Source organism: Streptomyces erythrochromogenes (genome assembly GCF_040684695.1).
Taxonomy (GTDB): Bacteria; Actinomycetota; Actinomycetes; order Streptomycetales; family Streptomycetaceae; genus Streptomyces; species Streptomyces erythrochromogenes_C.
Map to the genome: position 1 here is coordinate 57,672 of NZ_JBFBGM010000006.1, position 55,716 is coordinate 113,387.

At 71.9% G+C, this 55,716-nt stretch carries 54 protein-coding genes (2 of these 54 running past the window's edge); 33 read left to right on the forward strand and 21 right to left on the reverse strand.

Annotated elements, in window-relative coordinates; all coding sequences use genetic code 11:
• Positions 1-507: the 3' portion of an AMP-binding protein gene (locus AB0O53_RS12155; RefSeq protein WP_350992402.1), read on the forward strand. Its footprint begins 1,197 nt before the window's first position; only the last 507 of its 1,704 coding nucleotides appear in the window; the start codon falls outside the window, past its left edge; its stop codon occupies positions 505-507.
• Between the two features lie 95 nt (positions 508-602).
• Here AB0O53_RS12155 and AB0O53_RS12160 read toward each other — a convergent pair whose 3' ends face one another.
• Positions 603-1,091 (reverse strand): glutathione peroxidase, encoded by a 489-nt coding sequence (locus AB0O53_RS12160; RefSeq protein ID WP_350992400.1) that lies wholly within the window; start codon positions 1,089-1,091, stop codon positions 603-605.
• 90 nt (positions 1,092-1,181) lie between these two features.
• A complete protein-coding gene (locus tag AB0O53_RS12165; protein WP_365194938.1) occupies positions 1,182-2,132 on the reverse strand; it encodes a hypothetical protein in 951 nt (316 codons plus the stop codon).
• A gap of 276 nt (positions 2,133-2,408) precedes the next feature.
• Here AB0O53_RS12165 and gcl point away from each other — a divergent pair, with 276 nt between their 5' ends.
• Together gcl and AB0O53_RS12175 are read left to right on the forward strand one after the other, a co-directional pair.
• Positions 2,409-4,196: a glyoxylate carboligase gene (gene gcl / locus AB0O53_RS12170; protein WP_350992396.1), complete on the forward strand. Its 1,788-nt coding sequence runs from the start codon at positions 2,409-2,411 to the stop codon at positions 4,194-4,196.
• A 185-nt stretch (positions 4,197-4,381) separates the two neighbouring features.
• Positions 4,382-5,872 carry an APC family permease gene (locus AB0O53_RS12175; RefSeq protein ID WP_350992394.1) on the forward strand — a complete coding sequence of 497 codons (1,491 nt, stop codon included), beginning with the start codon at positions 4,382-4,384 and terminating at the stop codon, positions 5,870-5,872.
• Between the two features lie 502 nt (positions 5,873-6,374).
• Here AB0O53_RS12175 and AB0O53_RS12180 read toward each other — a convergent pair.
• The 3 genes from AB0O53_RS12180 to AB0O53_RS12190 form a co-directional block, all read right to left on the reverse strand.
• Complete coding sequence (locus tag AB0O53_RS12180) at positions 6,375-7,832, reverse strand: catalase (RefSeq protein WP_030822343.1); 1,458 nt, start codon at positions 7,830-7,832, stop codon at positions 6,375-6,377.
• A 238-nt stretch (positions 7,833-8,070) separates the two neighbouring features.
• On the reverse strand, positions 8,071-8,970 hold the full coding sequence (locus AB0O53_RS12185; RefSeq protein WP_350992392.1) for a 2-hydroxy-3-oxopropionate reductase: 900 nt from the start codon (positions 8,968-8,970) through the stop codon (positions 8,071-8,073).
• 75 nt (positions 8,971-9,045) lie between these two features.
• The gene (locus tag AB0O53_RS12190; RefSeq protein ID WP_350992391.1) at positions 9,046-9,879 is read right to left on the reverse strand and encodes a TIM barrel protein; all 834 of its coding nucleotides are present in this window, start codon (positions 9,877-9,879) and stop codon (positions 9,046-9,048) included.
• A gap of 125 nt (positions 9,880-10,004) precedes the next feature.
• Between AB0O53_RS12190 and AB0O53_RS12195 the strand changes: the two genes are divergently transcribed.
• The 7 genes from AB0O53_RS12195 to AB0O53_RS12225 all read left to right on the forward strand — a co-directional run bounded on the left by AB0O53_RS12195 (position 10,005) and on the right by AB0O53_RS12225 (position 15,919).
• The gene (locus AB0O53_RS12195) at positions 10,005-10,256 is read left to right on the forward strand and encodes a YkoF family thiamine-binding protein (protein ID WP_365194943.1); all 252 of its coding nucleotides are present in this window, start codon (positions 10,005-10,007) and stop codon (positions 10,254-10,256) included.
• The gene (locus AB0O53_RS12200; RefSeq protein WP_365194946.1) at positions 10,253-10,636 is read left to right on the forward strand and encodes a helix-turn-helix domain-containing protein; all 384 of its coding nucleotides are present in this window, start codon (positions 10,253-10,255) and stop codon (positions 10,634-10,636) included. The genes AB0O53_RS12195 and AB0O53_RS12200 overlap by 4 nt, the downstream gene beginning before the upstream one ends.
• Positions 10,637-10,790: 154 nt before the next feature.
• A complete protein-coding gene (gene uraD / locus AB0O53_RS12205) occupies positions 10,791-11,297 on the forward strand; it encodes a 2-oxo-4-hydroxy-4-carboxy-5-ureidoimidazoline decarboxylase (RefSeq protein WP_350992388.1) in 507 nt (168 codons plus the stop codon).
• An 8-nt stretch (positions 11,298-11,305) separates the two neighbouring features.
• Positions 11,306-11,695, forward strand: coding sequence for a hydroxyisourate hydrolase (gene uraH / locus AB0O53_RS12210; RefSeq protein ID WP_350992386.1), 390 nt, complete (start codon positions 11,306-11,308; stop codon positions 11,693-11,695).
• A gap of 1 nt (position 11,696) precedes the next feature.
• A complete protein-coding gene (gene pucL, locus AB0O53_RS12215; RefSeq protein WP_030656696.1) occupies positions 11,697-12,620 on the forward strand; it encodes a factor-independent urate hydroxylase in 924 nt (307 codons plus the stop codon).
• 195 nt (positions 12,621-12,815) lie between these two features.
• Positions 12,816-14,216, forward strand: a complete 1,401-nt coding sequence (locus AB0O53_RS12220) for an 8-oxoguanine deaminase (protein WP_350992384.1) — start codon at positions 12,816-12,818, stop codon at positions 14,214-14,216.
• A 311-nt stretch (positions 14,217-14,527) separates the two neighbouring features.
• Positions 14,528-15,919, forward strand: coding sequence for a nucleobase:cation symporter-2 family protein (locus tag AB0O53_RS12225; protein ID WP_350992382.1), 1,392 nt, complete (start codon positions 14,528-14,530; stop codon positions 15,917-15,919).
• 118 nt (positions 15,920-16,037) lie between these two features.
• On the opposite strand, the gene AB0O53_RS12230 is transcribed toward AB0O53_RS12225, so the two are convergent.
• From AB0O53_RS12230 to AB0O53_RS12250, 5 genes are all read right to left on the reverse strand, one after another.
• Positions 16,038-16,625, reverse strand: a complete 588-nt coding sequence (locus tag AB0O53_RS12230; protein ID WP_365194951.1) for a 3'-5' exonuclease — start codon at positions 16,623-16,625, stop codon at positions 16,038-16,040.
• A 50-nt stretch (positions 16,626-16,675) separates the two neighbouring features.
• A complete protein-coding gene (locus tag AB0O53_RS12235; RefSeq protein ID WP_434094372.1) occupies positions 16,676-17,866 on the reverse strand; it encodes a GDSL-type esterase/lipase family protein in 1,191 nt (396 codons plus the stop codon).
• Positions 17,867-18,241: 375 nt separating this feature from the next.
• Positions 18,242-19,861, reverse strand: a complete 1,620-nt coding sequence (aceB, locus tag AB0O53_RS12240) for a malate synthase A (protein ID WP_365194956.1) — start codon at positions 19,859-19,861, stop codon at positions 18,242-18,244.
• 251 nt (positions 19,862-20,112) lie between these two features.
• Positions 20,113-20,724: a nucleotidyltransferase family protein gene (locus tag AB0O53_RS12245; protein ID WP_350992377.1), complete on the reverse strand. Its 612-nt coding sequence runs from the start codon at positions 20,722-20,724 to the stop codon at positions 20,113-20,115.
• The gene (locus AB0O53_RS12250) at positions 20,691-20,873 is read right to left on the reverse strand and encodes a hypothetical protein (protein ID WP_350992375.1); all 183 of its coding nucleotides are present in this window, start codon (positions 20,871-20,873) and stop codon (positions 20,691-20,693) included. The genes AB0O53_RS12245 and AB0O53_RS12250 overlap by 34 nt, the downstream gene beginning before the upstream one ends.
• A gap of 88 nt (positions 20,874-20,961) precedes the next feature.
• On the opposite strand from AB0O53_RS12250, the gene yczR reads away from it, so the two are divergent.
• On the forward strand, positions 20,962-22,449 hold the full coding sequence (yczR, locus tag AB0O53_RS12255) for a MocR-like transcription factor YczR (protein WP_365194960.1): 1,488 nt from the start codon (positions 20,962-20,964) through the stop codon (positions 22,447-22,449).
• Between the two features lie 28 nt (positions 22,450-22,477).
• Here the strand turns inward: yczR and AB0O53_RS12260 are convergent, their stop codons facing one another.
• A complete protein-coding gene (locus tag AB0O53_RS12260; protein WP_365194963.1) occupies positions 22,478-23,107 on the reverse strand; it encodes a response regulator in 630 nt (209 codons plus the stop codon).
• On the reverse strand, positions 23,104-24,417 hold the full coding sequence (locus AB0O53_RS12265) for a sensor histidine kinase (protein ID WP_365194966.1): 1,314 nt from the start codon (positions 24,415-24,417) through the stop codon (positions 23,104-23,106). Before AB0O53_RS12265 ends, AB0O53_RS12260 begins: the two co-directional genes overlap by 4 nt.
• A gap of 134 nt (positions 24,418-24,551) precedes the next feature.
• Between AB0O53_RS12265 and AB0O53_RS12270 the strand changes: the two genes are divergently transcribed.
• Positions 24,552-25,637, forward strand: coding sequence for an ABC transporter permease (locus AB0O53_RS12270; RefSeq protein ID WP_365194969.1), 1,086 nt, complete (start codon positions 24,552-24,554; stop codon positions 25,635-25,637).
• On the forward strand, positions 25,634-26,329 hold the full coding sequence (locus AB0O53_RS12275) for an ABC transporter ATP-binding protein (RefSeq protein ID WP_350992366.1): 696 nt from the start codon (positions 25,634-25,636) through the stop codon (positions 26,327-26,329). The genes AB0O53_RS12270 and AB0O53_RS12275 overlap by 4 nt, the downstream gene beginning before the upstream one ends.
• 121 nt (positions 26,330-26,450) lie before the next feature.
• On the opposite strand, the gene AB0O53_RS12280 is transcribed toward AB0O53_RS12275, so the two are convergent.
• Positions 26,451-27,254 (reverse strand): IclR family transcriptional regulator, encoded by an 804-nt coding sequence (locus tag AB0O53_RS12280; protein ID WP_030852090.1) that lies wholly within the window; start codon positions 27,252-27,254, stop codon positions 26,451-26,453.
• A 337-nt stretch (positions 27,255-27,591) separates the two neighbouring features.
• On the opposite strand from AB0O53_RS12280, the gene allB reads away from it, so the two are divergent.
• The gene (gene allB, locus AB0O53_RS12285) at positions 27,592-28,926 is read left to right on the forward strand and encodes an allantoinase AllB (RefSeq protein ID WP_434094379.1); all 1,335 of its coding nucleotides are present in this window, start codon (positions 27,592-27,594) and stop codon (positions 28,924-28,926) included.
• A 3-nt stretch (positions 28,927-28,929) separates the two neighbouring features.
• Positions 28,930-30,048 carry an allantoicase gene (gene alc, locus AB0O53_RS12290; protein WP_365194974.1) on the forward strand — a complete coding sequence of 373 codons (1,119 nt, stop codon included), beginning with the start codon at positions 28,930-28,932 and terminating at the stop codon, positions 30,046-30,048.
• An 88-nt stretch (positions 30,049-30,136) separates the two neighbouring features.
• Here alc and AB0O53_RS12295 read toward each other — a convergent pair whose 3' ends face one another.
• Positions 30,137-30,604 (reverse strand): GNAT family N-acetyltransferase, encoded by a 468-nt coding sequence (locus tag AB0O53_RS12295; protein WP_365195228.1) that lies wholly within the window; start codon positions 30,602-30,604, stop codon positions 30,137-30,139.
• Positions 30,605-30,848: 244 nt separating this feature from the next.
• A complete protein-coding gene (locus AB0O53_RS12300; RefSeq protein WP_350992360.1) occupies positions 30,849-31,583 on the reverse strand; it encodes an SDR family oxidoreductase in 735 nt (244 codons plus the stop codon).
• Between the two features lie 171 nt (positions 31,584-31,754).
• On the opposite strand from AB0O53_RS12300, the gene AB0O53_RS12305 reads away from it, so the two are divergent.
• The gene (locus AB0O53_RS12305; protein ID WP_365194977.1) at positions 31,755-32,372 is read left to right on the forward strand and encodes a dihydrofolate reductase family protein; all 618 of its coding nucleotides are present in this window, start codon (positions 31,755-31,757) and stop codon (positions 32,370-32,372) included.
• A gap of 25 nt (positions 32,373-32,397) precedes the next feature.
• On the opposite strand, the gene AB0O53_RS12310 is transcribed toward AB0O53_RS12305, so the two are convergent.
• Complete coding sequence (locus AB0O53_RS12310; RefSeq protein ID WP_350992356.1) at positions 32,398-32,766, reverse strand: hypothetical protein; 369 nt, start codon at positions 32,764-32,766, stop codon at positions 32,398-32,400.
• A 118-nt stretch (positions 32,767-32,884) separates the two neighbouring features.
• On the opposite strand from AB0O53_RS12310, the gene AB0O53_RS12315 reads away from it, so the two are divergent.
• On the forward strand, positions 32,885-33,820 hold the full coding sequence (locus AB0O53_RS12315; protein ID WP_365194980.1) for a DMT family transporter: 936 nt from the start codon (positions 32,885-32,887) through the stop codon (positions 33,818-33,820).
• 63 nt (positions 33,821-33,883) lie between these two features.
• Here AB0O53_RS12315 and AB0O53_RS12320 read toward each other — a convergent pair whose 3' ends face one another.
• Complete coding sequence (locus AB0O53_RS12320) at positions 33,884-34,897, reverse strand: Gfo/Idh/MocA family protein (protein ID WP_365194983.1); 1,014 nt, start codon at positions 34,895-34,897, stop codon at positions 33,884-33,886.
• Positions 34,898-35,105: 208 nt separating this feature from the next.
• Between AB0O53_RS12320 and AB0O53_RS12325 the strand changes: the two genes are divergently transcribed.
• The 9 genes from AB0O53_RS12325 to AB0O53_RS12365 all read left to right on the forward strand — a co-directional run bounded on the left by AB0O53_RS12325 (position 35,106) and on the right by AB0O53_RS12365 (position 42,724).
• Positions 35,106-36,116: a sugar ABC transporter substrate-binding protein gene (locus AB0O53_RS12325; protein WP_350992351.1), complete on the forward strand. Its 1,011-nt coding sequence runs from the start codon at positions 35,106-35,108 to the stop codon at positions 36,114-36,116.
• Positions 36,113-37,147 (forward strand): ABC transporter permease, encoded by a 1,035-nt coding sequence (locus AB0O53_RS12330; RefSeq protein WP_350992350.1) that lies wholly within the window; start codon positions 36,113-36,115, stop codon positions 37,145-37,147. Before AB0O53_RS12325 ends, AB0O53_RS12330 begins: the two co-directional genes overlap by 4 nt.
• Positions 37,114-38,076: an ATP-binding cassette domain-containing protein gene (locus AB0O53_RS12335; RefSeq protein WP_350992348.1), complete on the forward strand. Its 963-nt coding sequence runs from the start codon at positions 37,114-37,116 to the stop codon at positions 38,074-38,076. Before AB0O53_RS12330 ends, AB0O53_RS12335 begins: the two co-directional genes overlap by 34 nt.
• The gene (locus AB0O53_RS12340) at positions 38,073-39,254 is read left to right on the forward strand and encodes an ROK family glucokinase (RefSeq protein WP_350992346.1); all 1,182 of its coding nucleotides are present in this window, start codon (positions 38,073-38,075) and stop codon (positions 39,252-39,254) included. Before AB0O53_RS12335 ends, AB0O53_RS12340 begins: the two co-directional genes overlap by 4 nt.
• Positions 39,251-39,844 (forward strand): hypothetical protein, encoded by a 594-nt coding sequence (locus tag AB0O53_RS12345; RefSeq protein WP_365194989.1) that lies wholly within the window; start codon positions 39,251-39,253, stop codon positions 39,842-39,844. Before AB0O53_RS12340 ends, AB0O53_RS12345 begins: the two co-directional genes overlap by 4 nt.
• Positions 39,845-39,914: 70 nt before the next feature.
• Positions 39,915-40,547 carry an MBL fold metallo-hydrolase gene (locus AB0O53_RS12350; RefSeq protein ID WP_350992342.1) on the forward strand — a complete coding sequence of 211 codons (633 nt, stop codon included), beginning with the start codon at positions 39,915-39,917 and terminating at the stop codon, positions 40,545-40,547.
• A gap of 36 nt (positions 40,548-40,583) precedes the next feature.
• Entirely contained in the window at positions 40,584-41,369 is a 786-nt protein-coding gene (locus tag AB0O53_RS12355) for an exodeoxyribonuclease III (protein WP_350992340.1), read from the forward strand.
• Between the two features lie 63 nt (positions 41,370-41,432).
• Positions 41,433-41,873 (forward strand): DUF6278 family protein, encoded by a 441-nt coding sequence (locus AB0O53_RS12360; protein ID WP_350992338.1) that lies wholly within the window; start codon positions 41,433-41,435, stop codon positions 41,871-41,873.
• Positions 41,874-41,980: 107 nt separating this feature from the next.
• The gene (locus AB0O53_RS12365) at positions 41,981-42,724 is read left to right on the forward strand and encodes an amino acid ABC transporter ATP-binding protein (protein WP_350992336.1); all 744 of its coding nucleotides are present in this window, start codon (positions 41,981-41,983) and stop codon (positions 42,722-42,724) included.
• A gap of 48 nt (positions 42,725-42,772) precedes the next feature.
• Here the strand turns inward: AB0O53_RS12365 and AB0O53_RS12370 are convergent, their stop codons facing one another.
• Together AB0O53_RS12370 and AB0O53_RS12375 are read right to left on the reverse strand one after the other, a co-directional pair.
• Entirely contained in the window at positions 42,773-44,368 is a 1,596-nt protein-coding gene (locus AB0O53_RS12370) for a CocE/NonD family hydrolase (RefSeq protein WP_365194994.1), read from the reverse strand.
• 133 nt (positions 44,369-44,501) lie between these two features.
• Positions 44,502-45,695, reverse strand: a complete 1,194-nt coding sequence (locus AB0O53_RS12375) for a L,D-transpeptidase (protein WP_350992332.1) — start codon at positions 45,693-45,695, stop codon at positions 44,502-44,504.
• A gap of 278 nt (positions 45,696-45,973) precedes the next feature.
• On the opposite strand from AB0O53_RS12375, the gene AB0O53_RS12380 reads away from it, so the two are divergent.
• The 6 genes from AB0O53_RS12380 to AB0O53_RS12405 all read left to right on the forward strand — a co-directional run bounded on the left by AB0O53_RS12380 (position 45,974) and on the right by AB0O53_RS12405 (position 52,794).
• On the forward strand, positions 45,974-47,083 hold the full coding sequence (locus AB0O53_RS12380; RefSeq protein ID WP_403137294.1) for a lipid II:glycine glycyltransferase FemX: 1,110 nt from the start codon (positions 45,974-45,976) through the stop codon (positions 47,081-47,083).
• Entirely contained in the window at positions 47,080-48,750 is a 1,671-nt protein-coding gene (gene murJ / locus AB0O53_RS12385) for a murein biosynthesis integral membrane protein MurJ (protein WP_435886648.1), read from the forward strand. Before AB0O53_RS12380 ends, murJ begins: the two co-directional genes overlap by 4 nt.
• A 40-nt stretch (positions 48,751-48,790) precedes the next feature.
• On the forward strand, positions 48,791-49,474 hold the full coding sequence (locus tag AB0O53_RS12390) for a response regulator (protein ID WP_350992326.1): 684 nt from the start codon (positions 48,791-48,793) through the stop codon (positions 49,472-49,474).
• A gap of 6 nt (positions 49,475-49,480) precedes the next feature.
• Positions 49,481-50,926, forward strand: coding sequence for an ATP-binding protein (locus AB0O53_RS12395; protein ID WP_350992324.1), 1,446 nt, complete (start codon positions 49,481-49,483; stop codon positions 50,924-50,926).
• Complete coding sequence (locus AB0O53_RS12400) at positions 50,923-51,465, forward strand: hypothetical protein (RefSeq protein WP_350992322.1); 543 nt, start codon at positions 50,923-50,925, stop codon at positions 51,463-51,465. The genes AB0O53_RS12395 and AB0O53_RS12400 overlap by 4 nt, the downstream gene beginning before the upstream one ends.
• Positions 51,466-51,534: 69 nt before the next feature.
• Positions 51,535-52,794, forward strand: a complete 1,260-nt coding sequence (locus AB0O53_RS12405) for a cytochrome P450 (protein WP_365195005.1) — start codon at positions 51,535-51,537, stop codon at positions 52,792-52,794.
• Here the strand turns inward: AB0O53_RS12405 and AB0O53_RS12410 are convergent.
• Complete coding sequence (locus AB0O53_RS12410) at positions 52,754-53,479, reverse strand: hypothetical protein (protein WP_350992318.1); 726 nt, start codon at positions 53,477-53,479, stop codon at positions 52,754-52,756. The genes AB0O53_RS12405 and AB0O53_RS12410 overlap by 41 nt on opposite strands.
• A 136-nt stretch (positions 53,480-53,615) precedes the next feature.
• Between AB0O53_RS12410 and ggt the strand changes: the two genes are divergently transcribed.
• Positions 53,616-55,421 carry a gamma-glutamyltransferase gene (gene ggt / locus AB0O53_RS12415; protein WP_365195007.1) on the forward strand — a complete coding sequence of 602 codons (1,806 nt, stop codon included), beginning with the start codon at positions 53,616-53,618 and terminating at the stop codon, positions 55,419-55,421.
• Between the two features lie 17 nt (positions 55,422-55,438).
• On the opposite strand, the gene map is transcribed toward ggt, so the two are convergent.
• A protein-coding gene (gene map, locus AB0O53_RS12420) for a type I methionyl aminopeptidase (RefSeq protein ID WP_365195010.1) crosses the window boundary here: on the reverse strand, positions 55,439-55,716 show its 3' portion. It continues 490 nt past the right edge of the window; the window shows 278 of its 768 coding nt (coding positions 491-768); its start codon lies beyond the right edge, outside the window; its stop codon occupies positions 55,439-55,441.

Below are 55,716 nucleotides of genomic sequence, written 5' to 3' on the forward strand. Positions count from 1 at the left end.
CTCTGCGTGGACCTGCGCGTACGGCCCGCCGGGGTGATGACCGGCTACCGGGACGACCCGGAGCGCACCGCCGAGGCCATGGCGGACGGGCTCTACCGGACCGGCGACATCGCCGCCCGCGACGCCGACGGCTACCTCACCTACGTCGGCCGCTCCGACGACGTCTTCAAGGCCTCCGACTACAAGATCAGCCCGTTCGAGCTGGAGAGCGCCCTCCTGGAGCACGAGGCGGTCGCCGAGGCCGCCGTCGTGCCCGCACCGGACGAGCTGCGGCTGGCGGTCCCGAAGGCGTACGTCACCCTCGCGGGCGGGTGGGAGCCCGGGCCGGAGACGGCCCGGGTGCTGTTCGAGCACTCCCGCGCCGTGCTGTCCCCGTACAAGAGGATCCGGTGCATCGAGTTCGGCGAGCTGCCGAAGACCGTGTCCGGCAAGATCCGGCGGGTGGAGCTGCGCGAGCTCACGGCGGCCGGGTCGGCGGCGGAGTACCGCGAGGCCGACCTGGGCTGAGCCGGGCTGAGCCGGGCCCGCGGGGGCGGTGCGGCGCCCCCGGTCCGTACGCGAGCGCGCCCGCGCCCGGTCCGTGGGAACCCGTACGTACGCGCCTACGCGGGCAGGTGCGCCTCGATCGCGGCGATGACCTCGGGGGCCTCGGGCTCGGTGCGCGGGCGGAAGCGCGCCACGACCTCACCGGCGGGGGAGATCAGGAACTTCTCGAAGTTCCACTGGATGTCCCCCGCCTCGCCGTCCGCGTCGGCGGTCTTCACCAGCTCCTGGTAGAGCGGGTGCCGGTTCTCGCCGTTGACCTCGGACTTCTCCAGCATCGGGAAGGTGACGCCGAAGCCGGCCGCGCAGAAGGTCTGGATGTCCTCGGCGTTGCCGGGCTCCTGCCCGCCGAACTGGTTGCACGGCACGCCGATGACCGTGAAGCCCTTCGCCTCGTACGCGAACTGCAGGCGGGCCAGCCCCGAGTACTGCGGGGTGAGACCGCACTGCGACGCGGTGTTCACCAGGAGGATCGCCTTCCCCTTGTGCGCGGCCAGGCTGGTCGGCTCGTCGGACAGGGTGGTCAGCGGGATGTCGTACAGGCTCACGGGACTCTCCTCGGACAGTCGGCGGGGTAATGCCCCGAGCCTACGGGGTCGGCCGCGGCGCACCCGCACCCACTACGCACCCGCACCCGCTTACGCGCCCGACCCCACCAGCGCGTCCGCCGGGTCGTTCACCGGCTGCGGCATGCCCGTGAGGTCCATGACGAACAGCGGTATCCCGAGATCGTCCGCGCGGCTGCGGGCGTCCTCGGTGTATCCGGCGAGCGAGAAGTAGACGCTGGTCGCAGAAGCCGTGAGCCCGTTCAGCCAGACGCACTCCACCGCCCGCAGCCCGGCCGGCGCGGTGGTCGGGTCCACCTGCGCGACCAGCCCCGGAGCGTGCAGGTCCACCGCGGCCGAGGGGATGGGACGGCCGTCGGGCTGCCGTACGTCCTGGAAGCCGAGCCAGCGCAGGTACAGCGCGGCGGTGGCCACCGCGTCCCGGGCCGTACGGATGGTCACGGGCCGGAACGCAGGCCGCGGGACGGCAGCCGCCGGACCCGGCGGTGTCCGCGCCGGGTCCGGTCCGGGCCGAGCCACCCGGCCGCCGTCGGTCCCGTCGCCGGTCCCGTCGTCCGTCCCGTCGGTGGCCCCGCGGCGAGGGTCCGCCGGTGCGGCCGCGCGACCCGTGGGAGCACGGCCCGTGGCCGCGGGGTCCGCCGCCGCGGTGGATCCCGGTCCCGCCGCTGCCCCCGAACCCGCACCCGCCCCCGCACCCGTCCCCGGATCCGCGGCCGGCTCCGCACCCGCACCGCGCCCCGTACCGGCCTCCGGCTGCTCCGGCGGGTGCACCGGAAGGCGCACCACCGTGCCGCACGATCCGCAGCCCAGCTCGGGGTGCGGCCACTCGCTCTCCCGCCCGCACGCCGTGCAGCGCACCGTCACCCAGCTGTCCGACCAGGTGCGGTGGGTCAGCAGCAGCGGTGGCGCGGACAGGTCCAGCGGGGGATGGACCGGGCTCCCGCAGGCGCAGGGGAAGACCGGCGCGGTGTAGCCGTTCTCGCGCAGGCACGCCGGGCAGCGCACCGGTACCGCTTCCGCCATGACCCCTGACCCCCTCCGTCGCCCTCCGTCGCCGTGCGTGGCTCCATGCTCCACCACCGGCGACCGCCGGGGCGAGCGTGCGCGCCATTTCCGCCCCGTTCCCGCCCGTGGATCGGTGATTTGTACAAGTCGTCGAGCGAGATGCGGCTTTTGGTGGTTTCCGGGGCCTCCCACCGCCTTGACGCCGAAGGAGACGCCGCTTAGCTTGTTCCGTATAGCAGAACAAAACTTCCGGATTACGGAAAAGCCTGACCGCCAGACCCGCAGGAGAACCTGATGCCTCGTATGACAGCCGCCGCTGCTGCAGTTGAGATCCTCAAGCTCGAGGGTGTCGAACAAGCGTTCGGTGTTCCCGGTGCTGCGATCAACCCCTTCTACCGCGAGCTCAAGAACGTGGGCGGCATCAACCACACGCTCGCCCGCCACGTCGAGGGCGCCTCGCACATGGCCGAGGGGTACACGCGCGCCAAGGCGGGCAACATCGGCGTCTGCATCGGCACCTCGGGTCCGGCCGGCACCGACATGATCACCGGCCTGTACTCCGCCATCGCGGACTCCATCCCGATCCTGTGCATCACCGGTCAGGCTCCGGTCTCGAAGCTCCACAAGGAGGACTTCCAGGCCGTCGACATCGCCGCCATCGCCAAGCCGGTCACCAAGGCCGCCACGACGGTCCTGGAGGCCGCGCAGGTCCCCGGCGTCTTCCAGCAGGCGTTCCACCTCATGCGCTCCGGCCGTCCCGGCCCGGTCCTCATCGACCTGCCCATCGACGTCCAGCTGACCGAGATCGAGTTCGACCCGGCCACCTACCAGCCGCTGCCGGTCTACAAGCCGCAGGCCAGCCGCGCCCAGGCCGAGAAGGCCCTGAGCTTCCTGCTGGAGTCCGAGCGCCCGCTGATCGTCGCCGGCGGCGGCATCATCAACGCCGACGCCTCCGACCTGCTGGTCGAGTTCGCCGAGCTGACCAACATCCCGGTCATCTCCACCCTCATGGGCTGGGGCGTCATCCCGGACGACCACGAGCTGGCGGCCGGCATGGTCGGCGTCCAGACCTCGCACCGCTACGGCAACGCGACCTTCCTGGAGTCGGACGTCGTCCTCGGCATCGGCAACCGCTGGGCCAACCGTCACACCGGTTACAACCTGGACGCGTACCTCGGCGACCGCAAGTTCGTCCACGTCGACATCGAGCCCACCCAGATCGGCAAGATCTTCGCCCCGGACTTCGGCATCGCCTCCGACGCCAAGGCCGCGCTGGAGCTCTTCATCGAGGTCGCCAAGGAGCTCAAGGCCGAGGGCAAGCTGCCGGACTTCTCCGCCTGGGCCGCCTCCGCCCAGGAGCGCAAGGCCACCCTGCAGCGCCGCACGCACTTCGACAACATCCCCATGAAGCCGCAGCGCGTCTACGAGGAGATGAACAAGGCGTTCGGTCCCGAGACCCGCTACGTCACCACCATCGGCCTCTCCCAGATCGCCGGCGCGCAGATGCTGCACGTCTACAAGCCGCGCCACTGGATCAACTGCGGCCAGGCCGGCCCGCTCGGCTGGACCATCCCGGCCGCCATCGGTGCCGCCACCGCGGACCCGGAGACCCCGATCGTCGCGCTCTCGGGCGACTACGACTTCCAGTTCATGATCGAGGAGCTGGCGGTCGCCGCCCAGCACAAGGTCCCCTACGTCCACGTCCTCGTGAACAACGCCTACCTCGGCCTGATCCGTCAGGCGCAGGGCGGTCTCGGCATCAACTTCGAGGTCAACCTCGAGTTCGAGAACATCAACACCCCGGAGCTCGGCGCCTACGGCGTCGACCACGTCAAGGTCGCCGAGGGCCTGGGCGTCAAGGCCATCCGCGTCACCGACCCGAACGAGCTGGGCGCCGCCTTCGAGCAGGCCAAGAAGCTGGCCCAGGAGTTCCAGGTCCCGGTCGTCGTCGAGGCCATCCTGGAGCGCATCACCAACATCTCGATGAGCAAGACCGTCGACATGAGCGACGTCACCGAGTTCGAGGAGCTCGCGACCGAGCCCGGTCACGCCCCGACCGCGATCAAGGCCCTGCAGGTCTGATCCCCGGCTCCGGCCGTACGCCGCGACCCCCGTCCCTCCGCGAGGAGGGCGGGGGTCGCGGCGCGTCCGTTCGGGGCTCCTTCGCGTGCGTCGGCCGCCGTGGGCCGGGAGGGCGGGCCCCGGCGCAGGACACTGGCCGGAGCCTCCGGCTGCCGCCGGGGCCGGCGGATTGCGAGGTGGCCGCGGTGGCACAGGCTTCGACGGGCGGACCGGGCGGACCGGACAGTGGCGGCCCTGCCGCCGGTGGCGTCGGTGACGCCGAACTCGGCGGATACCGGCAGGAGCTGAAGCGCACACTGGGCTCCTTCCAGGTGTTCGCGATCTCGTTCGCGTTCATCTCGGTGGCGGTCGGCGTCTTCGCGACCTACGACGAGGTGCTGCGGACCGCCGGGCCGGTGGGCATCTGGCTCTGGCCGGCCGCCGCGGTGGGGCAGACCCTGGTGGCGCTGGTGGTCGCCCAGTTCGCGGCCCGCATCCCGCTCAGCGGATCCTCGTACCAGTGGGCCTCGCGGCTGGGCAGTCCCCGGGTCGGCTGGTGGTTCGGCTGGCTGACCTTCTGCTATCTGGCGATCGCGGTCGTGGCCATCGACAACGCGCTGGCGAGCCAGGCCTTCATGCCGCTCGCCGGGATCGCTGCCGACGAGGGCACCGCCCGTGTGATCACCCTGGTGGTGCTGTTCCTCCAGGCCGTCCTCGCCATCGCCTCGACGCGCCTGGTCGGCTGGATCAACTCGGCCGCGGTGGGCCTCGAAGTGGTGCTCGTCGTGGTCGTGGCGATCGCCCTGCTCGTCGCCGTGGCGGTCACGGGCGACGGCTCGCCCGCCAACCTCACCTCGCGAGGCGTCGCCGCGCACGCACCCGACTACTTCGCCGTGGGCGGCGGTCTGATGCTCGCGATGATCATGGGCCTCGCCACCCTCGTGGGCTTCGACTCGGCGGCGAACCTGGCCGAGGAGGCCAAGGACCCCCACCGCAGCGTCCCCCGCGCGATCGTGGGGTCGGTGGTCGCCGCGGGGATCCTCGGGATGCTCCTCCTCATCGCCCTCACCGTCGCGATCGAGGACGTCGCGCGGATCAGCGCCGACGGCTCGCCGGTCGCGGCGATCATGCGCGACCGGCTCGGTCCGGCCGCCGAGAAGGTGCTGCTCGTCGCGATCTCGTTCGCGTTCTTCGGCGCCGGGATCGTCGTGATGACCGCCTGCTCGCGGCTCGTCTACGCGATGTCGCGCGACGCGCGCTTCCCCGCGCACGGCGTGATGCGGCGCGTGGACCCCCGTACGCGGACGCCGATCCCGGCGACCCTGCTGATCCTCGCCCTCGGGTGCGTCCTGATGGTCGCGCTGCCCGGCGCGGCGCTGCTGGAGCTGATCACGGCGTCGACGATCCTGCCGGCCCTCATCTACGGGGCCACGATCGTGCTCTACCTGGCCGTACGCCGCCGCCTGGGCCGCCGCGAGGGCGCCTTCGACCTCGGCCGCCTCGAACTGCCCGTCGCGGTCTGCGCGCTGGTCTGGACCCTGCTCGCGCTGTTCGTCCTGGTGACGCCGCGGGAGGCGCTGGTCCCCGTCGTGGTCGTGGCCGGCCTGCTGGTCCTGGGAGGGCTGTTCTTCCTCGGGATGCTGCTCTTCGACCGCGAGGCCCTGGACACCGAACCCGGCGCCGACACCGACTGGTAGGGGCCCGGCCCGCCCCCCCGCCCCCCGCCCCCGTGCGGTGTTCGGGAACACGTCCGACCTGCCGCCCGCCCTGCGGCCCGCCTTCGTGCCACCGGCACGCCGAGCACCCGGGTACGGCAAAGCGCCGAGTCACGGGACCGTCCGTGACTCGGCGCTCTGGTTTGTTACCGCCCGACGGTGCGAGGCTGGCGCGACAGGACGTTCGCACCGCCGGGCGGAGTGTGTGGGGAGGATGTCCCCCCTTCCTGCAGGGCGCTCTGTGCGCAGCCCCTGGAGGAAGAGGAGTGGCTGGGACCGTGGCGGGCGGGCGACGAGAACTCCGGCACCGTCTCCCTCAGGTCAAGAGACGGGCCTCGGAACCCATTACCACCGCACTGGCTCGCACGCTCGCCACGGTCCTCGTCCTGCCCTCGCCGCGTACCACCCCTCATCCGGGTCCACGGGTCGGGCTCAGCACCCGGGGCCTGACCTCCCGTCAGGCCCCCGGTACATCCATGTCGGCTCAGGCGTCGCGCAGGGCGCGCACGGCCTCCTCGACGCGGCGGCCGTAGTCGGCGTCCGCGGCGTGGAAGTGAGCCAGGTTCTTCTCGATGACGTCCTCGAGGGTGACCTGCGAGAGGCCGCCGGCGATGTTCGCCACCAGGCGCTGCTTCTCGGCCTCCGACATCAGGCGGTAGAGCTCACCGGCCTGGAAGAAGTCGTCGTCCTTCGTGTGGGCCGGGGCCTCGTGGGTGCCCGTGTAGCCGGAGACGGCCTTCGGGGCGCCGAGGGCGAGACCGGTCTCGGCCGGGCCCTGGTACGAGTTGGGCTCGTAGTTCTTGTCGTGGCGCGAGCCGTTGCGCAGCGCCATGACGCCGTCGCGGCCGTAGTTGTCGGCCTTCGTCGCCTTCGGGGCGTTGACCGGCAGCACGGTGTGGTTCACACCGAGGCGGTAGCGCTGGGCGTCGGCGTAGGCGAACAGGCGGCCCTGGAGCATCTTGTCCGGCGAGGCGGTGATGCCCGGGACGAAGTTGTTCGGGGAGAAGGCGGACTGCTCGACCTCGGCGAAGACGTTGTCCGGGTTGCGGTCGAGGACCAGGCGGCCCACGCGCTGCAGCGGGTAGTCGGCGTGCGGCCACACCTTGGTGAGGTCGAACGGGTTGAAGCGGTAGTCCGCGGCCTCGGCGGCCGGCATGATCTGGACGTAGAGGGTCCAGCTCGGGTTCACGCCGCGCTCGATCGCCTGGAGCAGGTCGGTCTGGTGCGAGTTGGCGTCCTTGCCGACGAGCTCGGCGGCCTGCTCGCCGGAGAGGCAGCGGATGCCCTGGTTCGTCTTGAAGTGGTACTTGACGAAGAAGGCCTCGCCCTGCTCGTTCGTCCACTGGTAGGTGTGCGAGCCGTAGCCGTTCATGTGGCGGTAGGACGCCGGGATGCCGCGGTCGCCCATCAGCCAGGTGATCTGGTGCGTGGCCTCGGGGGCGTGCGCCCAGAAGTCCCAGACGTTGTCCGGCTCCTGCTTGCCCGTGAAGGGGTCGCGCTTCTGGGAGTGGATGAAGTCGGGGAACTTGATCGGGTCCTTGATGAAGAACACCGGGGTGTTGTTGCCGACGAGGTCGTAGTTGCCCTCTTCGGTGTAGAACTTCAGCGCGAAGCCGCGGGGGTCGCGCACCGCGTCCGCGCCGCCGAGGGAGTCGGCGACGGTGGAGAACCGCAGGAAGGTCTCGGTCTTCTTGCCGACCGTGTTCAGGAAGGCGGCGCTGGTGTAGGCGGTGACGTCGTCGGTCACCTCGAAGTAGCCGTACGCGGCCGAGCCGCGGGCGTGCACCACACGCTCCGGAATGCGCTCACGGTTGAAGCGGGCGAGCTTCTCCAGGAGCTGCTGGTCCTGGATCAGGAGCGGGCCACCGACGCCGGCGGTGGCGGAGTTCTGGTTGTCGGCGACCGGGGCGCCGGACTCGGTCGTCAGCGTGCGCTTCGACATGGTGACCTTCCGTACGGGTAACTGCTGACGGAAAGCGTCTTCCGTCATGCGGAACAGCCTAAATTCGGCGAGAACTAAACGTCAACAGTTTGTTGAACGAAGTTGTGGGGTGAGGTGACCCGGACGGTGCCGGCGCTTGGGCGCGACAGGACAGGTGTCAGCACCGGCACCGTCCGGAGACTCAGTGCCCCCTGCGTGAGGGGACGGTCCGGGCCCCGTGGGGGCCCGGCGGGGGGACTCAGACCTGGGCGCCGGAGAGGCGCTCGACGGCGCGCAGCAGGGCCGAGTGGTCCAGGCCGCCGTCACCCTGGGCGCGCAGCGAGGCGACCAGCTGGGCGACGACCGCGCCGACCGGGAGGGCGGCACCGACGTTGCGGGCGGCGTCGGTGACGATGCCCATGTCCTTGTGGTGCAGGTCGATCCGGAAACCGGGCTTGAAGTCGCGGTTCAGGAAGTTGTCCTTCTTGCGGGTCAGGACCGTGGAGCCGGCCAGACCGCCGTTGAGGACGTCCAGGGCGGCCGTGAGGTTCACGCCCGACTTCTCGAGGAAGACGACGGCCTCGGCGCACGCCTGGATGTTCACCGCGACGATGAGCTGGTTGGCGGCCTTCACCGTCTGGCCGGAGCCGTGCGGGCCGCACAGGACGATGGTCTTGCCGAGGGTCTCCAGGATCGGCAGGGCCGTGTCGAAGTCGGCCTGCTCGCCACCCACCATGATCGACAGGACGGCCTCGATGGCGCCGGCCTCGCCGCCGGACACCGGGGCGTCGATGACGCGGATGCCCTTCTCGGCGGCGTTCTTCGCCAGGTCCACGGAGGTCTGCGGGGTGATCGAGGACATGTCGACGATCAGCGCGCCGGACTTGGCGTTCTCGAGGATGCCCTCGGGGCCGTAGTTGATGGCCTCGACCTGCGGGGAGGCGGGCACCATCGTGATGATCACGTCGGCGTCCTTGACGGCCTCGGCGATCGAGCCGGCCGCGGTGCCGCCGGCGGCGGCCAGGCGCTCCAGCTTGTCCTGCTCCAGGGTGAAGCCGGTGACCGAGTAGCCGGCCTTCAGCAGGTTCTCGGACATGGGGGAGCCCATGATTCCGAGACCGATCCAGGCAATCGACGGAAGCGCAGTGGGGTTGCTCATGATGAGGGTCCTTCTCTTAATGCTTTGTACGAAAAGTGCGTGAGGTGCCTGGCTGATCGCCCGGACTTCGTCCTCTTACTCGGCGGCGCGGGCCTCGGCCGGCAGCCATGCGAAGGAGGCGGCGGCGTCCGCGGCCTTGTACTCCAGGCCGACGTAGCCCGCGTATCCGGCCTTCTTCAGCTGGTCGAGCAGCTCCTCGAGGGGCAGCTCGCCGGTGCCCGGAGCACCTCGTCCCGGCTTGTCCGCGATCTGGACGTGCCCGGTCTTGGCGGCGTACTTTTCGATGACCTCGGAGAGGTCCTCATCGTTCATCGCCAGGTGGTACAGGTCGAGCAGGAACTTGGCGTTGCCGAGGCCGGTGGCCTCGTTCACCTTGTCCACCACCTCGATGCCGGCCGGGGCGCTCACCAGCGGGTAGAGCGGCGACTCGGGCTTGTTGAGGGTCTCGATCAGGAGGATCGCGCCCACGCGGTCCGCGGCCCGCGCCGCCACGACCAGGTTCTCCAGGGCCAGCTCGTCCTGGACGGCCGGGTCCACGCCTTCGACGCGGTTGCCGTACAGGGCGTTGAGCGCCTTGCAGCCGACCGAGGCGGCGAAGTCCGCAGCCACGTTGATGTTGGCGTTGAAGCGGTCCGACTCCTCACCGGGTACCGAGACCGCGCCGCGGTCCGGGCCCGGCAGCCGGCCGGCGTAGAAGTTCAGGCCCACCAGCTGGGTGCCGGCGTCCTCAAGAGCCTTCTTGAGGGCGTCGAGCTCCGCCTGAGCGGGGGTGGGGGTCTCGATCCAGGGCCACCACAGCTCGACCGCCGTGAAGCCCGCCGCGGCGGCGGCCGCGGGGCGCTCCAGGAGCGGGAGTTCCGTGAAGAGGATCGACAGGTTCACATCGAAGCGCTGGTCCGTGTATCCCATGAGGGGTGTGCGCTCCTTCCGTATTGCGGAAGTTATTTTCTGCTTGATGGAAGACTGCATGGGGTTCCGCGCGGATGTCAAGTGCGGACTCCCGAAAAATCGAGACGCCGCGGTAGCTTGACGGCGTGCGATTGAGAGTGGAGTTCACGACCGAGCCCTTCGATCTCGAAGAGGCCCCCGACCATGCCGTGGCGGCCCGCGAGGTCATCCAGAAGGCCCAGCTGGAGGCGGTGGACGTCGGCCCCTTCGGCAACACCGCGGAGGGCGAGGCCGACCGGGTGCTGTCCGCCGTGAGCGCGCTGCTGCGCGACTCCCTGGGGGCCGGGGCCACGCGGGTCACCCTCCAGGTCAACGTGATCGGCGAGGAGACGTCATGACCGAGCCCCGCGACCACCCCTTCGTCGCGGCGGTCAAGCCGCTCGTGGACGCCATGGGCGGCGAGCTGATGGACCCGTCCCAGGCCACGCCCGACGACGTCGTGCTGACCTGGGAGGGCCGGGAGCTGCTCGCCGTGCGCCTGCCCCAGCTCTCGGACTCGCTGGACCACATCCTGGCCGCGCTGGAGCGCCGGCACGGCGTACCGCTGGCCCAGCTCGACCGGAAGTCCAAGCAGGACGTCGTGCGGATACTGGAGGCGCGGGGCGCCTTCTCCGTGCGGCACGGCGTGGAAACGGTCGCGGGCGCGCTGGGCGTGAGCCGCTTCACGGTCTACAACTACTTGAACAGGGAAAACCCCGGCAAGAACGCCCAAGCGTGAACAGATTCTGACTCACGGTGACGAGCCGCCGCCCAATTCACCCGGGCGGCGGCTTTTGTGTACGGGAAGTTTCAACAAAGTGTTGACGCCGTGTTGTGGAGAGCGTTAGCTATGCGCAGCCCGTCAAAGCAACAACAGGCCACGGAGGCCTACCGTGACTTCGAGTCCGACCCCGGGTCTCACCCGGATCAACACCTTGGAGGACGGCGCGGCCACGGCCGAGCTGCACGAGGTGTGCGCCAGCTCGGTGTGGGGGAGCAAGATGCTCGCCCAGCGCCCCTTCGCCACCGCCGAGTCCCTGTTCGCCGCGAACGAGGCCGCCATGGCGGAGCTCACCGCGGAGGACCTGGCCGAGGCGATGGGAGGCCACGCGCCGATCGGCCGGCCGAAGCCGGGAGACCCGACCTCCGCCCGCGAGCAGCGCGGCATGGCCGGCGCCTCGGAGGAGCTCAAGAACGAGCTCCTCGAACTGAACCTGGCCTACCAGGAGAAGTTCGGCCACGTCTTCCTCATCTGCGCCACCGGTGCGACCGGTGAGTTCATGCGGGACGCGGTCAAGGTCCGGATCGACAACTCGCCGGAGCAGGAGCGGGAAATCGCCCGCGGCGAGCTCGTCAAGATCAACAAGATCCGCCTGACCCGCCTCGTAGAAGGAGAGTGAGCCCGACCATGAGCACCGAGACCACCGCGTCGGTGTCCACGCACATCCTGGACACCAGCATCGGCAGGCCCGCCGAGGGCGTCGCCATCTCCCTGTCGGCCCGTACGGGCCTCGACGGCGAGTGGGCGGCCCTGGGCGGCTCCGCCACCGATGCCGACGGGCGCTGCAAGGACCTGCCGGCGCTGCCGGAGGGCACCACACACGTACGTCTCGACTTCGAGACCGAGACGTACTTTTCGAAGAAGCAAGCCGAGGCGCAGCAGGACGCCCCCCGCGTAAGGGACAGCGCTACGTTCTTCCCCGAGGTCACCATCACGTTCGCGGTGAACCCGGGCGAGCACTACCACGTACCGCTGCTGCTCAACCCGTTCGGCTACTCCGTTTACCGAGGGAGCTAGCATGGCCACGATTCTGGGCCAGAACCAGTACGGCAAAGCAGAGAACCGCGTCGTCAAGATCACGCGGGACGGCGACACGCACCACATCAAGGACCTGAACGTCTCGGTCGCCCTCTCCGGCGACATGGACGACGTCCACTACTCCGGCTCGAACGCCAACGTCCTGCCGACGGACACCACCAAGAACACGGTGTACGCCTTCGCCAAGGAGTACGGCATCGAGTCCGCCGAGCAGTTCGGCATCCACCTGGCCCGCTGGTTCGTGAACAGCCAGGAGCCGATCCAGCGCGCGCGCATCCGGATCGAGGAGTACGGCTGGGAGCGCATCGCCACGTCCGACGCCAACTCCAAGTTCATCGGCGCCGACGAGGTCAAGCACTCCTTCGTCCGCCAGGGCCAGGAGACCCGCGTCACCCAGATCACCTACGACGGCCAGAACTGGGAGGTCATCTCCGGCCTCAAGGACCTCGTCGTCATGAACTCCACGAACTCCGAGTTCTGGGGTTACGTGAAGGACAAGTACACGACCCTGCAGGAGGCGTACGACCGCATCCTGGCCACCCAGGTGTCGAGCCGCTGGCGCTTCAACTGGTCGGACGACGAGCAGCGGATGCCCAACTGGGAGAAGTCCTACGCCGAGACCCGCAAGCACATGCTGCAGGCCTTCGCGGAGACCTACTCCCTCTCGCTGCAGCAGACCCTCTACCAGATGGGTTCGCGCATCATCAACCACCGTTCGGAGATCGACGAGGTCCGCTTCTCGCTCCCGAACAAGCACCACTTCCTCGTCGACCTGGAGCCCTTCGGCCTCAAGAACGACAACGAGGTGTACTTCGCCGCGGACCGTCCGTACGGTCTGATCGAGGCCACGATCCTGCGGGACGGCGCCGACGCGCGCATCCCGGTGGACATGACCAACCTCTAAAGAGCGCGGCACGCGCGTCCCGGGGCTCTCCGCAGTGGCCCCGGGACCGCGCGACACGGCCCAACTTCCTGAATCGGCACCCGGACGCACCCCACGGGACGGCAGTACTGTCAGCTGCCAAGGCCCCGGCTCCGGCACTCAAATCCCCTGGGTCCTGCCGTGCCCGCACCGCCACTGAAAGCACGAGGAAGTCCCATGGCAGCATCGGCAGCCCATGACAGCGCCACCCAGCGCATCGTCATCGAGAACTGTGCGATCGCGACCGTCGACGCCCATGACACCGAGTACGCCTCGGGCCACGTCGTCGTCGCAGGCAACAAGATCGAATTCATCGGTGCGGGCAAGGCCCCCGAGAACCTCGAGAACGTAGTCCGCCGGATCGACGGCACCGGGCACCTCGTGACCCCCGGTCTGGTCAACACGCACCACCACTTCTACCAGTGGATCACGCGCGGCCTGGCCACCGACCACAACCTCTTCAACTGGCTGGTCGCGCTGTACCCGACGTGGGCGCGCATCGACGAGCAGATGACGTACACGGCCGCGCAGGGCTCCCTCGCCGCGATGGCCAAGGGCGGTGTCACCACCGCCATGGACCACCACTACGTCTTCCCCAAGGGCTCCGGCGACCTGTCCGGCTCGATCATCCGGGCCGCGTCCGAGATGGGCGTCCGCTTCACCCTCGCCCGCGGCTCCATGGACCGCAGCGAGAAGGACGGCGGCCTGCCCCCGGACCACGCCGTCGAGACCCTCGAAGGCGCGCTGGCCGACACCGAGGCGACCGTCAAGAAGTTCCACGACGCCTCCTTCGACTCGATGACCCAGGTCGCCGTCGCCCCCTGCTCCCCCTTCTCGGTCTCCACCGAGCTGCTGAAGCAGGGCGCCGAGCTGGCCCGCCGCCTCGGCGTGCGCATGCACACGCACGGCAGCGAGACGGTCGAGGAGGAGAAGTTCTGCCACGAGCTCTTCGGCATGGGCCCGACCGACTACTTCGAGTCGACCGGCTGGCTCGGCGAGGACGTGTGGATGGCGCACAGCGTCCACATGAACGACTCCGACATCGCCGCGTTCGCCCGCACCAAGACCGGTGTGGCGCACTGCCCGTCCTCCAACGCCCGTCTGGCCGCCGGCATCGCCCGGGTACCGGACATGCTCGCCGCCGGCGTCCCGGTCGGCCTCGGCGTGGACGGCACCGCCTCCAACGAGTCCGGTGAGCTGCACACCGAGCTGCGCAACGCGCTGCTGATCAACCGTCTGAACCCGGTCCACCGCGAGCGCGCCCTGAACGCGCGCCAGGCCCTGCGCCTGGGCACGTACGGAGGCGCCCAGGTCCTCGGCCGCGCCGACAACATCGGTTCGCTGGAGGTCGGCAAGTGCGCCGACCTGGTCCTGTGGAACCTCAGCACCTTCCTGCACTCCTCGATCTCCGACCCGGTGACCGCCCTGGTCTTCGGTGCGGCCGCCCCGGTGACGGCCTCGTTCGTCAACGGCAAGCAGATCGTCGAGAACAACCGGCTGCTCTTCGCCGACGAGGACGCCATCGCGGTGTCCACGCGGGAAGAGGCCCAGCGCCTCGCGCGGATCGCGCAGGCCTGATCCCCCGGAGTCCGGCCGGGGGGGACGGCCCCCGGCCGGCGGCCGCGGACCCGAGCGGGGTCCGTGGGCAGCCGTTCCCGGGAGGCGCCCGAGGAGATCCGAGGGCGTCCCCGGGAGCGGTGACTCGTGCCACCAGCGCCATGGCGCATCGCGGGAGCGGCGATTGGGCGAATCGTTTCTGCACCCCTTGGGACAAGAAGTAGAACCACCTGCTCCACCCACAACTTCACACGCGCTCGACTCGCACCGCTTTCGCACCACCTCCATGACACCCACGTCCCTGCCGACGTGTTACCCGACCGGAGGAAGCCGTGGCCCAACCGCCCAGGTTTCGCAAAGACGCAGTCGCAGTACCGGAGGAGAAGCACCCGGTCGACGAGACCCTGCCTCCGCTGAAAATGTTCACGAGCGGCCTGCAGCACGTGGCCGCCATGTACGCGGGTGTCGTGGCCCCGCCCATGATCGTCGGCCCCGCGGTCGGACTCTCCGCCACCGAGACCGCCTTCCTGATGGGCGCCTCGCTCTTCACCGCCGGCCTCGCCACCCTCCTGCAGACCCTCGGTTTCTGGAAGATCGGCGCCAAACTCCCCTTCGTCAACGGCGTCTCCTTCGCCGGTGTGACCCCGATGATCGCCATAGGGAAGGGGGAGGGCGCGGACGCCCTCCCCGTCATCTTCGGCGCGATCATCGTCGCCGGGGCCATCGGCTTCCTGGCCGCCCCCTACTTCGGCAAGCTCGTCCGCTTCTTCCCGCCCGTCGTCACGGGCACGGTCATCACCCTGATCGGCGTCTCGCTCCTGCCCGTGGCCTTCAACTGGTCGCAGGGCGGCAACCGCACCGCCGCCGACTACGGCTCGATGAAGAACATCGGCATGGCCGCGGTCACCCTGGTGATCGTGCTGCTCCTGCGCAAGTTCCTGCGCGGCTTCCTCCAGCAGATCTCCATCCTGCTCGGCCTGGTCGCGGGCACCCTGATCGCCCTGCCGCTCGGGATGACCAGCTTCGACGCCGTCAGGAACGCCTCGGTGGTCGGCTTCCCCACCCCGTTCCACTTCGGCGCGCCGCAGTTCCAGGTCGCCGCGATCGTCTCGATGTGCATCGTCATGCTCGTGTGCATGACCGAGTCCACCGCCGACATCCTGGCCCTGGGCAAGATCGTCGGCCGGCCGGCGGACGAGAAGGCCATCGCGGGAGGCCTGCGCGCCGACACCCTCGGCAGCGCGATCAGCCCGCTGTTCAACGGGTTCATGTGCAGCGCCTTCGCCCAGAACATCGGCCTGGTCGCCATGACCAAGGTGCGCAGCCGCTTCGTCGTCGCCGCGGGCGGCGGCATCCTCATCCTGCTGGGCCTGTGCCCGATGGCGGCCTCCGTCATCGGCGTGGTCCCGCTGCCCGTCCTGGGCGGTGCCGGCATCGTCCTGTTCGGTTCCGTGGCCGCCAGCGGCATCCAGACCCTGGCCGGCGCGGCCATGGAGAAGGGCGAGAACGCCCTGATCGTCGCCGCGTCCGTCGGCATCGGCCTGATCCCGATCGCCGCGCCGGACTTCTACCACGCCTTCCCCAAGGACCTGCTGGTCGTCCTCGACTCCGGCATCAGCACCGGCTGCGTCGTGGCCATCGTGCTGAACCTGGCCTTCAACCACCTCGGTGCCAGGAAGGGCGCGGCCTCGGGGGCCGCACCCGAACCGGTGCCGGTCCACTGACCGGCCGGAAGGAGCGCGGCGGTGCGCTCGCCACCCACTGCGGGTGTGGCGAGCGCACCGCCGCGTCCGGTACGGGCGAACCGCCGTGCGCCCGTACGTACGGTGACGGCGCGCCGGATCAGGGCCGCCAGAGCATCAGGTTGCTCATCAGTTCGGCCTGCTCGATCGCGTCGTCGAGTGCGTGGTGCGTGTGGCGCCGCCGGGACAGCAGTTCACGGGGCATCCGCCCCTTGACCGCCGCCCGCAGCGGCACCCGCGCCTTTGTCGCGTAGAGGGTCTTCATGTCGAGGCACCCGGAGTGCCCGAAGGGGCTGTCCCCGCCGAACCGCATCAGGTACCAGTACAGGAACGTCCAGTCGAAGGAAGCCGGGTAGCCGCACATCACCGGCTGGGCGTCCGCGGACACCTTCCGCACCCAGGTGCGGAACTCGGCCATGGCCCTCGCCGGATCGGCGCCCTCCCGGACCAGCCGGTCGCGGTCCAGCCCGCTGACGGCCAGCGCCTCGGGCACGAACGCGTCACTGATCGGCCGCAACTCCCGGTAGAAGGTGCGCCTTTGCGGATCGGCGGCCGTGTACGCGTCCCCCTCCTGCCGGCCGGCGACGGCGGCCCCGAAGCTGATCATCGAATACGGTCCTGGAATGGGTCCGTCGGCCTCGATGTCGACGGAGATGTAGAGATTGGGACGTGCGGTGCGAACTGCCATGCGCGAGAGCATGCCAGTCGGCACCGCCGTCGATCATCCGGTTTTCACCGCTACGGCGCCGCTGTCAGGAACATCCCGGTGTGGTCGCCGCCCGCCGTGTTCTTGCAGCTGGTGGCGGAGGACGCGGGCTGCGCCACCGCCAGGGCCAGGCACCGGCCGGCGGCCAGCTGGCCGTAGTAATTGGGGTGCATGGACTCCTGGATCAGCCCCTGCGACTCGTTGTTGTCGATCCAGCGCGCCCACTCGCTCGTCCTCGCCGACGCCGGCACGGTGGAGCTCACCAGCTTGCTCGCCTTCGCGCACACCTCACGCCCCTGGAGCATGTCCCGCAGGTCGAGGAACTGCACGCCCTTGGCCGCGGCGACGCCCTTGATGCGGTTCGCGATCTGGGGCACGAGCGAGTCGCGCGCCCAGTCCGAGTCCCGGTTCCAGAAGGGGCAGCCGCCCGTGTTGAGGCGGCTCCAGTCGCTCTGGGTGTACCGGTTCTCCGCGCCCCGCGGGATCGGCGACGGGTAGGACTGGAGCACGATCCGGTAGGAGGAGTCGGTGTACCCGGCCGCACGCATCACCGCCCGGATCTCGTCGACCGACTTGCCGACGTCGGCCATGACCGCGTCGATCTTCTGGTCGACGCCGTACTGCTGGTCGTCGTAGCAGTACGAGTTCCAGATGACGAAGTCGAGGGCGCAGTCCTTGATGATGTCGGCGAAGCCCAGGTCGTTGCCGCCGATGGACAGGGCGATGACCTTGACGTTGTTGCTCGCGGCCACCGCGGCCAGCTGATCGGCCTGCGGGGCTTCGCCCTTGTAGGGGACGCCGCCGTTGGAGGCGCGGAAGACGTTCTGCGAGACGGCCCCGGAACAGGCCAGGTTCACGGCGACGTCGGCGATGGCCCCGGCGCTGCGCACCTCGGCCGAGTCCGACCGGTGGCAGCCGCCGGCCGTGGTCCCGTACACCCGGGCGGGATCGTAGGTGCTGCCGCTGACCCAGCCCCGGTCCGTTCCGTTGCGGCTGCCGGTGTTGGTCAGGCTGTTGCCCTTCCAGCGCCCGGCCTCGCCGGAGATGTAGCTGTCGCCCATGGCCACCACGGCCGTGGGCCCGGTCCCGGGGGCGGCCCCGGCGGTTCCGGCGCCGCCGGCCAGCAGCGCGCCGGCGGCGAGCGGCACGGTCACGGCCGCACAGGCCAGTCGTCGCACCCGACGCGGGACCCGGTCCTTGCTGACGTTGCGGAATCCGATCACTGCGGAACTCCTGCGTTCGGCCACGCCGAAGCCGGCAACGACTGCGTTGCCGATTCGTGTGGCTGGGAAAGTGGGGGTACCGCCGGCCGGTGGCATCGGAAAGGTGACACGGGCCCGCTTGTTACCGCTAGGTACGGGGAAGTTACGAACCAGTAACGACCGATCGGTCGTTCGGTCCCCTGGGCCGCCTGCGGGCCCAACGTCCTTGTGTTGCAGGTGGGTTGGGGCGATCGCCGCCTCCGGCGGACGCGCGGGGCCGGGAGCCGCCCGGCGGGTGCGCCGGGCGCCGGACACGGCTCCGCCCCCGCTGCCGTGGGCGGCGGGGGCGGAGCCTGCGTGGTCCGGCCGCTGTGCGTCTCGGCCGGATCCGGGGTCTCAGCCGACCAGCTGGTCGTACGCCGGGAGCGTGAGGAAGTCGGCGTAGTCCGCGTCCAGGGAGACCTTGAGGAAGAGGTCGTGGGCCTGCTGCCACTTGCCGGCCGCGAAGGCCTCCTCGCCCACCTCGGCGCGCAGCGCGGCCAGTTCCTGCGCCGCCAGCTCGCGGGTCAGCTCGGCGGTGGCCCGCTCGCCGTTCTCGAAGACGACTCCGGCGTTGATCCACTGCCAGATCTGCGAGCGGGAGATCTCGGCGGTGGCCGCGTCCTCCATCAGGCCGAAGATGCCGACGGCGCCGAGGCCGCGCAGCCAGGCCTCGATGTAGCGGATGCCGACCTGGACGGCGTTGCGCAGGCCCTCGTACGTCGGCTTCGCGTCGAGCGAGTCGATCGCGATGAGTTCGCCCGGCGCCACCGAGACGTCCTCGCGCAGCCGGTCCTTCTGGTTGGGCTTGTCGCCGAGGACGGCGTCGAAGGAGGCCATCGCGATCGGGACCAGGTCGGGGTGGGCGACCCAGGAGCCGTCGAAGCCGTCGCCCGCCTCACGGTCCTTGTCGGCCTTGACCTTCGCGAACGCGATCTTGTTGACCTCCGCGTCCTTGCGGGACGGGATGAAGGCCGCCATGCCGCCGATGGCGTGCGCGCCGCGCTTGTGGCAGGTGCGGACGAGCAGTTCGGTGTACGCCCGCATGAACGGGGCGGTCATCGTCACCGCGTTGCGGTCCGGCAGGACGAACTTCTCGCCGCCGTCGCGGAAGTTCTTCACGATGGAGAAGAGGTAGTCCCAGCGGCCCGCGTTCAGGCCCGCCGCGTGGTCGCGCAGCTCGTAGAGGATCTCGTCCATCTCGTACGCGGCGGTGATCGTCTCGATCAGGACGGTCGCGCGGACGGTGCCCTGCGGGATCCCGACGTAGTCCTGGGAGAAGACGAAGATGTCGTTCCAGAGGCGGGCCTCCAGGTGCGACTCCGTCTTCGGCAGGTAGAAGTACGGGCCCTTGCCGAGGCCGATCAGGCGCTTGGCGTTGTGGAAGAAGTACAGGCCGAAGTCGACGAGCGAGCCGGAGGCCGGGCCGCCCTCGAACTGCAGGTGGCGCTCCTCCAGGTGCCAGCCGCGCGGCCGCATGACGACCGTGGCGAGCTGCTCGGCGGGCTTCAGCGCGTACGCCTTGCCCGTGCGGGAGTCGGTGAAGTCGATGCGGCGCTCGTAGGCGTCGATCAGGTTGAGCTGGCCGAGGACGACGTTCTCCCAGGTGGGGGCCGAGGCGTCCTCGAAGTCGGCGAGCCAGACCTTGGCGCCCGAGTTCAGGGCGTTGATGGTCATCTTGCGGTCCGTCGGACCGGTGATCTCCACACGGCGGTCGTTCAGCGCGGCCGGGGCCGGCGCCACCTTCCAGTCGCCCTCGCGGACCTGTGCGGTGTCCGGGAGGAAGCCGAGGGTGGAGGTCCGGGCGATCTCGGCACGGCGCTCGCCGCGGCGGGCGAGGAGCTCGGCGCGGCGGGGGGCGAACCGCCGGTGGAGCTCGGCCACGAACGCGAGGGCCGCCTCGGTGAGGACTTCGTCCTGCCGCGGCAGGGGCTCGGCGTCGACGATGGCCAGCGGGGACGGCGCTGGTGCGGACATAACTGTCACTCCTTCAGCGGCGGTGCCTGGCGGCCGCGGGGAATGCTCGCGCGAGACGGCACGCAGTGCCGTCGGGTGTGGAGAGTTCCGAAATACGGTCGCGGGCGCCGTCTGTGGGTTCAGGGCGCTTCTGACCAGTGGATAGTAATTTCCTCATGGTGGAAGTTCAATGGTTTGTTGATGTCGAGATTCTCTGAGTCGACAGATTCCACTTGCCGGTGGCCCTCGGTGCCACTGTCGTCACGCGGTGCTCAGAGGAGTCGCGCCAGGTCGGGCGGCGTGTCGATGTCGAAGGCCTCCGCGACGTCGGAGCACTCCACCAGCATGAGCTCTCCGGCGTGGCGCGCCAGATGGACCCGGGCACCCTTGTCGCCCGTCGCCGTCGCCGCGATGTCCGCCCAGCGGTCCGCGCCGAACAGCACGGGATGCCCGCGCTCCCCGTCGTAGGCCGCCGCCGCCAGGCTCGCGGGGGAGCGGTAGGCCTCCCGGACCCGGGACACGGCCGCCGGGCCGATGCCCGGCTGGTCGACCAGCGAGACCAGGGCCGCGCTCGCGTCCGTACCGGCCAGGGAGGCCAGGCCCACCCGCAGCGAGGAGCCCATCCCCTCCGCCCAGTCCGGGTTGTCCACGACCACGCAGCCCGACAGGTCGGCGCGCTCGCGGACCTCGGCCGCCGAGGCGCCGAGGACCACGTGCACCGGGCCGCAGCCCGCCTCCCGCAGCACCCGCACGGCGTTCTCCACCAGCGGGCGGCCGCGGTAGGGCAGCAGGGCCTTGGGGCGGCCGCCGAGCCGCCGGCCGCCGCCGGCTGCCAGGAGCAGTCCCGCGATCACGGGTGAATCGGAGTGCGTGTGGGATGACATGCCACCGATTCTCGCCCCTGCGCGCGATCCCCCGGCCGCCGCGCGAAGCTGCGCCGTACGGCGGCCAGCGCGGCCCCGATCCGCAGCGGGCGGGAGATCCGGTTCTCGGCGGCGGCCAGCAGGGCACGTTCGTCACGGTCGGTCAGCATCTCGGCGTCTCCTTGCCAATCGGGGGCCAATACCGCGAGTCTGGTCCTGGATTGGCCTGGCCGTCAGAGCCAATCAGGGGAGGTTGGCATGGCGAACGGGCGAGTGGTCCAGACAGCGGACAGAACCATCGGCAGCCGCCAGCTCGCGGCGCTGCTCCCCGCCGACGTGCTCGCCCGCCCCGGCTACCGCTCGCTCGCCGAAGCCGTCCGCACCCTGATCCTCGACGGCCGCGTCGCCCTGCACGTGCGCCTGCCCGCCGAACGAGAACTCGCCGAGGCCGTCGGCGCCAGCCGGGCCACCGTCACCGGCGCCTACGACCTGCTGCGCGAGAGCGGCTACGTCCGCAGCCGGCGCGGCTCCGGCACCTGGACCGAGCTCCCCGAGGGCCACCGCCCCGTCGGGGCCCACGCCCTCGTCGGCGCCGGCGGCCACAGCGCCGACGGCGAACCCGGCATCGATCTGGCCATCGCCGCGATGGGCGCCCCCGACGGAGCCCTCGCCGACGCCCTCGCGTGGGCCGCGCCCCGGCTCCCCGACGCCGCCCGCAGCCCCGGCTACCACCCCTTCGGCCTGCCCGACCTGCGCACGGCCGTCGCCGACCGCTTCACCCGGCGCGGCCTGCCCACCCGCCCCGAGCAGATCCTCGTCACCTCCGGCGCCCAGCAGGCCTTCACCCTCGTCGTCAGCCTGCTCTGCCGCGCCGGGGACCGGGTCGTCACCGAGAGCCCCACCTACGCCAACGCCCTGGACGCCCTGCGCCACGCCCGGCTGCGCACCGGGTCCATCGCCGTCTCCGACACCGGCTGGGACATGGAGATCGCCGAGTCCACGCTGCGCCAGACCGTGCCGAGGCTGGCGTACACGATCCCCGACTTCCACAACCCGACGGGCGCGCTCATGCCCGAGGAGCAGCGGCTGCGGCTGCTGGCGGCGACCCGGCGCACCGGCACCTGGCTGGTGGTCGACGAGACCATCGCCGACATCGCCCTGGACGTCCCCGCGCCCCCGCCCCTGGCCTCGCTGGCCCCGCGCGGCGGCGCGGACCACGTGGTGACCATCGGCTCGCTCAGCAAGACCCACTGGGGCGGCCTGCGCGTCGGCTGGATCCGAGCCACCGCGAAGATGGTCACCGAGCTGACGGCCCTGCGCGTCTGTGCCGACATGACCGGCTCGGTCCTCGACCAGCTCGTGGCGCTCCCGCTGCTGGACGGCATGGACCGCACCCTGCCCGCACGCCTCGACCAGCTGCGCGAGCGGCGCACGGCCCTGGTGGACGCGCTCCAGCGGCACACCCCGGAATGGTCCTGGCGGATACCGCCGGGCGGTCTCTCGCTCTGGGTCGACCTCGGCGAGCCGGTCAGCTCGGCCCTGGCCGAACGGGCCGCGGCCGCGGGCGTGCACATCGGCCGGGGCGCCCGCTTCGGCGTCGACCCGGGCACCTTCGAACACCGCCTCCGGATCCCGTACACCCTCCCCGCCGACCGGCTGGACGAGGGCGTACGCCGCCTCGCGGCCGCCTTCCACGACGGCGTCCCCCTGCCCCCGTCGGTGGACCGCCCGCACTGGGTGGCGTAGGCCCCGGTCATGGGGGCGGGGGCCGCGGCTACGGGGTGCGGATCAGGCGGCGCGTGGCGGCCGCGGCGACCGCCGCCGTGCGGGACTCGACGCCGAGCTTCGCGTAGACGTGGACCAGGTGGGACTTGACCGTGGCCTGGCTGAGGAAGAGCTGCTTGGAGATCTGCTGGTTCGACAGGCCGTCCGCGACCAGCTGGAGCACCTCCAGCTCCCGCTTCGTCAGCGCCTCCGCGGGCATCCGCATCCGGTCCATCAGGCGCAGCGCCACCGCCGGGGCCAGCGCCGACTGGCCCGCGGCGGCCGTGCGCACGGCCGCCGCCAGCTCCTCCGGCGGGGCGTCCTTGAGTAGGTAGCCCGAGGCGCCCGCCTCCACTGCCGCCAGGATGTCCGCATCCGTGTCGTAGGTGGTCAGGACCAGCACCCGGGGTGCCCGGGGGCGGGCCGTGATCAGGGCCGTCGCCTCCGAGCCGTGCATGCCCGGCCCGAACTGCAGGTCCATCAGCACCACGTCCACCGGTTCCCCGGCGGCCAGCTCCACCGCCCGCTCGGCGGTCGCCGCCTCGGCCACCACCGCGAAGTCCGCCTCGGTGTCCAGGACCGCACGCAGGCCCGCACGGACCACGGGGTGGTCGTCGGCGAGCAGGAGACGGATGGTCACGGGGACTCCACGGGGTCGTTGCGTTCCAGATGTTCCAGGGGCAGCGGCAGGGTGACGGCCACGGCGGTGCCCTGCCCGGGGGCGGACTCCACCGTGAACAGCCCGCCCAGGGTCTCGGCGCGCGAGCGCATGGCGGGCAGCCCGAAGCCGCCGTCGCCCGAGCCGCCGTCGCCCGATCCGGAGGCGGCCGAGGAAGGGTCGAAGCCGTGCCCGTCGTCGACGATGTCCAAGGTCACCGAGGCGTCCATGAAGGTCAGCGTGATCTCCGCGCGCCCCGCCCGGGCGTGCCGCACCACGTTCGCCAGCGCCGACTGGGCGATCCGCAGCAGCGCCACCTCGTACGGGGTCGGCAGCACCCGCGGCCGGCCGCTCAGCGAGAACCGCACCCGCGGCCCCGGCACGCCCGCGCACAGCCGCTCCAGCGCCGCGGCGAGCGAGCCGTGCTCCAGGTCCGGCGGCGTCAGGGCGCGTACGAACCGGCGCGCCTCGGCGAGGTTGTCCTGGGCGGCCTCCCGGGCCCGCGCGATGTGCGGCAGGGCCGGGGCGCCCTCGGGGAGCGCCCGCTCGGCCGCCCGCAGCAGCAGCTGGATGGAGGACAGGCCCTGCGCGAGGGTGTCGTGGATCTCCCGGGCCAGCCGCTCCCGCTCGGCCAGGATCCCGGCGCCGCGCTCGGCCGCGGCCAGCTCGGCCCGGGTCGTGATGAGCTCCTCGATCAGCTCCCGGCGCCGTTCGCTCTCGCGGTACAGCGCCTGGTAGCCCAGTACGGTCGCCACCGCCACGGCGCCGCCCAGCAGCGGCCCGAGGAAGGCCCCCGGGGTGGCCGCGCTGCTGTGCGCGAGGAAGCCGCCGATGGCGGCGCAGGCGGTCACCGCGACGGCCGTGACCCCCCACCGCAGCCGCAGCAGGTGCAGTTCCAGGAAGTACAGCGGGAAGGCGATCCACAGCCCGTCGGGGGAGACCAGCAGCAGGCCGGCCCAGGCCGCCCCGAGCCCGGCCAGCCACAGCGCGCCCGCCCGCGGCGAGCTGTGCACGGCGGGCGCCCGGACGCCGGCCGCGTACACGGCGGCCAGCAGCGCGCAGGCGGCGACCACCCGGCCGGCCCCGGGCGCGGAGTCGGCGACGGCCCGGCCGGCGGCCAGTGCGAGCAGCCCGAGGAGCAGGGCGTGCAGGCACAGCTTCAGCACCTTCGACACGGGGGTCAGGGCCCGGGCGGTGGCGGTGGCGGTGGCGGCGGCGGCGGGGGTGGCGGCGGCGGGCGCGGCAGGAGGCGCGCCGGCGCCGGGCGGGACGGGGGGAGCGGCAGCAGTCATGTCCGAACCAGCGTAAGTCGGTCACGGCCGGCCCCGGTCAACCGAAAGTTTGATGTACCGGTGCGCCCTTCGATACGAGGATCACTACTGTGGCGCGATGCCTTGTGTCCACGCGGAACACCAAGGTGGGGGACATGTTCGTCGCATGGAGAGATCTACGGTTCGCCAAGGGCCGCTTCGCCCTCATGGGCTCGGTCGTGCTGCTGATCACGCTGCTGGTCGGCCTGCTGTCCGGGCTCACCGCCGGCCTGGCCCGGGAGAACATCTCGGCCATCACCGGCCTGCCCGCCTCGCACCTGGCCTTCGCCGCTCCCGCCGGGGACCAGAAGGTGTCCTTCACCAACTCCCAGGTGCCCGAGTCGGCATGGCTGGCCTGGCGGGAGCAGCCCGGCGTGAAGGCGGCGCAGCCCCTCGGCATCCGCACCACCAACGCCGTCTCGGGTGAGCGCACCGCCGCGGTCTCGGTCTTCGGCGTGGACCCGGCGGGCGGGCTCGCGCCGCGGGACGCGGGCCTCGCGCAGGGCCAGGTGGTCCTCGCCCAGAAGGCGGCGAAGGAGCTCGGCGGCCTCACCCCCGGCGCCCGGCTCAAGATCGGCCCGCTGGAACTGACCGTGGCCGCCGTCGCCGGCACCGCCGCCTACAGCCACACCCCGGTGGTCTGGATGGACCTCAACGACTGGCAGCGCATCGGCAACCCCGGCACCTCCATCGACACCCTCGCCACCGTCGTCGCCGTCTCCGGCAGCGGCCCGGACCTCGCCGCCGCCGACCGGGCGGCGGGCACGAGGGCGCAGACCGTCGACGAGGCCCTGGGAGCCATCGGCTCCTACCAGGCCGAGAACGGCTCGCTCCAGCTGATGCGCGGCTTCCTCTTCGCCATCTCGGCCCTGGTCATAGGCGCCTTCTTCACGGTGTGGACCATCCAGCGCAGCGGCGACATCGCCGTCCTGAAGGCGCTCGGCGCCTCCACCCCCTACCTGCTGCGGGACGCCCTCGGCCAGGCCGTCGTGATGCTCGCCATCGGCACCGGGCTGGGCACCGCGCTCGCCGCCGGATTCGGCGCGCTGATCAGCGGCGGCGACGTGCCCTTCGTCCTCGACGCCGCCACGGTGCTCGTCCCCGCCGCGATCATGATCGCGCTCGGCGCGCTGGGCGCGGCCCTGTCCATCCGGCGGATCACCGCCGTCGACCCGCTGACCGCCCTCGGGAGCGCCCGATGACCCTCCTCGTCCACGACGTCACGCTCACCTACCCCGACGGGGAGAGCCGGCTCACCGCCCTGGACGCGGTCGGCCTGGAGGTGCCCGCCGGCACCCTCACGGCGGTGATCGGACCCTCCGGCTCCGGCAAGTCCTCCCTGCTCGCGGTCGCGGCCACCCTCGTCACCCCGGACCGCGGCCGGGTCGTCGTCGCCGGCGAGGACACCACGCGGCTCGGTCCCGCAGAGAAGTCGGCCCTGCGCCGGGAGAAGATAGGCATCGTCTTCCAGCAGCCGAACCTGCTGGCCTCGCTGACCGCCGCCGAGCAGCTCCAGGTCATGGCGCACGTGGCGGGCCGGCCCGTGAAGGCCCTGCGCCGCCGGGCGCTGGAACTGCTGGACGCGGTGGGCCTCGCCGACAAGGCCGACAAGCGCCCCCACCAGCTCTCCGGCGGCCAGCGCCAGCGGATCAACATCGCCCGCGCGCTGATGAACGAGCCCGCCGTGCTGCTCGTCGACGAGCCGACCAGCGCCCTCGACCACGAGCGCGGCGCGGCCGTGCTGGACCTGCTGGTCACCCTGACGCGCGAGCGCTCCACCGCGACCGTGCTGGTCACCCACGACCACGCCCACCTGGAGCGGATGGACCGTACGGCGACCATGGCCGACGGCCGGCTGACGGCCGGGCACCAGGACCCCGTCGCCGCGCCCTGAGCCCGCGTGCGCGCGAGGCCCTGACCCCGCGTGCGCGCAAGGCCCAGGCGCCGCGTACGCGCAAGGCCCCGGCTCCCCCTCGGTGGGGGCGCCGGGGCCTTCGTACGGCCGTGCGGCAGAGCTACGCCGGGCTCTGGTTGGCCAGGGCCACCGACAGCTCGGCGGCGACGTTCTGGAGGATCGGGACGAAGGACTCGGTCACGGCCTCGGTGACGCGGCCGGCCGGGCCGGAGATGGAGATCGCGGCGGCGGTCGGCGAGTTCGGCACCGACACGGCCAGGCAGCGGACTCCTATCTCCTGCTCGTTGTCGTCGACCGCGTAGCCGGCCCTGCGCACCTGCTCCAGCGCCTCCAGGAAGCCCTCGGGCGTGGTGATGGTCTTCTCGGTCGCCGCCGGCATCCCGGTGCGGGCCAGCAGGGCGCGCACCTCGTCGGCGGGGGTGTGGGCGAGCAGTGCCTTGCCCACACCGGTGGAGTGCGGCAGCACCCGGCGGCCGACCTCGGTGAACATGCGCATCGAGTGCTTGGACGGCACCTGGGCGACGTAGACGATCTCGTCCCCGTCGAGCAGGGCCATGTTCGCAGTCTCGCCGGTCTCCTCGACCAGACGGGCGAGGTAGGGGCGGGCCCAGGTGCCCAGCAGGCGCGACGCGGACTCGCCGAGGCGGATCAGGCGGGGGCCGAGGGAGTACCGTCGGTTGGGCTGCTGGCGTACGTACCCGCACGCCACCAGCGTGCGCATCAGGCGGTGGATCGTGGGCAGGGGCAGACCGCTGGCGGCCGAGAGCTCGCTGAGGCCGACCTCGCCCCCGGCGTCGGCCATGCGTTCGAGCAGATCGAAGGCGCGCTCAAGGGACTGGACGCCACCGCTGGCGGCAGGGGTCTTTGAGGAAGCGTCGGTGGTGCTGGCGCTGGACGTCGGCACGGCGCGGTCCTTTCGGTGCTGGCAGGCAAGGGAGCAGCCTACCCGGCGGCCGGCGTCGGCCCTAGTGCTGGGGTGTGGGCCGTCGCCGCCGGTCAGAGGTGGTTTGTCCTGGTGGCGGACGTCCTCGGGAAGTTGTCCGCCCGACTCCCGGTGGTGGTAGCTACATTCTGTATGGCGAAATCTTAATTCCATCCTGTGGAAACCTCCAATTGCGGTCCCGGTGTGTCAGTGGTCCGTCCGGGCGCTCTTGACTGCTCCCGGATCGCCGGGAAGACTCCGTCAACAGAACGTTGAATTTCGCTCTGTGGAAGTAGATGGGGAGGTTCCGGTGGCCGACGTGGCTGTGGAACTGGTACTGCGCTCGACGCGCGTCATCACCCCCGAGGGGACGCGCGCCGCCTCGGTCGCCGTCGCCGGCGGGAAGATCACGGCCGTGCTCGCACACGACGCCGAGGTACCGGCCGGAGCCCGGCTGGAGGACTTCGGCGACGACGTCCTGCTCCCCGGCCTGGTCGACACCCACGTCCACGTGAACGACCCCGGCCGCACCGAGTGGGAGGGCTTCTGGACTGCCACCCGCGCCGCCGCGGCCGGCGGCATCACCACGATCCTCGACATGCCGCTCAACTCCCTCCCGCCGACCACCACGGTCGACAACCTGCGCGTCAAGCAGGAGGTCGCCCGCGCCAAGGCGCACGTGGACGTCGGCTTCTGGGGCGGCGCCCTCCCGGACAACGTCAAGGACCTGGCCCCGCTGCACGACGCCGGCGTCTACGGCTTCAAGTGCTTCCTGTCGCCCTCGGGCGTGGAGGAGTTCCCCGAGCTCGACCAGGAGCAGCTGGCCACCTCCCTCGCGGAGATCACCGGCTTCGGCGGCCTGCTGATCGTGCACGCCGAGGACCCGCACCACCTCGACGCCGCCCCCGTGGTCCCCGGCCCCAAGTACGCCGACTTCCTGGCCTCCCGGCCGCGCGACGCCGAGAACACCGCCATCGGCAACCTCATCGCCCAGGCGAAGCGGCTGAACGCCCGCGTCCACGTCCTGCACCTGTCCTCCTCCGACGCGCTGCCGCTGATCGCCGCGGCCAAGGCCGAGGGCGTCAAGATCACCGTCGAGTCCTGCCCGCACTACCTCACCCTCACGGCCGAGGAAGTGCCGGACGGCGCGAGCGAGTTCAAGTGCTGCCCGCCCATCCGCGAGGCCGCCAACCAGGACCTCCTGTGGGACGCGCTCGCCGACGGCACCATCGACTGCATCGTCTCCGACCACTCGCCCTCCACCGCGGACCTGAAGACCAGCGACTTCTCCACCGCGTGGGGCGGCATCTCCTCCCTCCAGCTGGGCCTGCCGGCCATCTGGACCGAGGCGCGCCGCCGCGGCCGGACCCTGGAGGACGTCGTCCGCTGGATGTCCGCCGCCCCGGCCGCCCTCGCCGGGCTGGCGCAGAAGGGCGCGATCGAGGCCGGCCGCGACGCCGACTTCGCCGTGCTCGCCCCCGAAGAAACGTTCACCGTGGATCCGGCCGAACTCCACCACCGCAACCGGGTCACGGCGTACGCGGGCAAGACCCTGCACGGCGTCGTGAAGTCCACCTGGCTGCGCGGCACGCAGATCGCCGACCACGGCACCCCGACCGAGCCCACGGGCCTCCTCCTCGAAAGGCAGAACTGACCAGTGGCGATTGAATCCTTCACCGGCAACGCGAACCCGTACGGGGGCGGCGACCCGTACGCGGACTACCGCACCGCGGACTTCCCCTTCACCCAGTACGCGAACCTCGCCGCCCGTGAGCTGGGCGCCGGTGTCATCGCCGCCAACGACGAGTTCTTCGCCCAGCGCGAGAACCTCCTCATCTCCGAGGCCGCGCACTTCGACCCCGAGGACTTCGGCCACAAGGGCAAGGTCATGGACGGCTGGGAGACCCGCCGCCGCCGCGGCGTCTCCGCCACCCAGCCCTGGCCGACCCCCGAGGACCACGACTGGGCGCTGGTGCGTCTGGGCGCCCCCGGCGTGATCCGCGGCATCGTCGTCGACACCGCCCACTTCCGCGGCAACATGCCGCAGGCCGTCTCCATCGAGGCGACCAACTGGGAGGGCGCCCTCGCGCCGACCCCGGAGGAGCTCCAGGGCGACGACGTGAAGTGGACGACCATCGTGCCCCGCACGGCGGTCGGCGGCCATGCCGCCAACGGCTTCGAGGTCGACGCCGAGCAGCGCTTCACGCACCTGCGCGTCAACCAGCACCCCGACGGCGGCATCGCCCGCCTGCGCGTCCACGGCGAGGTCCTGCCCGACCCGAAGTGGCTCGCCGCGCTCGGCTCCTTCGACGTGGTGGCGCTGGAGAACGGCGGCTCCGTCCAGGACGCCTCCAACCGCTTCTACTCCCCGCCGACCAACACCATCAACCCGGGCCGCTCCCGCAAGATGGACGACGGCTGGGAGACCGCCCGCCGCCGCGACAACGGCAACGACTGGATCCGCTACCAGCTCGTCACCGAGTCCGAGATCCGCGCCGTCGAGATCGACACCGCCTACCTCAAGGGCAACTCGGCCGGCTGGGCCTCGCTGTCGGTCAAGACGGGCGAGGAGGGCGAGTGGGCGGAGTTCCTGCCGCGCACCCGCCTGCAGCCCGACACCAACCACCGCTTCGTACTGGACACCCCGGCGGTGGGCACCCACGTACGGATCGACATCTTCCCGGACGGCGGCTTCTCGCGCCTGCGCCTGTTCGGCTCCCTGACGGAGGCCGGCGCGGCGGCGCTGACCGCCCGTCACCAGGAGCTCGGCGGCTGACGCCGTACCGCTGACCGCCCCGGGGGCCGACACCCCCGGGGCCCGCAGGGGCGCACCGCTCACCGGTGCGCCCCTGCGGCGTGCCCGGTCAGAGCGCGAGCGCGGCCACGACCTCGTCGTCCTCGAACTCGCCGGTGGGCACGAAGCCGAGCCCGGCGTACAGGCGCCCGGCGGGCGCGTTGTCCGGGTGGTAGGAGAGCCGGATCTCCCGGCAGCCCGGTAGCGCGGCGAGCCGCCCGATGAGCGCGCGCACCGCGGCCCGCCCCACGCCCCGGCCCTGCTCGGCGGCGTCGACGATCATGCCGCCGATCCAGTGGGCGCCGCCCTCGTCGTCGTACGCCCACATCACGTGCCCCACGACGGTGTCGTCGGCGCGCACGGCGAGCGAGTTCCACACCCCTGCGCGCAGGGAGAGCAACAGGTACCGGGCGCCGAGCGCGGCGACGAACCGGCGCTGGTCGTCCGCCGGTGCAACGTCGGCGACGGCGCGCCAGTTCTCGTCCGTGATCTCGTCGAGCACCACGCACCGGCCCTGCCGATCGGTGAAGTCCACGATTCCCCCTACCCGTTCGCACCTGCCGATCGGGCCGAGCCTATGCGAGCCACCGCGCCGCCTGCCGCCGCGGGTCGATGGGCAGCGGCCGGGGGAGGGCGCCGGGCGCGACCCCGGACCCCCGGCCATGGCCGGCCGGGGCCCGGCGCGCCCAGCGCCCCGTCCGCCCGGGCGTCAGGGCCTTTGGGGCTGTGGTCGCCCCGGCCGGTGGCGTCCGCGGTTCGTTCGTCCGCACGCCCGGCGAGGGCTACGCGGCGTGGCCGCCGTCCACCGCGAATTCCGCGCCCGTGACGTAGCCGGCCCCCGGTCCGGCGAGGAAGGCCACCACGTCCGCGACCTCCTGCGCCCTCCCGAACCGGCCCAGCGCCGTCATCGCCGCCTGCGGGCCCGCGTACGGCCCGTCGGCCGGGTTCATGTCGGTGTCGACGGGCCCGGGATGCACCACGTTCGCGGTGATCCCCCGCCCGCCGAGCTCCCGCGCGAGAGCCTTCGTCAGCCCGATCGTCGCCGCCTTGCTCATCGCGTACAGCACCCCGCCCGGCGCGGGCACCCGCTGCGCCATGCAGCTGCCGATCGTGATGATCCGCCCGCCCTCCCGCATGCGCCCGGCCGCGGCCTGCGCCGCGAGGAACGCGCCCCGCACGTTGACGCCGAGCACCCGGTCCACGTCGGCCGGCTCCACCGCGTCCAGGGGCCCGACCGCTCCCACGCCCGCGTTGTTGACGAGCACGTCGAGCCGCCCGAAGCGCCGTACGGTCTCCCCGACGGCGTTGGCGACCTGCGCCGCGTCCCCCGCGTCGGCCCGCAGGGCCACGGCCCGCCGGCCCAGCGCCTCCACCGCCTCGACCACGCGCCCGGCGGCCTCGGCGTCGCTGGCGTAGGTGATCGCGACGTCCGCCCCGTCCTCGGCGAGCCGCACCGCGACCGCCGCTCCGATCCCCCGGCTCCCCCCGGTCACCAGCGCCACCGCGTTCCTGTCCATCGCGTTCCTCCCGCATCAGTTGGTTGCGGGTTCAATCAAAGAGCGTCCGGCCCCCCACCGCTGGCAGGAATCCGACCCCGCGTTCCCGGGGGTCGTGCGTGGCGGCGCGATGAGTTCCGGCGGGGGCGCGAGTCTGAACCCCGAGGACCATCGAGCGAGGAGCGCAGGGACATGGCCGAGCTGACACTGACCACCTTCGTGACGCTGGACGGCGTGATGCAGGCGCCCGGCGGGCCCGACGAGGACCGCAGCGACGGGTTCGAGTACGGCGGGTGGGCCGCGCCGTACGTGGATGAGGGGATGGGGGAGTTCATCACCGAGGTGTTCGGCCGGGCCGGGGCGTTCCTGCTCGGGCGCAAGACGTACGAGATCTTCGCCGGCTACTGGCCGGAGCACGACGACCCCGCGGACCCCGTGGCGGGCGGGCTGAACCGGCTGCCCAAGTACGTGGCCTCGACCACCCTGGAGGAGCCGGCCTGGGGGCCGGCCACCGTGCTCGACGGCGAGCACCTGCAGAGCGAGATCGTCCGGGTCAAGGACGCGCTGGACGGCGAGCTCCAGGTGCACGGCAGCGGGCAGCTCGCGCAGTGGCTGCTCGCCCGGGACCTCGTCGACGAGATCAACCTGCTGGTGTTCCCCGTGGTCCTGGGCGCCGGGCGCCGGCTGTTCCCCACCGGCGGACTGCCGACCGCCTACGAGCTGACGGCCTTCCGCGCGACGTCCGTCGGGACGGCCGTCCACACCTACCGGCCGACAGGCCGGGCCTCGTTCGGCATTGTCGGCTCCTGACCCGCCCCACCCGGCCGGCGTGGCGCTAGCGCCGGTCCAGGGCCAGTTGGACCACGCGGCCCTCGCGCAGGACCAGGAGGTCCGGGGACTCGTGGGCGTGGTGGCGGATGCGGCCGACCGGGCCCGGCGGGCGGATGTGCGGGGTCAGGAGCAGGAGGAGGTCCTCCAGGGCCGGGAGCCGGTCCTCCTGGATCTCCTGGCGGGCCGTCAGGGCCCAGCCGCCGCGTTCCGCCGGGCCGAACTCGCCGACGAGCATGCCGCCGATCCGCCAGGCCGGGCCCCGGGGGGACAGCAGGCCGTCCCCCGTCAGGTGGCGGCGCACCTCCGCGAGCACGGCGTCGGGCGTGGTGTCGAGCAGGTCGAACGCCAGATCCACGGCGTAAAGATCAGCCATGCGCCCGATGCTACGGGCCGGGGGAGAGAGGCCCGGAAACGGGTCGCCCCGCATGATCGGCTCCGGTACGGTGTGCCCCGCAACCGTGCGAGCCGCCGATGTCTCCACCTCCCGAGTGATGTTGGAGACCCCCGTGGCCGTCGCCTCGCCCGCCCTGCACACCGCACCCCGCCGCGCCTGGCTCGCCGATCTGCCCGTGCTGGCCGTCGCCGTCGTGTGGGGCGGCAGCTATCTCGCCGCCAAGGGGATCACCACCGCGCACACCGTGATCGCCGTGCTCGTGCTGCGGTTCGCGCTCGTACTGCCCGTGCTGGTCGTCGCCGGCTGGGCCCGGCTGCGCGCGCTCACCCCCGCTCAGCTGCGCGGCGCCGGGCTGCTGGGGCTCGTACTCGGCGGGATCTTCCTGCTGGAGACCTACGGGGTCGTCCACACCTCCGCCACCAACGCCGGGCTGATCATCAGCCTGACCATGATCTTCACCCCGCTGGCCGACGCCGCCGTGAAGCGGAAGGCACCTTCGCCCTCCTTCCTCGGGGCCGCCGCAGCCTCCGTCCTCGGCGTCGTGCTGCTCACCCAGGGCGCCGGCTTCACCGCACCCGGCCTCGGCGACCTGCTCATCCTCGGGGCCGCCCTCGCCCGGACCCTGCACGTGCTGCTGATGGCCCGCTCCGAGGGCGTCCGCGGCGCGGACCCGCTGTCGCTGACCACCGTGCAGCTCGGCGGCGCCGTGCTCGTCTTCGCCCTGCTGGCCGCCCTGCCCGGGACCGGTGCGACGCCCTGGGCCGCCGCCGCGGACTTCGGACCCGAGCAGTGGGCCGGCCTGGCGTTCCTCTCCGTCTTCTGCACCCTCTTCGCCTTCTTCGTGCAGATGTGGGCCGTACGGCGTACCTCGCCCTCCCGGGTCAGCCTGCTGCTCGGCACCGAGCCCCTGTGGGCGGCCGTCGCGGGCATCGCCCTCGGCGGCGAGCACCTGGGGCCCCTCGGATACGCCGGGGTGCTCCTCGTCCTCGTCGGTACGGCCTGGGGGCGGCGGGCGGTCACCACGGCCGCCTGAGCGTGTCCGGAAAGCGCCGCAGCCAGCCGGGGATCACCGCCGTAGGGTGGCCGGATGCCCTGCTCACCGATCCGGCAGGTCCGGGAGCTCCTCCAGCCGGACCCGGCGCCGCTCCCGCCGCGACAGCTCGCAGGCCTCGGCGACCCGCAGCGCGGCCAGGGCCTCCCGCCCGTCGCAGGGGTTCTCGCACTCGCCGCGCACCAGCCGTACGAAGGCGTCCAGCTCGGCCTCGTACGCGGGGCCGAACCGCTCCAGGAAGCCCGTCCACGGCTTGCTCGCCGCCGGGGGGCCGTTCGGCTCGGTCGAGGCGATCGGCGTCCGGTCGTCCAGCCCGGCGGAGACCTGGTCCCGCTCCCCGGCCAGCTCCATCCGCACGTCGTAGCCGGCGCCGTTGCACCGGGTCCCGGTGGCCGTGACCAGCGTCCCGTCGTCCAGCGTGAGGACCGCCGCGGCCGTGTCCACGTCACCCGTCTGCCGGAACTGCGGCGGACCGGCGTCCGACCCGGCCGCGTACACCTCCACCACCTCGCGCCCGGTCACCCACCGCACCATGTCGAAGTCGTGCACCATGCAGTCCCGGTACAGCCCGCCCGAGGTCGCCAGGTAGTCGGCGGCCGGCGGTGCCGGATCGGCCGTCGTCGTCCGCACGGTGTGCAGCCGGCCCAGGGCGCCGGAGCGGACCATCTCCCGGGCCTTGAGGTAGCCCGCGTCGAAGCGGCGCATGAAGCCCACCTGGAGCAGCCCGCCCAGGGCCGACACCTCGCGCAGGACGGACAGGGTGCGGTTCAGGTCGGGGGCGACCGGCTTCTCGCAGAACACCGGCAGTCCGCCGCGGATCGCCCGGACGACCAGCTCCCCGTGCCCGTCGGTGGAGGAGGCCACGACCACCGCGTCCACGCCCCAGGTGAAGACCTGCTCCACGGAGGGCGCGGCCGTGGCCCCGAGCCGGTCGGCGAGGCGTGCCGCCCGCGCGGGATCGGAGTCGGCGAGCAGGAGCGAGCCCGCCTCCGGGTGGCGGGCGAGTACCGCCGCGTGGAACGAGCCGATCCGGCCAGTCCCGATGAGCCCGATGCGCATGGACTCAACCTGGCCCCGTCAGGGGAACCTGTCAATCCGCTCGCGTCGATCTTGGGGATTTCGGGTGCTGATCTGCGATCCCGCCGTGTCGATCTGCGGCTGCATGCCCCGATGGCCCTTCATGGTCCACTGTGGCGGATACTGGGCGGCTGAAACCGGAATGACCGAATGATGACGGACGACATGGACGAGGGAAGGGCGCGGCGACGTGGCTAGGGTTCGGACAGGGGTGCGCGTCGTGGGCGTCGTGCTCGCGGCGGTACTGGGGGCCTCGCTCGCGGGATGCAGCAGTACGGGCGGCAAGCGCGCCGAGGAGCGGGCCAAGGCCGCCGAGGCGGGCCGGCCCGCCGTCTCCACCCCGCGCTGGACCTTCGCGATGGTGACCCACGCGGGCGACGGCGACACCTTCTGGGACATCGTCCAGAAGGGCGCCAAGGAGGCCGCGGCCAAGGACAACATCAACTTCGTCTACTCCCACGACGACCAGGCCCAGCAGCAGGCGCAGTTCGTGCAGAACGCCATCGACCAGAAGGTCGACGGGATCGTGGTCAGCCTGGCCAAGCCCGAGGCCCTCAAGGACGTCGTGCAGAAGGCCGTCAAGGCCGGCATCCCGGTGATCACGGTCAACTCCGGGTCCGCCCAGTCCGCCGCGTACGGGGCGCTCACCCACATCGGCCAGGACGAGACGATCGCGGGCGAGGCGGTCGGCACCGAGCTGGGCAAGCGAGGCCGCAAGAAGGCCGTCTGCGTCCTGCACGAGCAGGGCAACGTCGGACACGAGCAGCGCTGCGCCGGAGCGAAGAAGACCTTCTCCGGGGAGATGGAGAACCTGTACGTCGAGGGCACGAACATGCCCTCCGTGCAGGCGGCCGTCCAGGCCAAGCTCCAGGCGGACCCGTCCATCGACGCGATCCTCACCCTCGGCGCGCCCTTCGCCCCCACCGCGGTCAAGGCCAAGGAGGCCGCCGGGAGCAGTGCCGAGGTCGACACCTTCGACCTCAACGAATCGGTGGCCCGCGACCTGAAGTCCGGCGCCCTCGGCTTCGCCGTGGACCAGCAGCCCTACCTGCAGGGGTACGAGGCCATCGACCTGCTCTGGCTCTACCGCTACAACGCCGACGTGCTCGGCGGCGGCCGCCCCGTGCTCACCGGCCCGCAGATCGTCACCGCCGCCGAGGCCGCCGAGCTGGAGGAGTACATCAAGCGGGGCAGCCGATGAGCGCCGCCACCGCCGTCGACGAACGGCTCGCGCCGACCTCGCTCGTCCGCCGGCTGCTCGGGCGCCCCGAGCTGGGCGCGGTGGTCGGCGCCGTGGCCGTCTTCGTCTTCTTCTCCATCGCCGCCCCCACCTTCCTGCAGGCCTCCAGCCTCAGCACGATCCTCTACTCGGCCTCCACCATCGGGATCATGGCGGTCCCCGTGGCCATGCTGATGATCGGCGGCGAGTTCGACCTCTCCGCCGGTGTCATGGTCACGACCTCGGCGCTGGTCAGCTCGATGTTCAGCTACCAGATGACCGCCAACGTCTGGGTCGGCGTCCTGGTGTCCCTGCTGGTCACCCTGGCCATCGGCTTCTTCAACGGCTTCATGCTGACCCGCACCAAGCTGCCCAGCTTCATCATCACGCTCGGCACCTTCCTGATGCTGACCGGCCTGAACCTCGGCTTCACCAAGCTGATCAGCGGCACGGTCTCCACCAAGTCCATCGCCGACATGGAGGGCTTCCCCTCCGCCCGCGCCCTCTTCGCCTCGAAGTGGGAGATCGGCTCGGTCACCCTGCAGATCACCGTCCTGTGGTGGCTGGCCCTGGTCGCCGTCGCCACCTGGATCCTGCTGCGCACCCGCGCCGGCAACTGGATCTTCGCGGTGGGCGGCGGGGCGGACGCGGCCCGCGCGGTCGGGGTGCCCGTCGTGAAGACCCGTATCGGCCTGTACATGGGCGTCGCCCTGTGCGCCTGGATCTCCGGCCAGCACATCCTCTTCTCGTTCGACGTGGTCCAGTCGGGCGAGGGCGTGGGCAACGAGTTCCTCTACATCATCGCGGCGGTCATCGGCGGCTGTCTGATGACCGGCGGCTACGGCTCCGCCATCGGCTCGGCGGTCGGCGCCTTCATCTTCGGCATGACCAGCAACGGCATCGTGTACGCCCAGTGGAACCCCGACTGGTTCAAGTTCTTCCTCGGCGCGATGCTCCTGCTGGCCACGCTCCTCAACGCATGGGTCCGCAAGCGGGCGGAGGCGAGCAAGTGAGCACCACAGGAGCCGTCACCGGCGGCGCAGAGGCGACGCCCGCCCTGGTGAAGCTGACCGGCGTGGCCAAGTACTACGGCAACATCCGGGCCCTCCAGGACGTCTCCCTGGAGGTCTCCGCGGGCGAGATCACCTGCGTCCTCGGCGACAACGGCGCCGGCAAGTCCACCCTGATCAAGATCATCGCGGGGCTGCACCGGCACGACGCCGGCACCTTCGAGATCGAGGGCGAGGAGACCGTCCTCGCCAACCCCCGCGCGGCCCTCGACCACGGCATCGCGACCGTCTACCAGGACCTCGCCGTGGTCCCGCTCATGCCCGTCTGGCGCAACTTCTTCCTCGGCTCCGAGCCGACGAAGGGCCGCGGCCCCCTGCGCCGCCTCGACGTCGACCTCATGCGCCGGACCACCCGCGACGAGCTGAGCCGCATGGGCATCGACCTGCGCGACGTGGACCAGCCCATCGGCACCCTGTCCGGCGGCGAGCGGCAGTGCGTGGCCATTGCCCGCGCCGTCCACTTCGGGGCGAAGGTCCTGATCCTGGACGAGCCGACCGCGGCCCTCGGGGTCAAGCAGTCCGGCGTGGTCCTCAAGTACGTCGCGGCGGCCCGCGACGCCGGCCTCGGTGTGGTCCTGATCACCCACAACCCGCACCACGCGTACCTGGTCGGGGACCGCTTCGTGCTGCTCAAGCGCGGCACCATGGCGGGCAGTCACACCCGCGACTCGATCACCCTGGACGAGCTCACCCGCCAGATGGCGGGCGGCTCCGAGCTCGACGAACTGAGCCACGAACTGGAGCGAGTGGCAGAATCGGGATCGGGCGTCACGGACGCCACGGCCCGCGGAGCCGGCCGCACCGGCCCGGCGGGCCCGGCCGACCAGGCCTCCCGCACCACCGCACCCACGAGGGACGACACGACTCGATGAGCACGTACCGGGACTTCACGCTCACCCACCGGGGGTCGGCGCGAGGCACCGTCCTGCGCACCATCGGAACCCGTGAGCGGCGGTCGCACCTGACCGCCCCACGCGTCCCGACCGTCGGCATCGACATCGGCGGCACCAAGGTGATGGCCGGCGTCGTCGACGCCGACGGGATCATCCTGGAGAAGATCCGCACCGAGACGCCGGACAAGTCCAAGAGCCCCAAGGTCGTCGAGGACACCATCGTCGAGCTGGTGCTGGACCTCTCCGACCGGCACGACGTGCACGCCGTCGGCATCGGCGCGGCCGGCTGGGTCGACGCCGACCGCTCCCGGGTGCTCTTCGCCCCCCACCTGGCCTGGCGCGACGAGCCCCTGCGCGACGCCCTGCAGTCCCGGCTCGCCGTCCCGGTCATGGTCGACAACGACGCCAACACCGCCGCCTGGGCCGAATGGCGCTTCGGCGCCGGACGCGGCGAGGACCACCTCGTCATGATCACGCTCGGCACCGGCATCGGCGGCGCCATCCTCGAAGGCGGCCAGGTCAAGCGCGGCCGGTACGGGGTCGCCGGAGAGTTCGGCCACATGCAGGTCGTCCCCGGCGGCCACCGCTGCCCCTGCGGCAACCGCGGCTGCTGGGAGCAGTACAGCTCCGGCAACGCCCTGGTGCGCGAGGCCCGCGAGCTGGCCGCCGCCGACTCCCCGGTCGCCCACAACATCATCGCCAAGGTCGGCGGGAACGTCTCCGAGATCACCGGGCCGCTGATCACCGAGCTGGCCCGCGAGGGCGACGCCATGTGCGTCGAGCTGCTCCAGGACATCGGCCAGTGGCTCGGCGTCGGCATCGCCAACCTCGCCGCCGCCCTCGACCCCTCCTGCTTCGTCATCGGCGGCGGCGTCAGCGCCGCCGACGACCTGCTGATCGGCCCCGCCCGGGACGCCTTCCGCCGCCACCTCACCGGCCGTGGCTACCGCCCCGAGGCCCGGATCGCCAAGGCCCAGCTCGGCCCCGAGGCGGGCATGGTCGGCGCCGCCGACCTCGCCCGGCTCGTCGCCCGGCGCTTCCGCCGCGCCACCCGCCGACGGGTCGAGCGCTACGAGCGCTACGCGCAGCTGGGCCAGCTGGGCCGCAGGCGCGAGACCGCCGCACCCACGGACTCCAAGGACGACCCGCAGTCGTGAACCCGCCCACCCTGCCCCACCAGGCCTCCGCCCCCGACGAGGGCGGCACGCCCCCGCCCACCCCCGAGGACCGCCGGCACGTCGTCAAGCGCCGCTGGATCACCGCGATCATCATCGTGCTGCTGATCGGCGTACCCGCGGGCTACCTCGCGATCTCCACCCAGCAGAGCCGCGAGAGCGGCCGCGACAAGGCCGCGAAGGTCGGCGCGTCCAAGGTGCGCCCCGGCTGGCCCTCCAAGGTGCAGCGCAGCATCTACGAGGTGCCGATCCCGGCGAAGGCCTGGAAGGTCGGGTTCCTGGAGACCAACAACTGGCGCACGAGCCGGCTCTTCACCGCGTTCGCGGTGACCCCGCAGGACCTCGACGCCTTCCTCGTCTCCGTCGGCACCAGCCGCGAGGCGCTGGTCGCCGGCGACGTCACGATCTCCCCGCACGACTCCGAGGTCGCGGGCTGGAGCTGGAGCCCCCGCGCCCTCTGGTACGGGACCAGCCTGGAGCAGACCGACCCGCGCCCCAGCCGGGACATCACGGTGGACCTCACCGACCCCGACCACCCCAGGGTCTACGTGGTCTCCACGACCACGCCCTGACCGCGCCCGACCACCCGCGGCCACCCCCGCCCAGCCCCGGCCGGGCCCTCCCCGCGGCTAGCCTGGGATCATGAAGCTCACCAAGCGGCTGCACTCCTGCGTCCAGTTGGAGAAGGACGGGCACACGCTCGTCATCGACCCGGGCGCCTTCAGCGAACCGGACGCGGGCCTGGGGGCGGACGCCCTGCTGGTCACGCACGAACACCCCGACCACTTCGACGAGGGCCGGCTGCGGGCCGCCCTCGACGCGAACCCGGCGGCCGGGCTGTGGACCCTGCGCAGCGTCGCCGAGCGGCTCGCCCCCGCCTACCCGGGCCGGGTGCACACCGTCGGTCACGGCGACACCTTCACCGCAGCCGGTTTCGACGTGCAGGTGCACGGCGAACTGCACGCCGTGATCCACCCGGACATGCCGCGGGTGACCAACGTCGGCTACCTCGTCGACGGATCCCTCTTCCACCCCGGCGACGCGCTGACCGTCCCCGGAGTCCCGGTCGAGACCCTGATGGTGCCCGTGCACGCCCCCTGGAACAAGGTCTCCGAGGTGATCGACTACCTGCGCGAGGTGGCGCCGCGCCGGGCCCTGGACATCCACGACGCCTACCTCGCCGACATCGCCCGGCCGATCTACGACTTCGCCCTGGACAAGCTGGGCGGCACCGACCACGGGCGGCTCACCGCGGGCGACAGCACCGAGCTGTAACGGTCGCTGTCGGTGCCGGGCGGTAGGTTGGCGGGTATGCGTATCGCCACCTACAACGTCAACTCCATCACCGCCCGGCTGCCGCGCCTGCTGGCCTGGCTGGAGAGCTCCGGCACCGATGTCGTGTGCATCCAGGAGACCAAGTGCTCGGCGGAGCAGTTCCCGCACGAGCAGCTGCGCGAGCTGGGCTACGAGGCGGCCGTCAACGCCACCGGCCGCTGGAACGGCGTGGCCCTGCTCTCCAAGGTCGGCCTCGACGACGTGGTCACGGGGCTGCCCGGCGGCCCCGACTACGAGGGCGTCCAGGAGCCCCGGGCGATCTCCGCGACCTGCGGCGGGGTGCGGGTCTGGTCGGTGTACGTGCCCAACGGCCGCGAGGTCGAGCACGACCACTACGGCTACAAGCTGGAGTGGTTCCGCTCCCTGACCACGGCGGTCGCCGAGGACGCGGCCGGCCCGCGCCCCTTCGCCGTGCTCGGCGACTTCAACGTGGCCCCGACCGACGAGGACGTCTACGACCCCGCCGTCTTCGAGGGCCTCACCCACGTCACCCCGGCCGAGCGGGCGGCCCTGGAGGCGCTGCGCGCCGCCGGCCTCTCGGACGTCTTCCCGCGGGCGCTGAAGTACGACCGCCCGTACACCTTCTGGGACTACCGGATGCTCGCCTTCCCCAAGAACAAGGGGATGCGCATCGACCTGGTCTACGGCAACGAGCCCTTCACCAAGGCCGTCACCGACGCCTACGTCGACCGCGAGGAGCGCAAGGGCAAGGGCGCGTCCGACCACGCGCCGGTCGTCGTCGACCTCGACCTCGACCGGTAGGCCGGCGGTCTTCGCAGGCGCGCCCTGTGGCCAGCCGAGGATCCTGGTGCGACGCTGGGCGGTATGAACATCCCTTTCCTGGACAACTGGCTGAACCGGCGTGAAGCGGAACAGGGTGCGGGACTCGCCGCCGCCCTCGTGGACGACCCCGAGGGCGTCGCCGAGTTGTTCTCGGAGTGCGAGATGCTGCGGGTCCACGCACGGGCGGCCGGGCTCGAACTCGACGGGAGCCCCGCCTCGTTGGAGGCCCTCGACCAGCTGATGCCGCGCTGGCGGCGCGACCCCGAGGTGGTGCCCTGGCTCGGCAACGACGCGGGCTTCTACCTCGGCACCGTGATCGTCCGGACCATCCCGGGGACCGCCTGGCAGGTGTGGCCCAACGGCCAGCCGGCGATCCGGCTGGCCTCGGGCCGGGAGCTGAACGTGATCGAGTCGGGCGTGTCCTGGGCGATGACCGGTTCCCCCGAGCTGAGCCAGGCGTACGCGGAGGCCTCCGAGGGCTGACGCCGGCGGCGCCCGCGGCGGCGGGCGGCGTGTCGCGGCGAAGTGCCCTTCCGCGGCTGGATAGTTTGCGCTGACCGGCATCCGACACCGAGTGGGCAGGGCAGCGCATGGCCGTCGATCCTTTGATCGAGCTGCGGGACGTCAACAAGCACTTCGGACCGCTGCACGTGCTGCGGGACATCAGCCTCACCGTCGGCCGCGGGGAGGTGGTGGTGGTCATCGGGCCCTCCGGCTCCGGGAAGTCCACCCTGTGCCGGGCGATCAACCGGCTGGAGACCGTCGAGTCGGGCACGATCCTGATCGACGGGGAGCCGCTGCCCGCCGAGGGCAAGGACCTCGCCCGGCTGCGCGCCGAGGTGGGGATGGTCTTCCAGTCCTTCAACCTCTTCGCGCACAAGACCGTCCTGGCCAACGTCTCGCTCGCGCAGGTCAAGGTCCGCGGGCGGGCGAGGGGCGAGGCGGACCGGCGCTCCCGCGAGCTCCTGGACCGCGTGGGCCTCGCCGACCAGGCCGACAAGTTCCCCGCCCAGCTCTCCGGCGGTCAGCAGCAGCGCGTGGCCATCGCCCGCGCCCTCGCCATGGACCCCAAGGCCCTGCTCTTCGACGAGCCCACCTCCGCGCTGGACCCGGAGATGATCAACGAGGTGCTGGAGGTCATGCGGCAGCTCGCCCGGGAGGGCATGACCATGGTCGTGGTCACCCACGAGATGGGCTTCGCCCGCTCCGCGGCCAACCGCGTGCTGTTCATGGCCGACGGCCGGATCGTCGAGGACCGCACCCCGGAGGAGTTCTTCACCGCTCCCGAGAGCGACCGGGCCAAGGACTTCCTCTCCAAGATCCTCAAGCACTGAGGGGCCGGAGCGGAGCGGCCGGGGCCCGGCCGCCACCGCCGCCGTGGATCACTGCTCGCGCAGCGGCACCGAGACGTGGCTGGGGTCGCCCGGGGGCGAGGAGAAGGTCAGCTGCGCGCCGGTGGGGTTGTGCTCGATGTAGAGCGGGTCGACGGTGTCGACGACGAGGGCGAGCCGGTGGCCCGCGGGCACGTCGTAGGCGGTCGAGAAGAGCTCCAGGTCCACGCCGAAGGCCCGGCCCGGGGTCTTGCCGTGGAAGGTGTACGGGGCGTTGCTGACCAGCTTGCCGATGCCGAGCGGGCCCACGTCGTAGAGGTACGCGACGAAGGTGCCGTCGCCCTTGGTGGGCGTCACGGTGGTGTGCAGCCGCACGGTGCCGCGGATCCGGCGGGCCTCGTCGTAGCGCCCGGACTGCCAGACGGCGGCGAAGGAGCGGGGGAGCAGCGGGATCGAGGCGACGGGGGGCGCCTTGAAGAACTGGTCGAAGACGCTGGAGAGGAGGACGATGCCGCCGTTGGCCCCGGAGTCGACGTTCGCGAAAAGGTGCTCGCTGTCGGAGAGTGCGAGGCGCTCGGTGCCGCCGGAGCCGACCGAGGCCCAGTCGGCGTAGCCCTCGTAGCCGCCGTCGCTGCGGGACTTGACCTGCACAGGGGCCTCGGTGTCGACGCCGTTGCGCTCGCCCTTGAGGTAGCGGTCGAACCAGCGGTGGGCGTTGGTCCAGGTGTCGTTGGGCAGCCCGAGCAGGCCGGTGCCCTCGGCGGTGGCGTGGTCCCCGGGGCGGAACTCCAGCCGCTTGGGGCCGGTCAGCCGCTCGTAGAACTTCGCGTACTGGTTGGGCGGGAAGATCGTGTCGCCCCAGGCGTTGCCGAGCATGATCGCGGCGCCGTTGGCGTTGATCCGGTCCACCTGCTCGGCTGCCGACCGCTTCCTGCCCCACTCGATCATCTGCTGCTCGCGGTCCAGCCGGCCACCCAGGAAGTCGCCCAGGATCGACTGGAGTTCGGGTCCGGGGCGGCCGGTGAGGTAGCCGGCGGCGCCGAGCAGCCCGGCGGCCTGGAGGTGCTGGGTGCGGCCCGAGTAGATGGACTCGATGAGGTCGGCCCAGCCGCTCATCGCGACCACGGCCTTGACGCGCGGGTCGTGCGCCGAGGCCAGCAGGCTGATGCCGGCGCCGTAGGAGACGCCGCCCAGGCCGACGCGGTCGGGGTCGGCGGGGGTGTTGGCGAGGGCCCAGTCGATGACGGCGGAGACGTCGGCGACGTCCGGAGGCCCCGCCACCTCGATCTGGCCGCCGGAGAGCCAGAAGCCCCGGGAGGTGTAACTGACCACGACGTAGCCGGAGTCGGCGAGCTTCTTGGCCTGGGCGATGTATTCGATCTGCGGCACGCCCCAGCTGGTGGGCAGCACGATCAGCGGGTACTTCCGGCCGCTCTGCGCACCCGACGGGGTGAAGACGTTGCCCTTGAGGGTGATGCCGCCGGAGCCGGGGATGTCGTGGAAGCGCAGGTCCGCGGAGGCGGTCTGCGGGGCGGCGGCGGTGGCCGTGGCGGGCACGGGAGCCGCCTGGGCCTGGTGGGGGGCCAGGCCCAGGGCGGTCGCCGCCAGGAGTGCCGCCACGGCTGCGGCGGTGGTGGTGCGTTCCATCGGTCGCTCCTCGCGTGCACCGGAGTCCTGAAAGTGACCCGACGGTAACGGGAGCGACTTACCGAAGGTAACCCGTCGGTAAGTTACGTGGTGGTAACAATTGAACGAGAGTCAGGAAGGAGGGGCGTGCAGGTCAGCCGTTCTGCGGGGCGGCGGACAGGGCGCTCTTGGCCTTCCACTGGTCCCAGGAGAGGTTCCACTCGCCGTAGCCGTTGCCGAGGTCGGCCTGGCCCTTCGAGCCGCCGCCGACGACCTCGAAGGCGTCGCCGATCTGGGACTGCGCGAAGAAGTCCTTCGCGTCGGCGTCGCTCATCCCCACGCACCCGGAACTGCTGTTGGCGCGGCCGAAGTTCCCGGAGTTCCACGGGGCGGCGTGCGCGTACATGCCGGACCAGGTCAGCCGCATCGAGTAGTCGACCATCTTGTCGTAGGCGTCGTCGAGGCCCACCGTCTGGGAGTCCATCCGGATGGTGCCCTCCTTCGACATGATCACCATCTTCCCGGACCAGGACGCCTTCTTGCCCCCGGGCGTGCCCGCCGAGATCGGGATCGTCTTCTGCGTCTGGCCGCCCTCGGTCACCGTCAGCTTCTTGGTGTCGAGGCTGACCTGGACCCGGCGGTCCTTGCCGATCTTGAACTCGGTGTTGTAGTCCTTCGCGAACAGGCCGCCGCCCTTGCCGGAGTCCACTCCGTTGAGCTTCATCTCGACCTTCACGTCCGTCCCGGACTTCCAGTAGTCCTTGGGCCGCCAGTCGACGCGGTCGTTGCCGGAGTAGTCCTTGATCCAGCCCCAGGACCCCTCGGTGTTGTCCGAGGTGGTGACCTTGAGCTGCTTCTCCACCTCGGCCTTGTTCGCCACCGGGTTGTCGAAGACGATCGACACCGGCATCGCCACACCCACCGTGCTGCCCTTGGGGATGTTGATCGAGACCTTGTTCACCTTGTCGGCCGCGCTGGTCTTGAACTGCGTGGAGGCGCTCTGGCTGTCGGTGTTCTGCGCCTCGACCTTGTACTCCGCACCGGGCGGGGCGTTGCGCTCCGAGGTCCAGGTCTTCCCGTCGTCGGCTATCTTCCCGGGCAGCTCCGCGCCCTTGGCGTCGGTCACCTTCACCGCGGCGAGCTTGCCCTCGGCGACGGTCACCGTCACCGGCTGCCCCGCCTTGACCTGATCGCCCGTGAGGTTCACCGTGACCGCCATGGGCGCCTTCGGCTTCGACTCTTCCTTGCCCTTGCCGTCGCTGCCGGCATCGCTCCCGCCCGAGCAGGCGGTCAGCGCGGCGGCCAGGAGTGCGGTGCCCGCAATGGCGGTGCGGCGTGTGCGGCTCAACGAAGGGCCCCTTCGGATCGTGGTGGTGATGGGCGTTCGCAAAAGAGGATGAGAACGGGACGACTTTAGGTTGCACAAACAGCAGAAAAGATCAGCATTTTTGTTGTGACGCGGACCGCAGCGAAACGGTCATCATCCGGTCACATTCGTTGCGCACTTCGGTCACGGGTGCCTGTGAGAGTCCTGTGAACCACCCCTCAGGACGAACAGGAAGGCCGTCAGCCGTGTGCGCACTGCTCGTTACCCCCGCCCGGCAGGACCAGGACCACGAGCTGCGGGTGCGCACCCTGTCCCTCCCCGAATACCAGTCCTTCCTCTGCAGGACCCCGGCGGCGAGCTTTCTCCAGCACCCGTCATGGGCCCGGGTGAAGGACCTTTGGCGCTCGGAAATGGTCGGATGGCACTGTCCCGGCGGCGAGATCGAAGGTGCCGGGCTCGTCCTCTATCGGCAATTCCCCGGCACCCGCAAATACTTCGCCTACCTTCCCGAAGGCCCCGTCGCCGACTGGTCCGACCCGCGCGTCGACCGCTGGCTCGACCCGCTCATGCGCCACCTGCGCGCCGCCGGCGCCTTCGCCGTCCGCGTCGGACCCAGCCCCGCCTACCGCCGCTGGGACGCCGCCACCGCCAAGGCCGGCACCGGAACGGGACGCCAGATATCCGACGTCCTCGCCACCGAGGTCGACCCCGTGGGCGCCGCCCTCGCCGATCGGCTGCGCACCCGCGGCTGGAAGCGCTGCGGCGGCGAGGACGACGGCGACGCCCAGCCCCGCCACGTCTTCCGCGTCCCGCTCGCCGGACGCACCCTCGACGAGCTGTGGTCCGGCCTCAACCAGGAGTGGCGGCGCAACGTGCGCAAGGCCGACAAGGCCGGCGTCGAGACCGTCCTCGGCACCTCCGCCGACCTGCCCGAGTTCTACCGGCTGCTGCGCATCACCGAGGAGCGCGACGGCTTCCGGCTCGGCCGCTCCCTGGCGTACTACGAGCAGCAGTACCGCGTCCTGAACGAGGAACAGCCCGGCCGGATGCGGCTCTACCTGGCCGTCCACCGCGGCGAGATCCTCGCCGCCCACACCATGATCAGCACCGGCAGCAGGGTCTGGTACCAGACCGGCGCCTCCGCCGACCACCGGCGCGAAGTACGGCCCAGCAACGCCCTGCAGTGGCGCATGATGCGCGACGCCCACGCCCTCGGGGCCGACGAGTACGACATGCGCGGGGTACCCTCCACCCTCGACCCCGACGAACGTTCCTTCGGGCTGCTGCGCTGGAAGCTCGGCACCGGCGGACAGATCGTCGAAACGCTCGGTGAATGGGAGATCCCGATGGACGGAGTCGCCAACGTGGCGCTCTACAAGGCGTTCCAGGCATACCTGGCCCGCCGGTGACGGCCACCAACACCAGAACAGGGGCCGGCCCGGCCGCCGACGGCGCAGCACCGCAGAAGACCTCGGTGCTGCGCAGCGGCGCGCTCATGGCCGCCGGCTCGATCGTCTCCCGCGCCACCGGCTTCATCCGCTCCGCCGTCGTCGTCGCCGCCCTCGGCACGGGACTGCTCGGCGACGGCTACGCCGTCGCCAACACCGTCCCGAACATCATCTACATCCTGCTCGTCGGCGGAGCGCTCAACGCCGTCTTCGTCCCCGAGCTGGTCCGGGCCGCCAAGGAACACGCCGACGGCGGCGCCGCCTACACCGACCGGCTGCTCACCGCCTGCACCGCCGCCCTGGTCGCCCTCACCGCCGCCGCGGTCCTCGCCGCCCCGCTGATCGTCTCGGCGTACACCGGCTACACCGGCGCCCAGGCGAGCACCACCGTGGCCCTGGCCCGCTACTGCCTGCCCCAGATCCTCTTCTACGGGCTCTTCACCCTCCTCGGCCAGGTGCTGAACGCCCGCGGCCGGTTCGGCGCCATGATGTGGACCCCCGTCCTCAACAACGTCGTCATCATCGCCGTCTTCGGGCTGTTCCTGTACGTCTCCCACGACGCCGCCGGCGGCCTCACCGCGGCACAGACCCGCCTGCTGGGCCTCGGCACCACCGCCGGCATCGTCGTCCAGGCCCTCGCCCTGATCCCCTCGCTGCGCGCGGCCCGCTTCCGCTGGCGCCCCCGCTTCGACTGGCGCGGCAGCGGCCTCGGCCGCCCCCTGCGCAACGCGGGCTGGACCGTCCTGCTCGTGCTCACCAACCAGATCGCCTACTGGGTCGTCACCCGGCTCTCCACCGCCACCGGACAGAGCGCGGTCGAGGCCGGCCTCGCGGGCGGCGCCGGCTACACCGCCTACAGCAACGCCTACCAGCTGTGGATCGTCCCGCAGGGCATCATCACCGTCTCCCTCGTCACCGCCCTGATGCCGCGGATGAGCTCCGCCGCCACCGACGGCGACCTCGGCGCCGTCCGCCGCGACGTCTCCTACGCCCTGCGCTCCAGCGCCGCCCTCGTCGTCCCCGCCGCCGCCCTCATGGCCGCCCTCGCCCCCTGGGTGATGGGCAGCGTCTTCGGCTACGGACGCACCGACGCCGCCGACATCGCGGTCATGGCCGGCATGCTCACGGCCTTCGCCCCCGGCCTGGTCGCCTTCTCCGCGCAGTACGTCCTCTCCCGCGGCTTCTACGCCCTCTCCGACACCCGCACCCCCTTCTTCCTCAACCTCGTCATCGTCACCGTCAACGCCGGGCTGTCGGCCGCCGCCTACCTCCTGCTGTCCCCGCGCTGGGCGGTCACCGGCATGGCCGCCGCCTCCTCCGCCGCCTTCCTCGCGGGCGCCGCCGCCACCGCGTACGCCCTCTCCCGCAGGCTCGGCCCGCGCACGGGCAGCCGCAGCGAACGGCGCGCCACCGCCGTACGCACCCACCTGCGCCTCCTCGCGGCCTGCGTGCCGGCGTCCGCAGCGGCCTACGCGGCCGCCCGGGCCACCGAGCGGTTCGGCGACTTCGCCGCGGTCGGTGCGGGAACCGCGGCCCTCGCCCTGGTCGTCGTCCTCCTTGCCCGGCCACTGCGCCTGGCGGAGATCACCGACCTGCTGGACTCCCTGCGGCGCAAGACCGGCCGATAGCGGGAGGAGAAGCCGAAGACCGCCTTGGGATACTGACCGGATGCCACGCGTACTGCTGATCGAGGACGACCCTTCCATCCGCGAAGGGGTGGGCCTCGGCCTGCGCCGCCGCGGCCACGAGGTGCGGGCCGCCGAGACCGGGGAGGACGGACTCGCCCTGATGGCGAGCTTCCACCCCGAACTCGTGCTGCTCGACCTCATGCTGCCCGGCATCAACGGCGTACAGGTCTGCCACCGCATCCGCCAGACCAGCGAGGTGCCCATCATCATGCTCACCGCACGCGGCGACGACTTCGACATCGTCATCGGCCTGGAGGCGGGCGCCGACGACTACATCGTCAAACCCGCCCGCACCGAGGTCATCGAAGCCCGCATCAAGGCCGTCCTGCGCCGGCTCAGCGACCCGGTGGGCTCCCGCCCCGGCATCGAGACCCACGGCGAACTCGCCATCGACCGGGCCGGACTGACCGTCGCCAAGAACGGCGAACGCGTCGCCCTCGCACCCAGCGAGATCAAGCTCCTGCTGCACCTGTCGGCCTCGCCCGAGCAGGTCTTCTCCCGCCAGCAGCTCCTCGAGTACGTCTGGGACCACAGCTACCACGCCGACGCCCGGCTCGTGGACGCCTGCGTGCGCCGCCTGCGCCACAAGATAGAGGACCCCGCCCGCAGCCCCCGCTACATACAGACCGTGCGCGGCTTCGGCTACCGCTTCGGCCCCCTGTAGGCCCCGGTGCGACGCATAGCGCCCCTGGGGCTGCGCACCCGGCTGATAGCGGCCTTCCTCCTGGTCGCCGCGATCAGCGCGGGAACCACCGCGGCCCTGACCTACCAGCAGGCGCGCAACGCCATCCTCAAGCAGACCCAGGACACCGCCGTCAGCACCCTGCGGGACCAGGTCGAGCAGCAGGAGATCCGGCTGCCCCTGGAACAGCAGGAACTCCAGCGCATCGTCATCGAGCTCGGCAAGCGCGGCAAACCCCACCCGTGGATCATCTTCGGCGAGTACGGCGGCGTACGCGTCTCCACCAACCCCGGCACGCCCACCTCCACCGTGATCACCGACAGCCTGCGCGACCGCGTCCGCAACAACCAGTACGCCGCCTTCCAGCGCGTCGAGGACCAACGCGGCAACCCCTGGCTCACCATCGGCGTCCCCGCCGTCTTCGAGCACAACGGGTTCACCGAATCCACCGGCGTCGTCTTCTACGCCAGCGTCCCGCTCTCCACCGAGAAGCAGACCGTCGAAGCCATGGTCGAGGCCGCCCAGCAGGGCGCCGTCCCGGGCCTGGCCATCGCCGTCGTCCCCGCCCTGCTGGCCGCCCGCAGCGTGCTGCGCCCGGTCCGCGACATGCGCCGTGCCGCTCAGAAACTGGGCCGCGGCCGCCTCGACACCCGCATCGAGGTCCGGGGCGCCGACGAACTCGCCGGACTCGCCCGCACCTTCAACGAGACCGCACGCGCCCTCGAACAGTCCGTGCGCGAACTGCAGGAGGCCGAGGTCCGCGCCCGCCGCTTCGCCTCCGACGTCTCCCACGAACTGCGCACCCCGCTCGCCGGCATGCTCGCCGTCACCGAGGTCCTCGACGAGGACGCCGCACGCCTGGACGCCGACACCGCCAAGGCCCTGCGCCTGGTCAGCGCCGAGACCGGCAAACTCGCCGTCCTCGTCGAGGACCTCATGGAGATCTCCCGGTTCGACGCCCGGGCCGCCGAGCTCAACCTCGACGACGTCGACATCGCCGAAGCCGTGCGCAAGACCCTCGAACGACGCCACTGGGACGACGCGCGCGTCGTCACCGAACTGCCCCACGGGGTCCGCGCCCGGCTCGACCCGCGCCGCTTCGACGTGATCCTCGCCAACCTCGTCGGCAACGCCCTGCGGCACGGCGGCGCCCCCGTGCACGTCACCGTGGGCACCGTCCCCGGCGAGGACGGCGAACGGCTCCTCATCGACGTCGCCGACAGCGGCCCCGGCATCGCCGCCGAGGTGCTGCCGCACATCTTCGACCGCTTCTTCAAGGCCGACGCGGCCCGAACCCGCTCCGCCGGCAGCGGCCTCGGACTCGCCATCACCCTGGAGAACGTCCGCCTGCACGGCGGCACCCTCCAGGCGGGCAACCGACCCGAGGGCGGCGCCTTCTTCACCCTCGACATGCCGCTGGAGGCCCAGGTATGACAGGGCGGAAGACGAGAGCCCGGGCCGCGTCGGCCACCGCCGTACTGGCGGGCTGCGCCCTGCTGCTCGCCGGATGCGGGATCAAACGCACCGGGGTGATCGAGAGCGGCCACCCCGCCACCGCGAACGTCCCCGGCGGCAAGAAGGCCGCCGCCCTCTACTTCGTCTCCAAGGACGGCGACCGGCTCGTCCCGGTCCCCCTCTCGATCGGCACCGAATACATCCTCGCGCCCACGCCGCTGCTGCGCATCCTGCTGGACGGCCCCAGGGGTGCGGCTTCCGAGGCCGGGTTCACGACGGCGCTGCCGAAGGTCTCCCAAGAACAGTGGGACGCGGTGACGGTGAGCAGGAACGCGGAGAAGGAACTGACCGCCAACCTCCCCTTCGCCGTGGGCGGCCTGTCGGACCTGGCCCGCAACCAGCTGGTGTGCACCGTCGGCGTCTCCGCCGTGCCGGACACCGTCAGCCGGGTCGGCATCAAGGGCACCGACACCGTCCTGCCCGCCACCGACTGCGATGCGCGCGGCAGCAGGCGCTGACGTCCGGCGGCCACCGTCCGCAGGGGCGGCACCCTTGCGGGCGGGCCGCACACCCGCCACGGTGGCCCCATGGACCACGCCGCGGACGTCCCCGACGTCTTCGACCCCCGCCTCTACGCCCTCGGCGTCCCGCACGAGCGCTACCGACTGCTGCGCGACCGCCACCCGGTGGCCTGGCAGCCGGAGCCCGAGATCGCGGGCTGGCCCGCCGGCCCCGGGTTCTGGGCCGTCACCCGGCACGCCGACGTCGTCCGGGTCCTGCGCGACCACCGGACGTACTCCTCCTGGCTGGGCGCCACCCAGATCCGCGACCCCGACCCGGCCGACCTGCCCTTCCTGCGCCGCACCATGCTCAACCAGGACCCGCCGGAGCACGGCAGGCTGCGCCGGCTCGTCGCCCGCGCCTTCACCCCCGCCCGCGTCGACGCCTTCGCCGGGCGCGTACGCGAACGGGCCCGCACCCTGCTGGCCGGCGCCCGCGACGCCGCCGAGGACGGCGCCGCCGACCTCGTCCGCACCGTCACCGACGAGTACGCGCTGCTCAACCTCACCGACCTGCTCGGTGTCCCGCCCGCCGACCGCGCCCTGCTGCTGGAATGGACCGTACGGGTCATCGGCTACCAGGACCCCGACGACGCCCCCGCACCGCTCCTCGGCCCCGACGGCAAGCCCCTCAACCCGCGCTCCCCGGCCCTGCTCGGCGAGATGTTCGCGTACGCCCGCGAACTCGCCGCCCACAAGCGCCGGCACCCCGGCGACGACGTGATGACCGCCCTCGCCACGGCCGGCCTCGACCCCGCCGAACTGGAAATGTTCTTCTTCCTGCTCACCGTCGCGGGCAACGACACCGTGCGCAGCGCCGCCCCCGGCGGCCTGCTCGCCCTCGCCCACGCCCCCGACGAATACCGCCGGCTCGCGCAGGGGAAGGTCACCGCGGAGAGCGCCGTCGAGGAACTCCTGCGCGTCCACCCGCCGGTCCTCAGCTTCCGCCGCACCGCCGCCGTCGACCACGGACCGGCCGGGCAGCCGGTCCGGGCCGGCGACAAGGTCGTCGTCTTCCACGCCTCCGCCAACCACGACGAGCGGGTCTTCACCGACCCCGGCCGCCTGGACCTCGGCCGCACACCCAACCCGCACGTGTCCTTCGGGGACGGCCCGCACGTCTGCCTGGGCGCGCACTTCGCCCGCCTCCAGCTGCGCACCCTCTACCAGGAGTGGCGCACCGCCATGCCCGCACCGGAACTGGCCGGTCCGCCCAGGCGGCTGGTGTCGAACTTCATCAACGGGATCACGCGGCTGCCGCTGCGGGTGTCCGGGCCGCCCGGGTGACGTCCGCGACCAGCTCGGTCACGTCCGGCCCGTAGGCGTCGGAGTTGACCAGCTTGAGCACCAGGCAGAAGGAGTCCGTCCCGTACTTGGCCGCCAGCCGGGTGTGGTGCCGGCTCAGGTACCGGGCGGCCGCCTGGTTGCTGACCGCGGTCTGCCCGGACAGCAGGAACACCGGCCGGCCGCCCTCCCCGCCCGCAAGCCGGGCCAGCACCACGAACTCCTCCAGCCCCTTGCGCCACCGGTAGGTCTCCTCGCCCACCCGGATCGCACCCCGGTCCTCGTGCTGCTCCGACTCCGTGTTGACGGTGATGCCCGGCAGCATGGACGCCAGATGCGCCGTGGTGCGGGCGTTCGAGACGGGCCCGCCGACACAGAACTCGGCCCGGTCGCCGAAGCCCTGACGGGCGGTGTCGTGCGTGACGATCTGGACGTTCGCCCCGCAGTCCTTGATCAGAGCGGAGATCTCCAGCAGCGCGAAGGCATCGTTGCGGTGCAGGGAGGAATCCTTTCCTCCCATCTGCCGGTTGACCACGAACAGGCAGTCCGAGCCGGTCGGCAGCCCGAAGAAGGCCTGCTTGCGGCGGAGCGCGCGCCGCCAGAGGTAGGTCCGGGAGAACCAGCCGAACCCGCCGCTGACGGCGGTGGCTATCACCCCGAGCACGATGTTGCGCACGTCGTCGTTCATGCGCGGGATGCTAGCGCCGCGGCCGCCGGGGGTCACCGGCGCGGTCCCTCCCGACGGGCGGCGCGCCCCCGCCGACGCCCTGACGGGGCGGCGGGCCCGGCGCTAGGCTCGGCCCACGCTGCCACTGGAGGTCCGGATGCACCGTCCTGCCGTCGCCCGCACGTTACCGATGCTGACCGTCGTTGCCGCACTCGTCTCGACGGGAGCCGCCCCGCCCACCGCCGCGGCCGGGGCCCCGCCGGCGAAGGTCCCCGTCGCCGCCGGCTACGGCGGAGCCGTCGCCAGCGTCGACGCCGACGCCTCGGCCGCCGGCATCGCCGTACTGCGCGCCGGCGGCAACGCCGTCGACGCGGCCGTCGCCACCGCCGCGGCCCTCGGCGTCACCGAGCCCTACTCGGCGGGCATCGGAGGCGGCGGCTACTTCGTCTACTACGACGCCCGCTCCCGCCGGGTGCACACCATCGACGGCCGGGAGACCGCCCCGGCCACGGCCACGGCCACCCTGTTCCAGGAGAACGGCCAGCCGATCCCCTTCGCCGAGGGCCAGACCAGCGGACTGGGCGTCGGCGTCCCCGGGACCCCCGCCACCTGGAAGAGCGCCCTCGACGCCTGGGGCAGCCGGCCGCTGCGCCAACTCCTGCGGCCCGCCGAGAAACTGGCCCGCGACGGCTTCACCGTGGACGCCACCTTCCGGGCCCAGACCGAGCTCAACGAAGCCCGCTTCAGGGACTTCCCGGACACCTCGAAGCTCTTCCTGCCGGGCGGCTCCCTGCCCGTGGTCGGCTCCACCTTCAAGAACCCGGACCTCGCCGACACCTACGCCGAACTCGCCCGCAAGGGCACCGGCGCCCTCTACCGGGGCCCCCTCGCCGACGACATCGTCCGCACCGTCCGCACGCCCCCGGTGGACCCCGCGGCCACCCGCACGGTCCGCCCCGGCGACCTCACCGCCGGGGACCTGCGCGCGTACGCAACCAAGCGCCAGGACCCCACCCGGGTGAACTACCGCGGCCTGGACGTCTACAGCATGGCGCCCTCGTCCTCCGGCGGCACCACGGTCGGCGAGGCGCTGAACATCCTCGAACGCAGCGACCTCGCGAAGCTCTCCGAGACCCAGTACCTGCACCGCTTCATCGAGGCCTCCCGGATCTCCTTCGCCGACCGCGGCCGCTGGGTCGGCGACCCGGCCGCCGAGGACGTGCCGACGCGCGAACTGCTCTCGCAGCGCTTCGCCGACTCCCGCGCCTGCCTGATCGACCCCGGCCGGGCCCTGACCAGCCCGCTGGCCCCCGGAGACCCGCGCCGCCCCGTGCCCTGCGCCACCACCGGACAGGCCGCCCCGACCACCTACGAGGGCGAGAACACCACGCACCTGACGGTCGCCGACCGCTGGGGCAACGTCGTCTCCTACACCCTGACCATCGAGTCCACCGGCGGCAGCGCCATCACCGTCCCCGGCCGCGGCTTCCTGCTCAACAACGAACTCACCGACTTCTCCTTCGCCCCGGCGGCGCCCGGAGTCCCGGACCCGAACCTGCCCGGCCCCGGCAAGCGGCCGCGCTCGTCCATGTCCCCGACGATCGTGCTGGACCACGGCCGGCCGGTGCTGGCCGTCGGCTCGCCCGGCGGAGCCACCATCATCACCACCGTCCTGCAGACCCTGACCGGCCACCTCGACCGGGGCCTGCCGCTCGTCGACGCGATCGCCGCGCCCCGGGCCAGCCAGCGCAACCAGACCACCACCGAGCTGGAGCCGGGCCTGTGGAACAGCCCGCTGCGCGCCGAGCTGGAGGCCCTGGGCCAGGGATTCCGGCAGAACCCGGAGATCGGCGCGGCCACCGGGGTCCAGCGGCTGCCCGACGGCCGATGGCTGGCGGCGGCCGAGACCTCCCGGCGCGGCGGCGGCTCGGCCATGGTCGTACGCCCGCACGGCGCCCCGTAGGAGCCGTCCGGGGCCGGTCAGAGCGCGGTGAGGATCCGCGGGCCGCGTGCGGTGATCGCGACCGTGTGCTCCGAGTGCGCGGCGCGGGTGCCGTCGACGGTGCGAAGGGTCCAGCCGTCGCCGTCGCACCGGTAGTCGTCCGTACCGCCCGCGATCAGCATCGGCTCGATCGCGAGGACCATGCCGGGGCGCAGCTTCATGCCGCGCCCCGGCGGGCCCTCGTTGGGCACGCCCGGGTCCTCGTGCATGGCGCGCCCGATGCCGTGGCCGCCGAAGCCGTCGGGGACGCCGTAAC

What these genes read in the sequence shown, in the direction of transcription:
- AB0O53_RS12320 (WP_365194983.1), bottom strand. Translation starts at nt 34,897, where the DNA reads ATGCGCATCGGGCTCATCGGGACTGGCCGGATCGGCTCGTTCCACGCG.
- AB0O53_RS12365 (WP_350992336.1), top strand. Translation starts at nt 41,981, where the DNA reads ATGGCCGTCGATCCTTTGATCGAGCTGCGGGACGTCAACAAGCACTTC.
- AB0O53_RS12180 (WP_030822343.1), bottom strand. Translation starts at nt 7,832, where the DNA reads ATGTCGAAGCGCACGCTGACGACCGAGTCCGGCGCCCCGGTCGCCGAC.
- AB0O53_RS12335 (WP_350992348.1), top strand. Translation starts at nt 37,114, where the DNA reads ATGGGTCCGCAAGCGGGCGGAGGCGAGCAAGTGAGCACCACAGGAGCC.
- AB0O53_RS12300 (WP_350992360.1), bottom strand. Translation starts at nt 31,583, where the DNA reads ATGGACAGGAACGCGGTGGCGCTGGTGACCGGGGGGAGCCGGGGGATC.
- AB0O53_RS12220 (WP_350992384.1), top strand. Translation starts at nt 12,816, where the DNA reads ATGGCAGCATCGGCAGCCCATGACAGCGCCACCCAGCGCATCGTCATC.
- AB0O53_RS12400 (WP_350992322.1), top strand. Translation starts at nt 50,923, where the DNA reads ATGACAGGGCGGAAGACGAGAGCCCGGGCCGCGTCGGCCACCGCCGTA.
- AB0O53_RS12165 (WP_365194938.1), bottom strand. Translation starts at nt 2,132, where the DNA reads ATGGCGGAAGCGGTACCGGTGCGCTGCCCGGCGTGCCTGCGCGAGAAC.
- AB0O53_RS12230 (WP_365194951.1), bottom strand. Translation starts at nt 16,625, where the DNA reads ATGGCAGTTCGCACCGCACGTCCCAATCTCTACATCTCCGTCGACATC.
- AB0O53_RS12310 (WP_350992356.1), bottom strand. Translation starts at nt 32,766, where the DNA reads ATGGCTGATCTTTACGCCGTGGATCTGGCGTTCGACCTGCTCGACACC.
- AB0O53_RS12245 (WP_350992377.1), bottom strand. Translation starts at nt 20,724, where the DNA reads ATGTCATCCCACACGCACTCCGATTCACCCGTGATCGCGGGACTGCTC.
- AB0O53_RS12250 (WP_350992375.1), bottom strand. Translation starts at nt 20,873, where the DNA reads ATGCTGACCGACCGTGACGAACGTGCCCTGCTGGCCGCCGCCGAGAAC.
- uraH (WP_350992386.1), top strand. Translation starts at nt 11,306, where the DNA reads ATGAGCACCGAGACCACCGCGTCGGTGTCCACGCACATCCTGGACACC.
- AB0O53_RS12405 (WP_365195005.1), top strand. Translation starts at nt 51,535, where the DNA reads ATGGACCACGCCGCGGACGTCCCCGACGTCTTCGACCCCCGCCTCTAC.
- pucL (WP_030656696.1), top strand. Translation starts at nt 11,697, where the DNA reads ATGGCCACGATTCTGGGCCAGAACCAGTACGGCAAAGCAGAGAACCGC.
- yczR (WP_365194960.1), top strand. Translation starts at nt 20,962, where the DNA reads ATGGCGAACGGGCGAGTGGTCCAGACAGCGGACAGAACCATCGGCAGC.
- AB0O53_RS12360 (WP_350992338.1), top strand. Translation starts at nt 41,433, where the DNA reads ATGAACATCCCTTTCCTGGACAACTGGCTGAACCGGCGTGAAGCGGAA.
- AB0O53_RS12190 (WP_350992391.1), bottom strand. Translation starts at nt 9,879, where the DNA reads ATGGGATACACGGACCAGCGCTTCGATGTGAACCTGTCGATCCTCTTC.
- gcl (WP_350992396.1), top strand. Translation starts at nt 2,409, where the DNA reads ATGCCTCGTATGACAGCCGCCGCTGCTGCAGTTGAGATCCTCAAGCTC.
- AB0O53_RS12390 (WP_350992326.1), top strand. Translation starts at nt 48,791, where the DNA reads ATGCCACGCGTACTGCTGATCGAGGACGACCCTTCCATCCGCGAAGGG.
- AB0O53_RS12350 (WP_350992342.1), top strand. Translation starts at nt 39,915, where the DNA reads ATGAAGCTCACCAAGCGGCTGCACTCCTGCGTCCAGTTGGAGAAGGAC.
- AB0O53_RS12275 (WP_350992366.1), top strand. Translation starts at nt 25,634, where the DNA reads ATGACCCTCCTCGTCCACGACGTCACGCTCACCTACCCCGACGGGGAG.
- ggt (WP_365195007.1), top strand. Translation starts at nt 53,616, where the DNA reads ATGCACCGTCCTGCCGTCGCCCGCACGTTACCGATGCTGACCGTCGTT.
- AB0O53_RS12370 (WP_365194994.1), bottom strand. Translation starts at nt 44,368, where the DNA reads ATGGAACGCACCACCACCGCCGCAGCCGTGGCGGCACTCCTGGCGGCG.
- AB0O53_RS12330 (WP_350992350.1), top strand. Translation starts at nt 36,113, where the DNA reads ATGAGCGCCGCCACCGCCGTCGACGAACGGCTCGCGCCGACCTCGCTC.
- AB0O53_RS12340 (WP_350992346.1), top strand. Translation starts at nt 38,073, where the DNA reads ATGAGCACGTACCGGGACTTCACGCTCACCCACCGGGGGTCGGCGCGA.
- AB0O53_RS12305 (WP_365194977.1), top strand. Translation starts at nt 31,755, where the DNA reads ATGGCCGAGCTGACACTGACCACCTTCGTGACGCTGGACGGCGTGATG.
- AB0O53_RS12200 (WP_365194946.1), top strand. Translation starts at nt 10,253, where the DNA reads ATGACCGAGCCCCGCGACCACCCCTTCGTCGCGGCGGTCAAGCCGCTC.
- AB0O53_RS12315 (WP_365194980.1), top strand. Translation starts at nt 32,885, where the DNA reads ATGTTGGAGACCCCCGTGGCCGTCGCCTCGCCCGCCCTGCACACCGCA.
- AB0O53_RS12185 (WP_350992392.1), bottom strand. Translation starts at nt 8,970, where the DNA reads ATGAGCAACCCCACTGCGCTTCCGTCGATTGCCTGGATCGGTCTCGGA.
- AB0O53_RS12265 (WP_365194966.1), bottom strand. Translation starts at nt 24,417, where the DNA reads ATGACTGCTGCCGCTCCCCCCGTCCCGCCCGGCGCCGGCGCGCCTCCT.
- aceB (WP_365194956.1), bottom strand. Translation starts at nt 19,861, where the DNA reads ATGTCCGCACCAGCGCCGTCCCCGCTGGCCATCGTCGACGCCGAGCCC.
- AB0O53_RS12410 (WP_350992318.1), bottom strand. Translation starts at nt 53,479, where the DNA reads ATGAACGACGACGTGCGCAACATCGTGCTCGGGGTGATAGCCACCGCC.
- AB0O53_RS12355 (WP_350992340.1), top strand. Translation starts at nt 40,584, where the DNA reads ATGCGTATCGCCACCTACAACGTCAACTCCATCACCGCCCGGCTGCCG.
- AB0O53_RS12270 (WP_365194969.1), top strand. Translation starts at nt 24,552, where the DNA reads ATGTTCGTCGCATGGAGAGATCTACGGTTCGCCAAGGGCCGCTTCGCC.